General features: G+C 55.3%; 42 protein-coding genes (1 of these 42 running past the window's edge). 22 read left to right on the top strand and 20 right to left on the bottom strand.

Features of this window, described 5'->3' with window-relative positions:
• Both DMG62_17695 and DMG62_17700 read left to right on the top strand, forming a co-directional pair.
• Positions 1–4,068 (top strand): hypothetical protein (locus tag DMG62_17695; protein PYY21555.1); only part of this gene is annotated, 4,068 nt, incomplete at its 5' end.
• A 215-nt stretch (positions 4,069–4,283) separates the two neighbouring features.
• Positions 4,284–4,859, top strand: a complete 576-nt coding sequence (locus tag DMG62_17700) for a hypothetical protein (protein ID PYY21556.1) — start codon at positions 4,284–4,286, stop codon at positions 4,857–4,859.
• 325 nt (positions 4,860–5,184) lie between these two features.
• Here DMG62_17700 and DMG62_17705 read toward each other — a convergent pair whose 3' ends face one another.
• Positions 5,185–6,666 carry a hypothetical protein gene (locus DMG62_17705; protein ID PYY21557.1) on the bottom strand — a complete coding sequence of 494 codons (1,482 nt, stop codon included), beginning with the start codon at positions 6,664–6,666 and terminating at the stop codon, positions 5,185–5,187.
• Positions 6,667–7,204: 538 nt separating this feature from the next.
• Here DMG62_17705 and DMG62_17710 point away from each other — a divergent pair.
• A complete protein-coding gene (locus DMG62_17710; GenBank protein PYY21558.1) occupies positions 7,205–8,470 on the top strand; it encodes a hypothetical protein in 1,266 nt (421 codons plus the stop codon).
• 137 nt (positions 8,471–8,607) lie between these two features.
• Here the strand turns inward: DMG62_17710 and DMG62_17715 are convergent, their stop codons facing one another.
• The 4 genes from DMG62_17715 to DMG62_17730 form a co-directional block, all read right to left on the bottom strand.
• Positions 8,608–9,123: an N-acetyltransferase gene (locus DMG62_17715; GenBank protein PYY21559.1), complete on the bottom strand. Its 516-nt coding sequence runs from the start codon at positions 9,121–9,123 to the stop codon at positions 8,608–8,610.
• A gap of 171 nt (positions 9,124–9,294) precedes the next feature.
• Positions 9,295–11,469 (bottom strand): hypothetical protein, encoded by a 2,175-nt coding sequence (locus tag DMG62_17720; GenBank protein PYY21560.1) that lies wholly within the window; start codon positions 11,467–11,469, stop codon positions 9,295–9,297.
• A 214-nt stretch (positions 11,470–11,683) separates the two neighbouring features.
• Complete coding sequence (locus tag DMG62_17725) at positions 11,684–12,646, bottom strand: hypothetical protein (GenBank protein PYY21561.1); 963 nt, start codon at positions 12,644–12,646, stop codon at positions 11,684–11,686.
• A gap of 138 nt (positions 12,647–12,784) precedes the next feature.
• The gene (locus tag DMG62_17730; protein PYY21562.1) at positions 12,785–14,644 is read right to left on the bottom strand and encodes a hypothetical protein; all 1,860 of its coding nucleotides are present in this window, start codon (positions 14,642–14,644) and stop codon (positions 12,785–12,787) included.
• Between the two features lie 487 nt (positions 14,645–15,131).
• Here DMG62_17730 and DMG62_17735 point away from each other — a divergent pair, with 487 nt between their 5' ends.
• The 3 genes from DMG62_17735 (at position 15,132) to DMG62_17745 (ending at position 18,055) form a co-directional block, all read left to right on the top strand.
• Positions 15,132–15,842, top strand: a complete 711-nt coding sequence (locus DMG62_17735) for a DUF72 domain-containing protein (protein ID PYY21563.1) — start codon at positions 15,132–15,134, stop codon at positions 15,840–15,842.
• 267 nt (positions 15,843–16,109) lie between these two features.
• Positions 16,110–17,030 (top strand): recombinase XerD, encoded by a 921-nt coding sequence (locus DMG62_17740; GenBank protein ID PYY21564.1) that lies wholly within the window; start codon positions 16,110–16,112, stop codon positions 17,028–17,030.
• A gap of 53 nt (positions 17,031–17,083) precedes the next feature.
• Complete coding sequence (locus tag DMG62_17745) at positions 17,084–18,055, top strand: recombinase XerC (protein ID PYY21602.1); 972 nt, start codon at positions 17,084–17,086, stop codon at positions 18,053–18,055.
• 30 nt (positions 18,056–18,085) lie between these two features.
• Here DMG62_17745 and DMG62_17750 read toward each other — a convergent pair whose 3' ends face one another.
• Positions 18,086–18,655, bottom strand: a complete 570-nt coding sequence (locus DMG62_17750; GenBank protein PYY21565.1) for a hypothetical protein — start codon at positions 18,653–18,655, stop codon at positions 18,086–18,088.
• 97 nt (positions 18,656–18,752) lie between these two features.
• On the opposite strand from DMG62_17750, the gene DMG62_17755 reads away from it, so the two are divergent.
• On the top strand, positions 18,753–21,542 hold the full coding sequence (locus tag DMG62_17755; GenBank protein PYY21566.1) for a hypothetical protein: 2,790 nt from the start codon (positions 18,753–18,755) through the stop codon (positions 21,540–21,542).
• Between the two features lie 246 nt (positions 21,543–21,788).
• Here the strand turns inward: DMG62_17755 and DMG62_17760 are convergent, their stop codons facing one another.
• The 3 genes from DMG62_17760 to DMG62_17770 are packed head-to-tail and all read right to left on the bottom strand — an operon-like array spanning position 21,789 to position 25,827.
• The gene (locus DMG62_17760; GenBank protein ID PYY21567.1) at positions 21,789–22,652 is read right to left on the bottom strand and encodes an NAD(P)-dependent oxidoreductase; all 864 of its coding nucleotides are present in this window, start codon (positions 22,650–22,652) and stop codon (positions 21,789–21,791) included.
• A gap of 15 nt (positions 22,653–22,667) precedes the next feature.
• On the bottom strand, positions 22,668–24,815 hold the full coding sequence (locus DMG62_17765) for a thioredoxin domain-containing protein (protein ID PYY21568.1): 2,148 nt from the start codon (positions 24,813–24,815) through the stop codon (positions 22,668–22,670).
• Positions 24,816–24,834: 19 nt separating this feature from the next.
• Complete coding sequence (locus tag DMG62_17770; GenBank protein ID PYY21569.1) at positions 24,835–25,827, bottom strand: peptidase dimerization protein; 993 nt, start codon at positions 25,825–25,827, stop codon at positions 24,835–24,837.
• Positions 25,828–25,915: 88 nt separating this feature from the next.
• Here DMG62_17770 and DMG62_17775 point away from each other — a divergent pair, with 88 nt between their 5' ends.
• Entirely contained in the window at positions 25,916–26,584 is a 669-nt protein-coding gene (locus tag DMG62_17775) for an alpha/beta hydrolase (GenBank protein ID PYY21570.1), read from the top strand.
• A 6-nt stretch (positions 26,585–26,590) separates the two neighbouring features.
• Positions 26,591–27,913 carry a hydroxypyruvate reductase gene (locus DMG62_17780; GenBank protein PYY21571.1) on the top strand — a complete coding sequence of 441 codons (1,323 nt, stop codon included), beginning with the start codon at positions 26,591–26,593 and terminating at the stop codon, positions 27,911–27,913.
• A 44-nt stretch (positions 27,914–27,957) separates the two neighbouring features.
• Here DMG62_17780 and DMG62_17785 read toward each other — a convergent pair whose 3' ends face one another.
• From DMG62_17785 to ggt, 9 genes are all read right to left on the bottom strand, one after another.
• Positions 27,958–28,842 carry an MBL fold metallo-hydrolase gene (locus tag DMG62_17785; GenBank protein PYY21572.1) on the bottom strand — a complete coding sequence of 295 codons (885 nt, stop codon included), beginning with the start codon at positions 28,840–28,842 and terminating at the stop codon, positions 27,958–27,960.
• Positions 28,843–28,947: 105 nt separating this feature from the next.
• Positions 28,948–30,231: a hypothetical protein gene (locus tag DMG62_17790; GenBank protein PYY21603.1), complete on the bottom strand. Its 1,284-nt coding sequence runs from the start codon at positions 30,229–30,231 to the stop codon at positions 28,948–28,950.
• A 50-nt stretch (positions 30,232–30,281) separates the two neighbouring features.
• Entirely contained in the window at positions 30,282–31,661 is a 1,380-nt protein-coding gene (locus DMG62_17795) for a hypothetical protein (protein ID PYY21573.1), read from the bottom strand.
• Positions 31,658–33,115 (bottom strand): FAD-binding oxidoreductase, encoded by a 1,458-nt coding sequence (locus DMG62_17800; GenBank protein PYY21574.1) that lies wholly within the window; start codon positions 33,113–33,115, stop codon positions 31,658–31,660. Before DMG62_17800 ends, DMG62_17795 begins: the two co-directional genes overlap by 4 nt.
• Positions 33,116–33,219: 104 nt before the next feature.
• The gene (locus tag DMG62_17805) at positions 33,220–33,435 is read right to left on the bottom strand and encodes a hypothetical protein (GenBank protein PYY21575.1); all 216 of its coding nucleotides are present in this window, start codon (positions 33,433–33,435) and stop codon (positions 33,220–33,222) included.
• A gap of 90 nt (positions 33,436–33,525) precedes the next feature.
• Positions 33,526–34,932 carry a hypothetical protein gene (locus tag DMG62_17810; GenBank protein ID PYY21576.1) on the bottom strand — a complete coding sequence of 469 codons (1,407 nt, stop codon included), beginning with the start codon at positions 34,930–34,932 and terminating at the stop codon, positions 33,526–33,528.
• Positions 34,922–35,530: a DedA family protein gene (locus DMG62_17815; protein PYY21577.1), complete on the bottom strand. Its 609-nt coding sequence runs from the start codon at positions 35,528–35,530 to the stop codon at positions 34,922–34,924. The genes DMG62_17810 and DMG62_17815 overlap by 11 nt, the downstream gene beginning before the upstream one ends.
• Before the next feature lie 39 nt (positions 35,531–35,569).
• The gene (locus DMG62_17820; protein ID PYY21578.1) at positions 35,570–36,511 is read right to left on the bottom strand and encodes a hypothetical protein; all 942 of its coding nucleotides are present in this window, start codon (positions 36,509–36,511) and stop codon (positions 35,570–35,572) included.
• 98 nt (positions 36,512–36,609) lie between these two features.
• Positions 36,610–38,268 carry a gamma-glutamyltransferase gene (gene ggt / locus DMG62_17825; GenBank protein ID PYY21579.1) on the bottom strand — a complete coding sequence of 553 codons (1,659 nt, stop codon included), beginning with the start codon at positions 38,266–38,268 and terminating at the stop codon, positions 36,610–36,612.
• 380 nt (positions 38,269–38,648) lie between these two features.
• On the opposite strand from ggt, the gene DMG62_17830 reads away from it, so the two are divergent.
• From DMG62_17830 to DMG62_17845, 4 genes are all read left to right on the top strand, one after another.
• Complete coding sequence (locus DMG62_17830; protein PYY21580.1) at positions 38,649–41,480, top strand: histidine kinase; 2,832 nt, start codon at positions 38,649–38,651, stop codon at positions 41,478–41,480.
• Entirely contained in the window at positions 41,473–42,918 is a 1,446-nt protein-coding gene (locus DMG62_17835; GenBank protein PYY21581.1) for a DNA-binding response regulator, read from the top strand. Before DMG62_17830 ends, DMG62_17835 begins: the two co-directional genes overlap by 8 nt.
• A 214-nt stretch (positions 42,919–43,132) precedes the next feature.
• The gene (locus tag DMG62_17840) at positions 43,133–43,927 is read left to right on the top strand and encodes a transporter (GenBank protein ID PYY21582.1); all 795 of its coding nucleotides are present in this window, start codon (positions 43,133–43,135) and stop codon (positions 43,925–43,927) included.
• A 36-nt stretch (positions 43,928–43,963) separates the two neighbouring features.
• A complete protein-coding gene (locus tag DMG62_17845) occupies positions 43,964–44,791 on the top strand; it encodes an organic solvent resistance ABC transporter ATP-binding protein (protein ID PYY21583.1) in 828 nt (275 codons plus the stop codon).
• 25 nt (positions 44,792–44,816) lie between these two features.
• Here DMG62_17845 and DMG62_17850 read toward each other — a convergent pair whose 3' ends face one another.
• On the bottom strand, positions 44,817–45,806 hold the full coding sequence (locus tag DMG62_17850) for a phosphoesterase (GenBank protein PYY21584.1): 990 nt from the start codon (positions 45,804–45,806) through the stop codon (positions 44,817–44,819).
• A 131-nt stretch (positions 45,807–45,937) separates the two neighbouring features.
• Positions 45,938–46,408: a transcriptional repressor gene (locus tag DMG62_17855; protein ID PYY21604.1), complete on the bottom strand. Its 471-nt coding sequence runs from the start codon at positions 46,406–46,408 to the stop codon at positions 45,938–45,940.
• 175 nt (positions 46,409–46,583) lie between these two features.
• Between DMG62_17855 and DMG62_17860 the strand changes: the two genes are divergently transcribed.
• The 9 genes from DMG62_17860 to DMG62_17900 all read left to right on the top strand — a co-directional run.
• On the top strand, positions 46,584–47,657 hold the full coding sequence (locus tag DMG62_17860; GenBank protein PYY21605.1) for a hypothetical protein: 1,074 nt from the start codon (positions 46,584–46,586) through the stop codon (positions 47,655–47,657).
• A complete protein-coding gene (locus DMG62_17865; GenBank protein ID PYY21585.1) occupies positions 47,531–48,928 on the top strand; it encodes a hypothetical protein in 1,398 nt (465 codons plus the stop codon). The genes DMG62_17860 and DMG62_17865 overlap by 127 nt, the downstream gene beginning before the upstream one ends.
• A gap of 271 nt (positions 48,929–49,199) precedes the next feature.
• Entirely contained in the window at positions 49,200–50,702 is a 1,503-nt protein-coding gene (locus tag DMG62_17870; protein ID PYY21586.1) for a TolC family protein, read from the top strand.
• Positions 50,702–52,045, top strand: a complete 1,344-nt coding sequence (locus tag DMG62_17875) for an HlyD family secretion protein (protein ID PYY21587.1) — start codon at positions 50,702–50,704, stop codon at positions 52,043–52,045. Before DMG62_17870 ends, DMG62_17875 begins: the two co-directional genes overlap by 1 nt.
• Before the next feature lie 186 nt (positions 52,046–52,231).
• Positions 52,232–53,845: an EmrB/QacA family drug resistance transporter gene (locus tag DMG62_17880; GenBank protein ID PYY21606.1), complete on the top strand. Its 1,614-nt coding sequence runs from the start codon at positions 52,232–52,234 to the stop codon at positions 53,843–53,845.
• Positions 53,846–53,873: 28 nt separating this feature from the next.
• Positions 53,874–54,506, top strand: a complete 633-nt coding sequence (locus tag DMG62_17885; GenBank protein PYY21588.1) for a cytidylate kinase-like family protein — start codon at positions 53,874–53,876, stop codon at positions 54,504–54,506.
• A 42-nt stretch (positions 54,507–54,548) separates the two neighbouring features.
• Positions 54,549–55,265, top strand: coding sequence for a hypothetical protein (locus DMG62_17890; GenBank protein PYY21589.1), 717 nt, complete (start codon positions 54,549–54,551; stop codon positions 55,263–55,265).
• A 114-nt stretch (positions 55,266–55,379) separates the two neighbouring features.
• Positions 55,380–55,802 (top strand): methylmalonyl-CoA mutase, encoded by a 423-nt coding sequence (locus DMG62_17895; protein PYY21607.1) that lies wholly within the window; start codon positions 55,380–55,382, stop codon positions 55,800–55,802.
• 204 nt (positions 55,803–56,006) lie between these two features.
• A protein-coding gene (locus DMG62_17900) for a methylcrotonoyl-CoA carboxylase (GenBank protein PYY21590.1) crosses the window boundary here: on the top strand, positions 56,007–57,671 show its 5' portion. The gene runs 36 nt beyond the window's last position; the window shows 1,665 of its 1,701 coding nt (coding positions 1–1,665); the start codon lies at positions 56,007–56,009; its stop codon lies beyond the right edge, outside the window.

Consider the following 57,671-nt stretch of genomic DNA (forward strand, 5'->3'; position numbering starts at 1 on the left):
CTGGGCAACTACAACATCACCTCGAACACGGCTCTGTTCACCATCGGCAAGGCGACTCCGATGATCACGTGGACGACTCCGGCGGCGATCACCTATGGCATAGCACTCAGTGAGACGCAGTTGAACGCCAACTCCGACGTTCCCGGTACCTTCACCTTCATGCCAGCAGCGGGCACGGCGCTGAATGCGGGAGCGAACCAGACGCTCTCGACGACATTTACTCCGACTGACACGACCGATTACACCACGCAAACTGCGAGTGTGACCATCACGGTGAATCAGGCTTCTTCATCGATCGCGTTCACCAGCTCGCAGAATCCGTCGATGGTCGGCATCTCCGTCACGTTCACGGCGACCGTTTCCAGTCCTCGTGGCACGCCCACAGGGACAGTGACCTTCAACAATGGCAACTCCAGCCTGGGCACGGCGCCGCTGGCTTCCGGCCAAACTGCTTTCAGCGCTTCCATGCTTGCCTTGGGAACGCATTCGATCACGGCTGTCTATAGCGGAGATACGAACTTCCTGTCGAGCACATCTTCCGCGCTGAGCCAGATGGTAACGCCGCTAACCGGCGCGACTGGGCCGCTGCGGGCTCTCGCCAGCAACCCGCGCTATTTCACAGATGGTAGCGGGAAGGCGATTCTCCTCTCTGGTTCCCATACTTGGAATGATTTCCAGGATATGGATCAGAGTTCTTCGCCGGCGGCCTTCGATTTCAATGGTTACGTAAACTTCCTGAAGGTACACGGTAACAACGTGACCATCCTTTGGAAGAAGGACTTGCCCACGTTCTGTAACTGGGGCGCAGGAGGAACTTGGCATGTTGTGCAATTCCCGTGGCAGCGCACGGGAAGTACGAACGCGTCTGACGGCCTTCCTGCTTTCGATCTCGCGAATTTTGATCAGTCCTACTTCGATCGCCTCCGTGCTCGAGTGCTGCAACTGCAGCAGAACGGTATCTATGCGATTGTTCAGCTGTTTGACGGCCTACAGCTGACCGATAACCGTTGCGCTGGTGATGGGTATCCGTTCAGCGCAGGCAATAACGTCAACAACGTAGACGATGGCGGCGGCACCGGCTCGATGACGATGACCGCGCCGAATGCGATCACCGACTTCCAGGATACATATGTAAAGAGGGTTATCGACACACTGAACGACTTACCGAACGTGCTCTGGGAGGTTTCGGAAGAAGCACCGATCAATTCTGGAAGCTGGTGGCAAGGACACATGATCGACTTGATCCATAGCTATGAGTCGACCCAGTCTATGCAGCATCCAGTCGGGTTCCCCACCCTCGACATCAACAATGGATCGCAGGATTCCACGCTCTACAACAGTAAGGCTGACTGGGTGGCACCGAAAGCCAGGATTTCTCCCACGAGCAGTTGCGGCACTTTAGGCACGCCGCTATGTAAGGTGGACATCAACGACAGTGATCATTCCTATTTCGGGATGTGGAAAGACAACGTTCAAGCCAACCGCAACTACCTTTGGGAGAATTTTGTTAATGGAAATGGTGTGATTTTCATGGATCCCTACTCCGTCTTTTGGAGTACCGATAACCGGAATCTATGCCGTAACCCTGTGAACGGAGTGTGCGATGCCCCGGATACGCGCTGGGATAATCTCCGCGACAACATGGGGAAGGGTATCGTGAGCTATGCGAACCGGATGAATCTGGCGGCGATGAGCCCGCACCCCGAGCTGTCATCAACCGGCTTCGCGTTGGCGAATCCTGGAGTGGAATACCTCGTCTACGAGCCCGGTTCTCCGAGCACGTTTACGGTAAGTCTCGTGCCTGCGACTTACATCTATGAATGGTTCAATCCAAGTTCGTTAACAGTAGCTTCGACAGGAACCATCACGGTCAGCGCGCCCGGCAACCAACCATTTACGCAGCCCTTCAGCGGAGATGCAGTCCTTTATCTGGTTGCTATCGCCGCTGCCGATACTCAACCTCCTTCCGCGCCTGGCAGTTTGACGCTCAACGCGGTGAGCGCAACCCAACTCAATTTGAGCTGGACAGCGTCTACCGATAATGTGGGGGTTACGGGCTATTTGGTTGAGCGTTGTCAAGACGCGGGTTGCACGAACTTCGCGCAGGTCGCTACACCCTCGGCTTCAGTGACTGCCTACAGCGACACGGGAATTCTTTCGAACACCACCTATGCCTATCGAATTCGCGCAACCGACGCTGCGGCGAACTTCAGCGCATATTCGAATGTGGCTAGCGCAAGCACGCTGGCGGTTGTAGCAATTGCTCCGGGCACGGCTACTTTGACACTTATTCTCACTCAACAATTTTCCGTGAGTGGCAGCGGCCTCACTTGGTCAGTGGATGGCGTGGCTGGTGGTTCGGCTGCGACTGGGACGATTACTACCACTGGTCTGTACACTCCAACGCTAGGGTCCGTAGGCGCTCATACCGTAACTGCGAGCTCCGCCACGCCGCCGCAAATTGGAAATGCGACTGTGTACGTGACGAATTATCCGGGAACCTACACCAGAGACATTGACAAACTCAGGACGGGTCTCAATCCAAGCGAGACTGTACTTACTCCGAACAACGTGAGAGTGGCGCAGTTCGGAAAACTGTTCAGCTATGCGATCGACGGAACCGCCGACGCTTCGTCTCTATATGTCCCGAATGTGAACATTCCCGGAAAGGGTCCGCACAATGTGGTCTATGTCGCGACAGAGCACGACAGCGTGTATGCATTCGATGCCGACGGACGTCAACCTGATCCGCTGTGGCATGTCACCTTCATAAATGGGACGACCGTTACCACTGTGCCCCCGAACGACACAAACGAATGCTGCGATATTTCTCCCGAAATCGGAATTACTGGCAGTCCCGTAATCGATCCCACGACTAACACGCTGTATGTCGTGTCCAAGAGAAAGGAGTTCCAGGATACCGGCATTTACTGGTTCCATCACCTCCACGCCCTCGATCTCGCGACGGGAACGGAAAAGTTCGGCGGTCCCAAAGAGATTGAGGCTAGCGTGCCAGGAGACGGGGATGGAGCGTTCAATGGTGTAATTAGATTCCAGCCCTTGCATCAGAATCAGCGCGCGGCGCTGCTGCTGGACAACGGTATCGTGTACATAGCTTTCGGCGCTCACGGAGACAATAGACCGTATCATGGCTGGATTCTGGGGTACGACGCTTCCACCCTGGAACAGGTCATGGTCTTTAATACGAGTCCCAATGACCCGGGGAACCGAGGCAGTACAGGCGGCGGTGAAGGTTCAGGCGTGTGGCAAAGCGGAGACGGTCTGGCAACCGATTCAACTCACGACATCTATTTCGTTACCGGAAACGGCCTCTTCGACGCAGACCAGGGAGGGTGGGACTTCGGCGACAGCTTTCTGAAGATCAGCCCCAGCGGCTTGCTTCTTGATTACTTCACGCCGCACGATCAGCAATTAATGAATGATGACGATATTGATCTTGGTTCAGGAGGAGTTCTGCTGCTGCCAGATCAGCCCGGCCCGCATCCGCACCTGGCCATCACAGCCGGCAAGAACGGAACGATTTATCTGGTAGACAGGGACAATTTGGGTCACTACAACCCGCTCAACGACAATCAGATTGTGCAGAGCATTGTTAACATCTTTCCTCATCACAACCTCTCGACCGGAAATTTCAAGGCTCCGGTTTATTGGAATGGGCGTCTCTTCTTCAGCGCTGACGCAGATAATTTGAAGAGTTTCACCTTAAACAATGGACTGATGTCAATCTCGCCTACTTCCGTGTCGTCGCTCTTCCTCAACTATCCGGGCGCCACTTTGGGAGTCTCTTCCAACGGAAACGCTAATGCGATCCTGTGGGCTGTCCAACGGGTTGACTACGATCCAGAAGGAGGCGGAGTCCAAGGTCCCGGATCGTTGCATGCATTCGATGCGACTGATCTCACAAAAGAGCTTTACAACAGCAATCAGGCCAGCGGCGCACGCGACGCGCTGGATTTCACAGCCAAGTGGTCAGCTCCCCTCGTAGCCAATGGTAAGGTCTTTGTTGCGACTAACGGACAGCTCGCCGCGTTTGGATTGCTGCCCTGACGCCGACGGCGGCTGCATCTTGCAGCAAGTCCTTCGACGTTCCAAATCAGGATTCACGGGCTGTTAGTGACACTTGTAGCCGTACCGCCTTCATTACTTCATTCCATTATGGGAATGGCCATTGAACTGCCCGCCATCCTCAGCCCAACACACGGGCTCAGGATGTCAGAATTTCTGCAGACTACGATCAGCCATCTAGACTGCACTGCCACGCCTTGGACTACAATTTCCCTATGCAGTTCCGTACGAATGTCTTACTACTCGGTGTCCTATCCACAGCATTGTGCTGCAGTGGCATAGCCCAGAACTCGGCCGAACACAAGAAACCAGCCCCCCAAGCCTCCGACCCGCTTCCGCATTCCGACGATCAGCAACCCGCTCCGCCGCTCGGCGACCACGAAAGCTCGAGCAAGCAAACCCAGATCGATATCTCGCCGCCGGGAGACGACGCCGCCAAGCATCCTGATAGCGAGGTGAACGAAGTCAGCGAGATGCACCAATGGAATCCGCACAAGGCGCAAAAGGACATCGAAGTAGGCGAGTTCTATCTAAAACGCAAGAACTATCGTGCCGCCGAAGACCGCTTCCGGGAAGCACTCCTCTACAAACCCGGCGACGCCATCGCCACCTATCGCCTGGCTGAAGTGCTCGATCTGCAGGGCCAGTCTGGAGAAGCGATAAAGAACTACGAGACCTATCTGAAGATTCCCTCCAACGACAAGTTCGCCCCGGACGCGAAGAAAGCGCTAACCCGGCTGGAGACAAAGACAAATCCGGCCGCTTCCCAATAAGGGATTAACATCCTTCGAAAACGCTTACGGGCTTGGTTTGTTTCAGGGGATCGATTCATAGAGTTTGTGAGAATCGAAAGCCTGTAGTGCTGGGCCCTCTTTTGAGCGAAGGATTTCCCGCGATGTGCCGGAATTAAATGCGGCGTCATGGCTCTTTGGCAGGATCTCTTGCCGAAAAGCCGCGACACCGCATTTATCTCCCAATCATCTCGGGAGGTCCTTCGCCCAAAAGAGGGGCTCAGGATGAAAACCGTTGGGAATTCAGCGCACTTCGCTATCCCTCATGATGAACCCTCCGAGGGAGTACCGATTCACGACCAAAGCGTCACATCTTCTTCGCCGCCAGCTCTTTCTGCACCTTGCCCCGAACAAAGGCATAGTTCAGTGCGGGAAGCGAATTGAAATCCGCCACTTTCTTCGCGTACTCCTGCGCCTTGGCTGAGTCGCCCTTCACCTGATAGGCCTGACTCAAGCGGTACAGATTCCGAGGATCCTGCAGGTTCGCCTGTTCGAGCTCTGCAATTGCTTTGTCGTAGTCTTTTTCCGCGAATGCGATTCTTCCCGCCAGCTCGTGGGCCTGCCTCAGCTGCCCCGGATTCTGCTGCGCCTCACCACCCTGGCGAAATTCCTCTGCATTCTTTTTTGCCGCCGCGATGTCTTTTCGGGCAAGCGCGAGCGTGGTCGCACTGAATTGACGCTGGAGCTTCGCATTCTCCTTGATCTGCTGCGAGAGTCCGGATGCCTGGACGACCTGCAGAGAGCGGTCGTACTGCTGAGCGGCCGCGTCGTAACGCTGCATCTCCGAGAGGATGTTTCCCTTGGCCTGCAGATCTCCCGCCATCGCTGCAGCATCGTTCTTTTTCTCGGCGATTACGTACTGTTTTTCGATGGCTTGCAGGGCTTTCTCCGGATTGCCGCTGTCGGCCGCCAGCACCGCCATCCCGAAATACGCCGTGCGGCGTTCGCCGTCATTGCGCGCCTGTTCGGCCATCTTCTGCAGCTCGCTGGATGCGGCGTCAGCTTTGCCCTGGTACATCAAGTCTGCGCTGATCCCAAAATGGGAAGCATTGAAGTGAGGATCGATCGACAGAGCCTTGCGATATTGCGCAATCGACTCCTCGAACTTGCCCATCTTTAACAGAAGTTCAGCATAAGAGTCATAGGGATTCGGATCGTCGGGAATCAGCTCAACGTATTTCTTGAAGGCATCTTCAGCCTTCGCATAATCTCCCTGCTGACGGTAGGCATAGCCAAGCAAGTTGTAAGCCGGCGAGTAATTCGGAGCTATCTCGGTTGCCTTCTTGTAATGCGCGAGCGCATTTTCGTAATCCTGAAGCCCAAAATAGTATCCGCCAAGGTTGAACTGCGCGCGCTCATCTTCCGGGTATGCCGCCGCCAGCTTGTCGAGCAATTGCTTCTGCTCCGCCGGCCGGCCATTCGCTCCCGCCTGATTCGCGAGAATCAGCAGTTTCTCGCCTTCCGACACCTTGTCGGCCAGGCTCACCGCCTTATTCAAATGCGCGAAGAAGTCTTTCGCTGTGGGAGCGCTGTTCGCCCGCGCTAGCTCCGCCGAGGCAAAGTTTGGATCCAGCGCGATGGCTTTATCGAAGTGCTTGAGAGATTCCTGAGCCAGCAGCTTCTCGAAAACATCGCGCCCCGCCAGGAACTCCTTCCTGGCCTCTTCGGAGCTGGTCGTAATCGGAATCTTTCCATTCTGGGAATCAGGAGAGGCAGCGCAGAAACCAGTAACCGCGCTGAACAGTAGAATCGCACCCATGACCGGGGACGAGAATCGCTTCGAACGCATAGAGACACACCTCCATCAATTAAGTTTTCGAGCAGTAGTTCGCTTTCAGGTCAACCAGACGTGCTCAGGCGCTAGTTTGTTACCCGATTTCGGACGTCAACACCAGCATGTAGGGATAACCACATCAATGGAAGGGACGGCCAACGGTTTGGCCGATTAACGAGGGTGTGCGGAAGAGCGCCGATAGTCATCCGGAAAATGCGCAGTCTCGAAGGCAATTGAACACGGAGGAAACTGAGGAAACTGAGGAAGGTCGAAAGGCAAAAATATTAGTTGCTAAGTCTTCGCTTTTGACTTTTCCTCAGTGCCCTCCGTGTCCTCCGTGTTCAATGCCTTTGACTTTTCTTCAGCGTCCTCCGTGTTCAATGCTTTTGACTTCGTCTACTTGCAATTCGCTAGGCAATCCCTTACTCGCTGACTGCAATAGTTTGCACATATTGACCAATCACCTGTGAACCAGCCATCTGAGAGGTTTGCCTGGCAGGGCGCCCGCACCTCCGGGGATTTGTTGAAATCAAAGACTTTAATACTCCCTAACGTGCTCTCACGTGCCGCCTTCGATGGCAGGCCGATTGCACCAAAGTGGGAGAAGATCTCGGAAGCAAATCAACAGTGGGAGCGGTTGGGCTCAGGTATGCGTAGTGGAAGTACCGTACGCGCACTAGGAGTACCGCGCGATTACCGCGTGGACGCAATTCGGGGTCTCGTCCTCGTTGTCATGACATGGAGCCACTTGCCGCCAACGGTATTGTGGCGCTTTGTCGTCCAGCCCTTCGGAATCGTCAATGCGGCAGAGGTATTCGTCTTTGCCTCGGGACTGGTAACCGCATGGCTGCTTGGTAAGCTGCTTTGGACTAGCGGAGTTCGGGCAGTCATCCGCAGGGCGTTCAGGCGTGCCGGCCAGTTGTATCTTACTCACTTGTTGATGGTGCTTCTGCTGTTTTGGGCCGCGCGCGAAGGCGTTGTTCCGGCATATCTACCGATCCACTCGAATCCGGTCGTTCTTCTGTTCAACGCGGCGATATTCAAGCTGCAGCCGACGTTCCTCGATATCCTGCCGATGTATGTGTTGTTCCTGCTGGGCGCTCCCATTGTGCTGGCTTTGCTGGCGCGACGAAGAGCGGTCCTGGTGGGCTCGCTCAGCGTTGCGTTGTGGGCGGTCTCGTGGTACGTACCTCAGTTAGCTCATTACACCTTCAATATCCTTGCCTGGCAACTGATGTTCGTTTCGGGAATGATTGTGGGGTATTGGCGGCTGCAACACGGACGCTCGGTTTCCCTTCCCCGGGCTGTGGTAGCAGCTTCGTGGGCCCTGGTAGCCGTCTTCTTTGTCCTGCGGCACTGGTCTTTCTTCCACCTTCACTTCCCCGGCGCTATCGGCCAGGTGATCGTGTATCACATTGACCAGCGCCATTTGCTGCTGCCGCTTCGCTTGCTGGACTTCGCTGCAACAGTCGCAGTCATTGCCTCCATTCCACGTACCGTCGACCGGCTGATTCCCCGGCTGCTTTACCGTGGCTTGGCGCTGCTGGGGCAGTCCTCGCTGCAGGTGTACGCATGGACGGTGTTGATCGGCTATTTCGCGCGAACCAGGCTGATCGGCTGGGCAGCACTGACCAACGCCGAACAACTCATGTTGGCCGCTGTGTTCGCGTTAAGCCTCTTTGTGCCGGCCCTGCTGCATCGCCAGTGGAGAAAAGCTCTGAAAGCATCGGAGGCGAAGCCTCCGTCGATCGTACCCAAAGTGCTGCCTTCCCCTGTAGAAGTCGCGGAGAAGAGCGCTATTGCCGGAGCGCGGGCCTAGAGGAATTCACGCAGCCGCGGATCACGCGAAGACTTCACCGACCAACACGGATTCCAGGATTGCATTGCCACCAGCGCTAAACAATTCGGGAATCTCTAAGTGGCTCTCGCGCAATGCTCGAGTTCGCCGCTCGATTCTTATCGCGTGATGGCAAACACAACGTTGCGCCGCATGTTGCCATCCGGCCCCGGACGATCCATCTCCCTCAGAAATTTCGCCCCAATCTTTTCCAATGCTCTTTGCGAGCGCAGGTTCTTCTCTCCCACAATGAACACCACGCGATGCACAAATCGCAGCGCGTGCTGGATCATCAGCGATTTCAGTTCACGGTTGTACGCTCCACCCCAGAACGCCCTTTCCAGGAAAGTCCAGCCAATCTCTACTTCACCCTCGTCGCGATTCAGGTTCCAATAGCGAGAACTTCCAATGATTCGACCCGATCGGCGATCAATTACCGCAAAGGCGCCCTTGGACTCAATCGCTCCAGTGAAGAACCGTTGAAAGACTTCGGGTTTGTAGCGATCATTTTCTGGATGCTGTTCCCAGATGAGCGGATCACTGGCTGCGGCAAAAAGAGCGTCAAAGTCGCCAAGGGCGAGCGGGCGTACCTCAACCAGGTGGCCGATTAAAGTTGGTTGAAGATCAAATTCCATTGTGTCAGTTGAGCACTCCAGAGCATCGGTTTGAACCCATGCATTTTCCGCGAAGATCCATGTTGGATTCTGGTGTTGCTGTTGTCTTGGTAAGTTTAGCGAATTGCCGCCGGCCGCCGTATCGATCGCAGCTCTGCGGGAAGTGACTTCGCTGATGCCGGGAGCTCCGGTTTATGCAGCTCGCGCCTGATCGACTTTTTCCATGCGGCGCCCACTGCTTGCCAGCCAGGGAAACGTGAACAGGGCGGCGGCCGCCGCGGTCGCGGAGCCGAAGATCACAAATATTCCGAAGCGCTGCGTAGGCGGAAAATTCGATAGAAGAAAGATGCCGAAGCCGCAACAAATCACCAGCAATGAAGTTCCAATCGGCTGCCAGAGGTGGGAGCACGCCTTCGACCATGCGCTCCAGTCGAGGGTACGGTTTTCGCGTCGGGCAAACATGGTGAGATAGATCATCGCGTCCACACCCATGCCCAGGTCGAGATTGGCGGCGGAAGCAGTGATGAAGTCCAGCGGCATGCCCATGTAAGCGATGTATCCTCGGACCACTACGGGAATGATGAATAGGCTCACCAGCATCGCTCCTGCCACTCGCAACGATCGCGAAAAGGCAAATCCCATCACGACGAAGATGCCGATCAGAATCAGCACCCCGGAGATGATGCTGGAGGTCACCAGCCGTGCCATTTGATCGAGCAGACTGTAGGTGCCTCCGACCAGCACCACGCGGAACCCGTTGCGCTGCACGATTCCCTTCAGCCGCTCGATGACCTCGCCCCGCGTACCCCTTCGCTGCGTCTCGTGCATGCGCAGCAGGTATAGAGTTCTCTCCCGATCGGCGGTGACCAGCTGGCTGGAGATTTCGCCGTACTTCGGCTGGTCGAGGATCTTGATCTCCTTCTCGGTCGAAAGAAAGATCGAGAACCAGGGACGCTTGGCCTCGCTCAGCACAACAGGAAGCGACGACACCTGCCCGACGGCTGGGTCCTTCTCGAGCGCTTCCTGCAGACCCCAGAGGCGCTTGTAAGCCTCCTTGGTGTTCAGAGGCACGCGCTGACGGTCTTCAATCATGATTTTCAGTGGACTGCTGCCGCCGGTCCGGTCGACGAAATCGAGTCCAGTTCGAATATCGCTTCCTTTTTTGAAATACGAAGGCAGGTCCGGATCGGTATTCAGTCGCATCAGACCCAATGCCCCGATCACAGTGAACACAGCCATGGCCGCAACGATCAGCCCGTGCCGCTCGGAAAAGAAAGATCGCATGCGCGATTCGAATGCCTTGGTCCACCGCAGTTCGCTCGGCGGCGTGGCTAGCTGCAGGAACCACGGATAGATGGCGTACGCTGCGAGGAATGCCATCGTGGCTCCAATCGCGCCTGCAATTCCCAGATGGCGCATCGGAGTTGACGGAACCAGCAGCAGGCTGATGAATCCGAGAAACATGCAGGTGCTGCTCCAGAACGAGGGTGTGACTGTCTGCTTCACCGCTTCCCATACTGGTCCTCTTCCTTCAGCCTGCCGCTCGCCGCGAATCCGCTTCCAGTTGAAGGTAAGGAAAACCATTGGGGAGAGCGTCATCACGAACACCATGGTCGAGAGATTGGCGGTAAGCGGTCCAATGGGAATATGCAGCATCTGGTTCGCAAGCAATGTGCAGGCACTCGAATCGGCACAGGCGATGAAGGTCCCAAGCAGAATCCAAAGCGAGCGGAAGATCAGGAGCAGCACCACGCCGAAGATACACACCGCCGCCAGACTGAAGACGCGCAGGTCGCGAGCCAGGTTTCGTGCAATCAATTCGCTTACATATGGCACGCCCGAGATCACGACCTTGAATCCCGGCCGCTCGAACCGTTGCTGCACAGCCTCAATTCTGTGAACAGTCGCCTCACTCACATTCCTCTTCAGGATCACGAAGATGTAACTCGCCTTCTGGTTCTCGGCGATCAGGAGCCGTCTCCACAAACGACTCTTCAGCGCATCGTCAATATCCTTCGGCCCGCGACTGAGCGACTCAATGCTGCTGACCCCGGCCACATTCGCCAACTCGTCTGAAAGCGCTGTCACACGCTGTAAGTAAGGCAGAGACCGGATGTCCCCAGCCACGGCAACGATGAGCTGCGGCGGTTCGGGAAACAACTTGAGGATCTGATTGTCCGCCCGCAGTTGCGGATCCTGTTCTGAAAAGAAAAAGTTTTCGCTAACCTTGGGTTTCAAATCGACGACACGGAAAAATATCCAGAGGAGCAAGCTGGTTACAGCCAGGCAGATAATGATCGGAACCGTCGCCCAGCGAAAGCCGGTACCTTTAACCAGGAATAAATGCGAATTCTTAGGCGCTGTCAAAACGGCTCTCTCTCCCTACCAGCATTCCATGAAGCCAAAGCCTTTCAATCGCGATGATGACGATTGCTGTAGGAAAAGAGGGTTAGTCGAAGCGTAAGGATGTCTTGGATCTGCTGGAGACGGGTACTGGACGGCAAAAATCGGCGTTATCTTAGTTTCCCAGTGCCTGCGCAAGCGGTGAGCAACGATTCCAATTCAGGCGGTAGCGTATTGCCTATCGCTTGCTTGCTGCTGTTGTTTCCTTGACAGGGGCACCGAAGAAGTTTGGGTCAAAGGTTACGGTCGCTTTCCTGCGCAAGTCCTCGACTATCTGCTGGGCGACTTCTGGACGGAGTCGACGCTCCAGCTCCGGGCGCAGCTCTTCCAATGGCCGTGCCTCCTTGGTGTCCACTCTGATCAGGTGATAGCCAAACGGGGTCCTCACCGGCTCGCTGATCTCGCCTACCTTGAGTGCGAAGACAGCTCTATCAAACTCCGGCACCATTTGTCCGTGGCCGAAGACATCCAACTCTCCTCCTCGTGCTGCCGAGGCCGCATCATCGGATTCTTTGGCTGCTAATGCGGCGAAATCAGCGCCGCTGAGGAGCTGTTTCCGCAATTGCTCAACCCTGGCTAGCGCCTCATCTTCAGTAAGGTCTTTTTCGCCTGCTTTGACGGGCGCTACTGAACCCTTCACCCGCACAAGGATATGACGCGCGTGAATTTGTTCGAACTGCGCCTTGTGCTGTTCGTAATAGGCCCGCAAGGGAGCTTCGTCCACGCTCGCGTGATTGGTAATTTCAGTGACCGCGGCGGCAGCCAGGTGACCCATCGTTTGAAACTCTTCCTGCGATTTGAAAACGCTGGATTCATCTACCTTGAGGTGTTTACCCTCCTGCGCGAGTACGAGCACCTTAGCCACGTTCTCGGCAAACGCCTTGCGTCCCGTACTTCGCGCGCCGGCGCGATACTGCTCAGGAATGCCTTCGACAATGGCATCGAATTGCGCGGCTGTCAGTTTGATGCTTCCCACCGTGAGCACCACCTCATCCGCCGGAACTGATGGCAGAGCCACGGTCGAAGTTCTTGGGTTCGGTTCTGGTAGCAGTGCAGGGTTAGTAATTGGGACCTGCGCCAACAAAGGAAGTTGGAACCAGATAAGAAAGTTGGCGAAAAGCAGTGTTCTCTTGTTGAACATACTGGTTTACCGTCACCGGTCTCCAGGCATTGTCATCCCGCTTCACAAGCAGATGGGAAAACCTGTGGAGCGTCGAAGTTAAAGGCGTGGCGCTGGCGAGCGCGCGCCACGCGTTTGCAGTTATCTCCAGCCCGCGAACTAGTCGCCGTAAGACAGGCAAAGACCGAAGAAGTTGAAAGTGCACATTTTGGGGACACCGACAGCGTCCCACGCATCGCGAACCTGCGCCCAAACCAGGCTGCCACGTCCGTAGTTGTCACCAGCAGCCCAAATGGTTTTTTGCCGCAGTTCCGCAAAACCATCAAATGGACCCATATATACGCGCTCCGCCCGCCAGAAGATGTTGGTCGCTGCAGAGGCGCCGATTCCACTGGGATATGCAGTCATGCAGAAGTAACCACATCCTCCTTTGGAGATGATGTAGAACGCGTAATTGGAAATCCCCGAATTGGTGTGAACCCCACCGTTGTCGAGGCCTCCGATCTGACGGTTCTGATAGAAGCGTGGCTGGTTGCCCGATTCGGGACTGTAGAAGTAACGCAGCGCGTCACAATTACCATTGCCCGGCGTCCACGCCAGTTCCCCCATCTTCCACGTGTTCAGGCCGCAAACATAGTAAGGAGTTTCCCCGTACCAATACCTTTCCGTCATGGCACCCATGATGTCTGAAAACGACTCGTTTACCGCGCCGGATTCATCTGCATACACCAGGTTGGCGGTGTACTGCGTAACCGCATGCTGCCACTCGTGCGCGACGATGTCGAGGCTTGTGAGGGGACCTGAAGTCACGTTGTCGCCATCGCCAAAGTTCGTCGCACTACCATCCCACCGCGCATTTACCCAATTCGTCATTACGTGGTTCCGAGCGCTCACCAGTGGTCCCAAGCCATCAACGGAACCGTAGTAGCCCGGTCCGCCAAAACTATCGGGACCATTCCTGCCCAGCACATAAAACTCAAACGTGTAAGTCTGGCGACTCGCGAGTGCAACATCGGCGTTGGTAGACTCGCGATCGGAGGTGGCGAGGTTCCCAAAGATCACACTCGGGCTGAAGGCCTGGTAGGTGCTTGATACAGTGTTGTAGTTGTCAAACGTCCCCCACCGGGTGCAGGTGTCGTTTAATACATATCCGCCGAAGGCCGGAAACATCTTGAAGTACGAGCCAAAGCCATAGAAGAAGCCAGAGAACAGCCCCTGATAACCCTGGTAAAGGGTGGCGCCCAAGCCGTCGACACAAACAGCCTGATCGTTGTCGTAAGCCTCGACAATGTTCCCATTTTGGTCCACCCAGGCATGCAGCTGAACCTCGCCTTGCGCAGAGTGTCCTCTTACTACTACGTGATACGTCAATTTGCGTTTTCCCGGACCATCACCAGGATGGATCTCCAGGGCTGCAGTCGCAACCGGTAACTTGCCGCTGTCGACGAGCAACGAGCTGTCGGGACGATTCGAATTCCCGGCAGTTGCTGCGCCATTGTCGACGTCGGCGCTGTCTTCGATCTCGCCGCCTTTTTGCTTCAGCATCTGCTTGAGCTTTTTCTTGGCGATCTCGATTGCCTTCTGTTGACTTAGAGCCGGAGTTGTATCCACCTCTGGATCGTTCAGATACTGTCCGGACCAATGCGAGGCGTCCGCAGCGCCTTCCACAACGTTAATTTGCAGATGGCCGCGCCGAACTGGAATGCCATTGAACATCTGCGTCAACTGGCTGTTCCACTGATTTGTGTTGTCTTTGAACAAGCTGGTCATGGCGAATTCTTGCATAGGATCCTTCATCGCCATCTTGCTGCCGAGATTCTTAACCATCCATCCCATGATCACGTTCTTAGCCGCCGCATTTTCCTGGGCTGTGGTTGCCACTTCGGTCGGTGGATTATGGGTTGAATCAATGGGAGAGGGCAGTAGATCCTGGCCATAGGAAAGCATTCCAAACGCCATTATGAATGTCGCGAGCGTCCCCATGGTTTGAGTTCGAATTCCAAGCCGGGCCAGTAACATATGTGTCTCCTTTTTCAGGGCACAGATAAGTGGCGTTGAGGTCGCGCACCAAAGTGCCGATTTGGGCCAACAGTCTCTTAGCCGAATGAAGTTCCGTGAGAACTCGATCTCTAGCCGAAGAGCGAGATTTTCACTCGATCTCTTATGTAAATTCCGTGGGTTCGAAACCAGGGCCGCTAGTTGGGGACTTGCTCTGCTTGTGGGGGTAGAAGCGGGGAAAGTAAGCTGACGATACTACCTGCCGGAGCATTGTCAAGGCAAAATTCGCGGTGTGAGCTGTGCAAATCTTCTTGTTGTCGTTGCAGGCGCGGAATTGATTGACCCACTCTCTGAGTAACAACTGCTGAGTACTGGGTGCGGATTAGTCTTTTGATCGCCCGGGAAATGTTTCCTGAAAACGTTCTTACACACTATCCTTGACGGGAAGGATCCTGCATTTGCCTTTGCTGTAGCTTATTGCCTATCGCTTATTGCTTATCGCTGCTTTATGAAAGTCCATATTGGAACTTCAGGATGGGCATATCCTACGTGGAAGCCCGACTTCTATCCGGCAAAAACCCCTTCGAGCAAACTGCTCGACTATTACTCAACTCAGCTCAACTGCGTAGAAGTTAACTACACTTTCCGTGCCCGGCCGGCGGTGACGACACTGCAGAATTGGGCGACGGTTACGCCCGCGGATTTTACGTTTGTTGCCAAGGCGCACCAGAGGATCACGCACATCAAGAGATTGACTGACGTTGATCAGGATGTCGATTCCTTTTTTGCCGCGCTGCAGCCGCTGTTGCACGCACGTAAGTTAGGCCCAGTGCTTTTCCAGTTGCCTCCGAACCTCAAGGCCGACACGGATCGCCTCGCGAAGTTCCTGAAGATCATTCCCAAAGATGCGCCCGCGGCAATCGAGTACCGCAACATAAGCTGGTTTAACGATTCGATCTATTCCTTAATGCGCGAGCACAACGTCGCGCTGTGCATAGCCGAGAGCGATGAACTAGCCGTGCCGGAGGTCTTCACCGCAAACTTCACGTACTATCGCCTGCGCAAGTCCGACTACAGCGATGCAGAGATCGACGAAGTAGAAAAGCGCCTGCGCGCAGCAGCCCAGGAACGCGAAGTCTATGCTTTCCTGAAGCACGAAGACACCCCGGAAGGCGCAATCAACGCCAGGAAGCTGTTACAGCGACTGCGAAAAGATTGAACACGGAGGACACGGAGAGCACTGAGGGATTGATTCTTGCGTTCATAAGGTTTACGCGTTTTAATCGCGAGTATTTGCTGTGCCGTGCCACGGGTTCCGAATCCCTCCGTGTACTTCGTGTCCTCCGTGTTCAAAGATTTTTGGGCATTGCCTTGTACCGGCCGAGGGCCGCCGGAACCACGTAGTCGAGAGCGTGTTCAAAGCTTTTTGGTTACTCTCCCGGCACCCCTAAGCCGGAACATTGATCTGCGAACGACAATATTCCTGATGTCCACTCCCGATATCCTTTTCGCGTTTCTCGCGTATTTGAAAGTTGAGAAAGGGCTCTCTCCGCTCACCGTCGATGCCTATCGCGGCGATCTGAGGCAGCTCGCCGAGTTCCTGGAAAAACGAAAGCGTACGCTGCTGAATGCCGCGCGTCCCAATCTGCTTGCGTTTCTTGAACAGCTCACCGCGAACATGGTCGATGGTCGCAGTCGCGCGCGCAAGCTGTCTGCGCTGCGGCATTTTTATAGATTTCTTTTGCTCGATAAGAAGATCAAACACGATCCCACTTTGAACATCGAGAGTCCGCGGCAGTGGAAGATTCTGCCGAAGTCGCTGACCCTCGAGGAGATCGATGCCATGCTGGCGCAGGAAAAATCGAAGCCACAGGATCCCGCCCTCGCAATCCGCAACGCTGCGCTGCTCGAATTGCTCTATGCCACGGGAATGCGTGTCTCGGAGATCGTGAATCTCCGGCTGGAGGATCTGAACCTGCAGGCTTCCTCGGCGATCGTACACGGCAAGGGAGACAAAGAACGCATCGTTCCCTTCGGAGTTGCGGCGCGCGATGCGCTCCTTGCATATTTGCGGGATTCGCGTCCGCAACTTTGCCGGGTGCGTCGCTCGCCGCTTGTGTTTGTAGACCGAAGTGGAACGGGCCTAACCCGTGAACGTGTCTGGCGCATCGTCCGTGAGGCAAAGATCGAAGGCAAGGCGAGTCCGCATATGCTCCGCCATAGCTGCGCCACCCACATGGTGGGCAATGGAGCCGACCTGCGGACCGTCCAGACCATTTTGGGACATGCCGATATCGCGACTACCCACGTATACACACACGTCGCAATGGACCATCTTAAGAGCGTTTATCGTGCCCACCATCCGCGCGCAAAGCGTCGAATCTCGACGCAAAAGGAGCCCGCTTGAAGTCCTCAAGGTCACAAAAGGCGGCGCTCTCAGCTGCAAAAACGCGCTCCGGAATGTCACAATTGCGGTCGCGAAAGGAGCAAAGTAGCTCCGATAAGGGCGCAAACGTGCCGCACGATAGCGCGAAAAGTGCCGCAGAAAGGCGGGTTGACGAGTTCTTAGCGGCCTTAAAGACGCAGCGAAATGCCTCAGAACATACGGTTCATGCCTACCAAAAGGACCTCGCGAAGTTCATAAACTACGCTGGTAAAGGCCTTGATTGGCGCCGCGTAGAGCATTTAACCATCCGCGGATACCTCTCCGAGCTGCTCGGAAACGGCCTTAGCAAGCCCTCTACAGCGCGCGCATTGGCGTCATTGCGCTCTTTTTATAAGTGGATGGGGCGCGAAGGGCACGTTAAAACGAATCCAGCGGCGCTGGTTTCGACGCCCAAGCTGCCTAAAAAGCTGCCGCGAGTGCCCACAATGGAGGAAGTAAACGGCTTACTGGATGCAAATCTGCCGGAAAATGCCGCGTTTCCAGCGCGTGATCGCGTCATTTTCGAGCTCCTGTACGGCTGTGGATTGCGCAATTCCGAGCTGGTAGGGATCCAGTTGGACGATATTGCGTGGTCCAACGAAGTGATTCGCGTCCGCGGAAAGGGGAAAAAGGAGCGCTTGGTGCCTTTGGGAGACGCCGCAGCGGCGGCAATCCGCGAATATCTGCGGGAAAGACAGCGCCTGATTGATGTAAAACGGCGCTCCTGCGCGGCGCTTCTGGTCAATTTGCGCGCGGGACCGCTCACTACGCGCAGCGTAGGACGCATCGTAAAGGCGATTGCGGTGGCGCGAGGATTGTCGTCAGACGTGCATCCGCACACTTTACGGCACGCTTTTGGCACCCATATGCTGGAAGAAGGCGCCGATTTGCGCGCTATTCAGGAGCTCTTAGGCCACGAAAGACTATCCACAACGCAGCGCTATACGCAATTAACGTCCAATCACATCACGCGGGTATACGATGCGACGCATCCGCGAGCGAAGTGATTGGACGTTGTCCTGAGTTTGAGCGGGTTCCTAAGCGGCTCTGCGTGAGCGGCCTTTCTTAACCGATGCCGGACTACGGCGCGCCGGACGTTTTTCCTGCTCCTCCTCTTCCTCGATGCCCAGATTGTCCGGTTTCAATTTGCGCGACATCGCTTCGAGCTTGGTGCGGGTCTGCTCTTCTTCTTTCAAATTTTGGTTGAGCAGCTTCACCGCTTTGTTCACGTTGAGCTGGTCTGCGAGCTTTATCAATGAGTTATAAGCGTTGATCTCATAACTTTCGACTTTGATCGCCGCGCCAACGTCGAAGATGGAAAGGATGTCCTCTGCCGGATCTTCTTCCTTGAAGGCATCGCGTTCTTCGATCAGTCCTTTAATTCCTTTGCATTCGCTAGGTTCCGGCTGCTCTCCAAGCTGCTCGAAAATCTGCTGGAGCCGCTCAACCTGCTTCTCAGTTTGCGCCTGGTGCTGCTGAAATCCCTTTTGTAATTGTGGTTCTTCAGAGTGATCCTCTGCCATTTGTCCCAATGCTTCGACGAGCTTCTGCTCAGCATCGAGCATGTCGGTGAGTTCGTGGACGAAGAGTTCTTTGGCGGTTTGCACAGTTGTCCTCCTATGGCCGAGCTAATAAGATTGCCGCACCGAAATTCTGGCTGCCTTGCGTCTCGTGATTGCCGCAAATTTCCGTTTCTAAGACTCCATGCAGAGCTTTTATCAACGATTCGTAGACACGGCGACTCGATATCCAAATAACGTCGCGGTGGAACTGCAGCGCGCAGCGCCCGCCTCCGACAGCTCTGCAGCAGATACATCATCTGCCCAGAATGTGAGCTTTACGTATGCCGAACTGCGCCGCATCGCAGAACATCTTGGCGCCTGGCTACAGAAGGAGGGAGTTTCCGCAGGCGCGCGATGCGCAATCCTGGCAGCCAACAGCCCGCGCTGGGTGGCAGCGTATCTCGCAACCATGGCGGCCGGGTGTGTCGCAGTACCGCTCGATACAGCCTTCAAATCAGAGCAGGTAGCAAAGCTGCTGAAGGACTGCGGCGCGTCTATGCTGTTCGTCGACGGTGCGCACGTCGAAATCGCCCAAGATGCCTGGAATTCAATCAGCGTGGATCCGGCTACCAAGGGCCGGGTGTTTGTCATCGACTCCCACGTTAATTCACCGCTCCCAGACCTCGATCAGGTCCTCTCCCAAAATGTTCTCGCACTCACTGCCTTGCAGGTGACGGCCAACGAAGTTGCCGTTCTCCTCTACACCTCGGGTACTACCAGCGATCCCAAAGGCGTGATGCTCACGCATGCAAACCTCAGCGCAGAAGCGGACGCCGTGTTCAAGACAATCCGAGTCACGCCAGATGATGCGCTGCTAGGCGTTCTGCCGCTGTTTCATGCGCTCGCTCAAATGGCAAATCTTCTACTGCCACTCTCGATTGGCGCACGAGTGGTGTACCTGGAGAGCCTGAACACGACAGAACTGCTCCGCGCGTTGCAGGAGCGCGGGATTACTCTGTTCGCCTGCGTTCCACAGTTCTTCTACCTGATCCACGAAAGAGTGACGAAGGAAGTTGAAAGTCGCGGTGGAATGGCACGCATCGGATTCCGCAGCTTACTGGCGACAGCGCGTGTGGGGAATGTGCTCCGCCTCAATTTGGGAAAGATATTCTTTGCCAAAGTCCATCGGCAGCTTGGAATCAAGATGCGTCACTTCATTACCGGTGGTTCCCGTTTTGATCCCAAGATCGGCCGTGATCTCGAAGAGATGGGCTTCAGCGTCTTGCAAGCTTACGGGCTTACGGAGACAACCGGCGGCGCGTTTGTGACTCCGCCGGGTGACAACGTCCTTGGCTCCGTTGGTAAGCCGCTTCCGGGGAATGAAGTCCGCATTGAGCGCAGCGAGCAGCATGCAGAAGGCTCCGCCGGCGAAATCCTGATTCGCGGACCGATTGTCATGAAGGGCTACTACAACCGTCCCGAAGCAACAGCCGAAATTCTGAAAGAAGGATGGCTACACACTGGCGATCTCGGGTATCTGGATCCTCACGGCAATCTGTTCGTGACCGGACGCAGCAAGGACGTCATTGTTCTGAGCAATGGCAAGAACATTTATCCCGAAGAGATCGAAGCGCATTATCTGCAATCGCCCTTGATCAAGGACATCTGCGTCATAGGCCTCGAGAGCCGTCCGGGTGAGCCCCTGGCGGAGCGCTTGCACGCGGTGATCGTCCCTAATTTCGACGTGCTGCGCGAGCGCAGAGTCGTGAATGCGCGCGAAGTGATTCGCTTCGATGTCGAAGGGCTTTCAGCGCAACTCCCCAGCACCAAACGCATTCTTAGCTATGACATCTGGCAGGAAGATCTGCCGCGCACCACCACCCGGAAACTGAAACGCTTTCAGATTCGACAGCGTGTGACAAAGAATGAGAAGGGGACAGCGGAACAGCCGCTCTCTGCCGAACGCAAATTCAGCGATGAAGATCGCTTGTGGCTCTCCGCTCAGGATGTGCAGCAGGCAATGACTGTGATTCGCTCTACGAGTAAGAAGGAAGGCGAGATTCATCCCGAAGATAATCTTGAACTCGATCTCGGCCTCGACTCGATGGAACGCGTCGAACTGCTAGTCGCGCTGGAAGGCGCCCTGAACTCGCATCCTGAAGACTCGGAGCTAGCGAATGTTTATTCCGTTCGCGAACTTATTACTACGCTGCTCAAATATCGTGATGCGTCAGCGACTGGAACGAAGGGCACTGGCTGGGAATTTGTCTTCGCCTCAGAAACAACCGATCAGGAAGTAATCGAGACACTTGCTCCCTCACGATCCTTCACTATGTTCTGGTTTGTTGCTGCGCGACTGGCCCGCTACTTATGCCAGGTGCTGTACAGGATTCAGCTCAGCGGCCTGGAAAACATACCGCAGGACCGGCCTTTCATCCTCTCGCCTAATCATCAAAGCTTCATGGATGCTCCCCTGATCATGAGCTATCTCCCATTTCGGATTTTCCGGAAGATGTTCTATGTGGGCACGAGCGAGATCTTTGGAACGGGAATCCTCCGCCGCATCGCGCGTTCGATGAAGCTGGTGCCTATCGATCCCGATGCAAACCTGGTCCCGGCTATGCGCGCAGGCGCTTACGGACTTCGACACGGCGAGGCCCTCGTGCTGTATCCGGAAGGCGAGCGCAGCATAAGCGGCGAGCCCAGAATGTTCAAAAAAGGCGCAGCCATTCTTGCCACGCACCTGCAGGTTCCGATCGTACCCGTAGCAGTTGACGGCTTCGAAAAAGCGTGGGGACGCGGCAAGGGAATCAGGCTTTTTCAGGCGCTGCAAATTCGCATCGGCTCTCCCATCGAGCCAGAGGCCACTGCCGGCGCTTCGGAGAAGAGCTACGACAGACTGACCACTGAGCTGAAACAGCGCGTTATGGATATGTGGATGGTTCTTCACATGCGTTTGGGTTCACAACACGAGGTTGCAGCTGCCCGCTGAGCTCGATCTTGATTACGTGGTTCCGGCCGGCCGCCGTGCCGGTACAAGGCGTCAGATTTCCTTGCTCTGAGTATTTTGCATTATCAATGGTTGAGAGAACCGAGAACGACACATTTCCAAGCAACCGCAACACTGTACCGGCCGAGGGCGGCCGGAACCGTAATTAACATCGGAGCCTGAGGATAAGACGCTCTGAGCGCCACCTGGTCTGGAAGACTTCAACTCACACCAGCTGCTTTTTCTACTTCAACTCACACCAGCTGCTTTTTCTAAAGTGATCAGAGTGGCCGCGTAGTCCAGGTTGGCGTTGCCCTCGCGTGTCGAAGACTCATAGACCTTGTCGACAGTTTCAAGCCCCGGGAGCTTCACTCCATTTAGGCGGGCAGCTTCGAGCATCAGATGTATGTCTTTGTGCATGAGTCGCATGGGGAAATTGGCGGAAAAATCTCGCGCCATTACAAATGGAGCTTTGTAGTCCACAACTCCGGATCGGACCATCGACTGATTGATCAGGTTTATCAGAGGCTTCAGATCCACGCCTTGCTTCTTCGCAAGGACAAGCGCTTCGGCAAATCCCTCGTAGGTAAGAGCGATCATCAGGTTCATCGATAATTTTGCGGCGAGGCCTTTGCCATTCGCGCCCACACGCACTGCGCTCTTGCCCATCACTGCGAACAGCGGCTGCAGTTTTTCGAACGTCTCTTCGCGCGCCCCGACGATGAAGATAAGCTGGCCGCTCTCAGCTCCCACTTTGGAGCCAGTGACCGGCGCATCGACGAAGTCGCCACCCTTCGCTCTTACTTTCTCGGCAAATTTAAGGCTCGCATCGGGCAAGATGGTGCTGGAGTCGACGACGACTGTGTTCGGTTTCAGTGATTCGATCACTCCGTTTTCGCCTAATAGCACTTCTTCCACGGCTTTCGTATCGGAGACACATAGCCAGACAATCTCAGCATCTTTGGCAGCTTCTCTCGGCGTGGAAGCCGAATGCGCTCCATCAACAGTTTTACCGGGACTGCGATTCCAAACCTTCAATTCATGACCGGCCTTGACGAGGTTTTGAGCCATGGGTTTGCCCATGATTCCCAATCCGAGAAATGCAATTCGCATGCTTACTCCTGAAAGCTAAGAAATCTTTCTAGCCGAAGACACCGGCTCCTGCTGGCGCAAATGTTCCTTGAGCGCACTCGTCGACTCAATCGGCGGCTGACAGCTGAATCCAGAGCACAACAGCGCGAAACTCTTGTTCTGTTTTAGCGCAGGAAGGTTCGGGATGGTCTGAGCCAGCGTCGGAGGAAGATTCTTTTCGACGACGTGATCGCGATTGAACTGCAACACTGAGTTCGAGATGCTGAACGGCGACAACGCGGCGCGATAGAGTTCATGCGCCTTTTCGTCTTTGCCTATGATGACCGCTTGGATATGAGGACGCGAGCACACCGCAACGGCGATCCCGTAGGTCGCGCCGAAAATTCCAAAATGACCGGCGATACCGGCGAATGCGCCTAACGTGGACTCCGCGATCTCGCGGTGCTTGTTGTCTCCGGAGTATGCATGAAGCCGCAACAGAGTGATAGCAGCCGCCGGATTGCCCGCCGGAGTCGGCGAATCCTGCAACGGCTTGCGCCTGGCGGCGAGCGCGCCGAGGCTACCCTGCAATGCACGCCTTGAAGTATCGAAGAACCCGCCGCCCGTTTCGTCGTGAAAGTTCTCGATCATCTTTGCGGCGATCTTCTCTGCGAAGCGGTAATAACTGAGGTCAGTCGTGATTTCGTACGCGTCAAGGCAGGCGATTACTGAGAACGCATAGTCGTCCAGCAGTCCATTGACGTCGCGATGCTGCGCGGCAGAATCGGAGTAGGCGATTACGTGCCTGAGTCCGTTCTCCGTGGACCACCCTTCAGAAAGCAGCCGATCGAGCGATCGCAAAGCAAAGTGCTCTGCGTCTGACAACTCAAGAACCTTTGCTGCCTCAAGATATGCGGAGATGCAAAGGGCGTTCCAGCTCACGTAGATCGTCTTATCGATGTATGGGGTCGATCGAGCAAGTCGCGCGTTCAGCATTTTTTCTTGCGCCGAGCGAATAAGCTCTCGGATTTCCTCGACGCTACGCTTCAGCCGCGTCGCAAGCTGCTCCGGAGTGGCACGAACGTGCAAGACATTTTTCTCAGGTCGATGATGCATCTCGCCGACTTCCCCGATGTCGTAAAGCGGCGCAACCGCCTCGAGTTCCTGCGGAGTCAGGACCTCGCGCGCCTCGGCAAGCGACCAGGTGAAGTAATCGCCGTCGTCATGCAAATCGATATCAGCATCCTGCGAGGCATAGAAGCCGCCGCTCTCGCGATCGCTTAGCCAATCATCCATCCAGCGAATGATGTCGCGGGCAATGTGTGCGTAGAAGTCATTCCCGGTGAGCTGGTAGGCATGTACGTAGTTCTTGAGGAGCCCCGAGTTGTCGTACGACATCTTTTCGAAATGTGGCACGACCCAGCGTTCATCCACCGAGTAACGATGAAATCCTCCGGCGAGCTGATCGTAAACGCCGCCTTGGGCCATCCTATCCAGCGTCGTGGTCACCACCTTCAAAGCCTCTTCCTCGCCACTTCGGCCGCAGTAATCGATAAGCAGATCGAGGATTGAAGGATGTGGAAACTTCGGAGCAGATCCAAATCCGCCATGATGCGGATCGAAGCTCTGGATCGCGGACTTCACTATGCCATCGACCAATCCGGGAGAAATCTCTCCCGAACGGCCCGCGAATGATTCGGCATGATCGATCGCGCTCATGACATGCTCGGCGGATTCCATCACATCGCTGTGCTTTTCGCGATACGCCGATGCAAGAGTCTGAAGAATGCGCTTGAATCCGGGACGTCCGTAGTGATCCTCGGGCGGAAAATAGGTCCCGCCGAAAAATGGCCGGCCATCGGGAGTCAGAAAAGCCGTGAGAGGCCAGCCGCCTTGTCCGCTCATTGCCTGAACCGCCGCTTGATATCGGCTATCAACGTCGGGCCGCTCGTCGCGGTCAACCTTCATTGCGATGTAATTGTCGTTAATGAGCTTCGCGATCTCGGCATTTTCGTACGACTCACGATCCATCACGTGGCACCAGTGGCACCAAACGGCGCCAATGTCAAGCAACACCGGCTTGTTCTCACGCTGAGCCTTGTCGAAGGCGTCCGCGCTCCACTCGTGCCACTCGACCGGCTGATGCATCGCGGACCGCAGATATGAAGAACAGGCCTGCGCTAGTGCGTTTTTGGACTCCGACATAAGGTTTCAGTCTAGCGCATTAGGACGCGAGCAGTTTTTCCGCGACTGAAACGTACAGTTCAACAGCGTCGGTCAGATCGCGCTTCGATATGAACTCACCATCTGTGTGCGCGACATGAATCGATCCTGGTCCCAGCAGCACAGGCTGACCCCAGTTCGTGAGTGCTGGAATATCAGTCGTGAACGCCGCAATCATTTCGGGAATTCCATCGACCGTACGAAGTTTGACGTATGGAATTTCCAGCGCGAATTCGGCGATCGCTAGACTTTTGACAGCTGTCTGAATGTCTTTGCGTAGCTTCTCAGTAGATCCGACGAGACGATACAGCAATTGCGCCTGTGCAAAATCGGGAATTACGTTCGGAGCACGACCACCTTCGATCAACCCGATGTTAACGGTAGTCGGGCCGATCTCAGGATTCTCTGGCAGTGACATCTCTAGCAGCCGATATAGCGCCTTCACCAGCTTCTCGATCGCTGAGTCTCCGAGGTGCGGATATGCCGAATGCGCCATGCGTCCCTTCGCAGTGAGTTGCACGCGAAGCGTTCCTTTGGAAGCGCGTCCGATCTTGTTCTCGGTTGGTTCGCCGTTGATCAGGAATCGTGATCCAGGAGCGTGAAGGTTAGCCTCCTTTGCTCCCTGACTGTCGCGCTCTTCGCCAACAAGAAAAAGCAGTCCAATATTTGAATTGTTCTTGCGGAGTGTTTCGGCGGCTGCGATCTGCGCGGCTATGATTCCTTTGGCATCGCATGAACCGCGTCCGTAGATCTTCTCGCCATCTTCGGATGATGGAATGAACGGCGGCACTGTGTCCATGTGAGTCGAGAAAATGAGATCAGGCTTCGCGTCAAGAGTCGCGTAGATGTTGTTGCGAGCACCGTCAACCTGCATCTTCTCAGTGCGGTATCCGAGCTCTGAAAGAAAGCCGTGAAGATAATCACCTACTTCGGCTTCGTTGCCGCTGATCGATTCGATGTCAATAAGCTCGCGTGTGAGCCGCGCTGGGTCCATATTGAAAGCATATCGGAAGCACTCGCGTAGAATCGAACTCAGCGCAATAGTCTTGCGTATTGCTTTAAGACTGAGGTAGTCCGAGAAAGTGGCGAATGCGATTCAGTCCATCTTTCTGTCCGGTCCTGCTGGCCGGCTGGAAGCGCTGCTGAACGTTGGAGCGCCCGGCGCACCCTATGCTGCGCTGGTTTGCCATCCTCACCCGGTACATGGCGGAACGATGCACAGCAGAGTCGTCTATCACGCAGCGAAGGCTGTGCACGGCTTTGGTTTGCCGGTGCTGCGTTTCAATTTCCGCGGCACTGGATTGAGCGAAGGCACACACGACCACGGACGAGGCGAGCGCGATGATATTCGCGCAGCACTTAACTGGCTGGAGCAGGAGTATAACCTGCCAATCATTTTTGCTGGATTTTCGTTTGGCGCCGCGACGGGACTAAAGGCCTGCTGTCCCGATCCACGCGTTGTAGGACTGATTGCGCTTGGAACGCCGCTTAGCGTCCAGGAGCGCCTCTATACATATTCGTACCTCTCGAGCTGCACGAAGCCAAAGCTGATGGTCAGCGGCGACCACGATCAGTTCGCTCCCACGGCAAATCTGCGTGAGATTTTCAACCTTGCTGCTGAGCCGAAGGAATTCCTGTTAGTGGAAGGCGCCGATCACTTCTTCGAAGGCAAGCTGCCAATTATGCGAGAAGCCATCGCGGAATGGCTGCCCCGTCACTTCCCTGCTCTCAATCTGCAACAACGCGCCTGATCCAAAATGCAATTGGGCTCGGACACCAAACCAAAAAGAATGCATGAGTTGGCGCGGCAGATCTTTAACGAGACGCTCGCCGAAATTAGCATTCCTCGTGTGTTCAATCGCAAAGTTGAGTATTCACGCGGGATTCTGCGGGTTGAACAGGACCTCTATGATCTGAACTCATTTGAACGCGTGCTGGTGATTGCGATAGGCAAGGCGGCGCACACGATGCTGGAATCGCTGCTGGCACAAACTGGACCGACTTTGCAGGGAATCGTCTGCTCGGTTCCAAGTTCATCGCAACAGCCCGGGTTTCGCTATTTTGCAGGTGGGCATCCCCTGCCCACGGAAGAATCCGTGCGAGGTGCAAGGGCCATTCTGAAGGCGCTTTCTGGTCTGAATGAGCACACGCTGGTGGCCTATCTCATCAGCGGCGGGGCATCCGCCATGGTTGAGGTGCCAATTGAGGAAGATATCTCGCTCGACGATCTCGTTGAAACCTATAGAGTGCTGGTCCACTCCGGTGCCACGATTAGCGAGATCAATGCGATCCGCAAGCATCTGTCTGCAGTAAAGGGAGGCAGGCTGGCTCAGGCCGCATTTCCTGCCCGGCAGCTCAGCATCATGGTAAGCGACGTTCCTGAACATTCGCTGGATACACTAGCCTCCGGGCCAACCATGCCGGACTCAAGTACGGACACCGATTGCTATCTGATTGCGGAGACGCACGGTCTCTCCGGAACGTTTCCCGAAAGCGTACGAAGAATTTTTGCGGAGCGAGCTTTGAAAGAGACTCCGAAGGCGGATGATTCTGCATTCGCGAACTCACGCTGGTGGCCGATCCTATCGAGCACGTCGGCAGCGCAAGCCGCAGCGGACTCGCTGTCGAAGCATGGCTTTGCTGTCGAAATCGACAACACACCCGACGATTGGCCTTTCGAGCGAGCAGCCGGGTATCTGCTAAACCATCTTCACGAACTGCGCAAGAGCAAGTCGCGAGTGGCTGTGATCTCGGCAGGAGAGATCACAGTGAGTGTTCCTGATATGGGCGGCACCGGAGGTCGGAACCAGCATTTTGCTTTGTACTGTGCTCAGCAGATTGCGGGAGAAGACATTGTGGTTGTCAGTGCAGGAACTGATGGAATCGACGGGAACAGCCCTGCCGCAGGTGCCCTAGCGGATGGGACGACAATTGCTCGGGCGCGTGAGGCAGGGTTCGACGTGAAGCGAACCCTTGAGAGTTTTGATTCATATTCATTGTTCGGGCGGTTAGGTGATGCAATTGTCACCGGACCAACAGGTAACAATGTGCGGGATGTGCGCATTCTAGTTGCGTACTAGCCGCTCTTCAGCATCACACCCGACTCAGAGCGGCCGAAACCACATTACTTGAAAATTCGCGTCTTGCCCTCATCGAGCACTAAGACGCGCTCGCTGACTCCAGCGGCAGCAGCTGCGGCTCGCAACCGTTGCACAGGCTCATCCATGGGCTCGTACGAGAGGCGGAATGTTCCGTAGTGCATTGGAATCATCAGTCGCGAACCGAGATCGAGGAAGCCCTGCAGCGCGTCCTCAGGACTGGTGTGCACATTGCGAAAGTGTTCCGGATAATACGCGCCGATCGGCAAGAGCGCCAATTCGGGATTCAGCCGGCGCCCAATCTCGCGAAAACCCTCGAAATAAGCGGTGTCGCCGGCGTGATAGACCGAATGCCGCTGCGAGCGAATCACGTAACCGCCAAAACCGCGATGGAAATCGCGGAGCATGCGGGCTCCCCAATGCTGCGCAGGAGTATGTGTGATGCTTAGGCCTGCATCGCGACACTCCTCCCACCACTCCAGTTCATGAAGGCGGTTAAAACCTAAGCGCGCGACGATATCGCCAACATTTCTCGGAACAATGATCTGCGGAGCGCGTCCGCAGCGCCAGCGTGTAAGCCGCGCGATCGCGCGCAGCGATGGTCGATGCAAGTGATCAAAGTGCGCATGACTAACCAGTACATAATCGATCGGCGGCAGATCCCGGAGTCGAACTCCCGGCCGTCGCTGCCGCTTGAGGACGAACAGCCAGCGCGCAAAGTTGGGATCGATCGCAATATTGCGTCCAGCAATCTGGATAAGGAAGCTGCTGTGGCCAATGAACGTAATTCCCAATTCGCGCTCGCTGACGAGATGCGGTTTATGCGAGCGTCCGGTTCTTGGAGTGACGGCGGACGTTCTTACGAGCTGACCGAATTGCTTTGCTTTACGCCGGATGGTGATATTCAGCATTTAGGCCCTGTTTCTTAGACGATCTGCGACTGCCGAAAGATGCGTTCCAGAGTGGCTGCACGGCGAAAGCGTTTTTTACCGTAGCGACCGAATCCCGACCAATGCTTAAGAAGATTGATAACACGAATCCAGCACCTCAACTACATGTTTCACCGGCACCTTGCGTCCCGCTCTTTCCATCCCGGCTCGCAGCTGCAGCATACAGCCAACATTGGCAGTCACCACCATCTCCGCGGAGGTGCAAGCGATGTCCTTCATTTTTTCGTCGAGAATTTTCATCGATAGATCGTTTTGTGTGACGTTGTAGCTGCCGGCACTGCCGCAGCACTGATCGGGATGTGCCATCTCTTCGAGTTCCAGGCCTACGACGCGCAACAATTCTCGCGGAGCATTGCGAACCTTCTGTCCATGAGCGAGGTGACAGGGGTCTTGATATGTGGCCCTCGAGTTGAGCTGCCTGGCAGGTTTCCGCAAGCCCAACTGCTGCAGGAACTCGGTAATATCTTTCACCTTCGCAGCGAACTTCTGTGCATTAGCGTTGTCGCCGTTCTCGCGCAGAAGGTCACCGTATTCTTTAAGCGTAGAGCCGCAACCCGCGGCATTTGTGACGATCGCATCAAAGCGGTCATGGAGCATGGCGGCGATGTTCTGACGGGCAAGCGTTCGCGCTTCGTTCCGGTATCCGGCATGAGCCTGAAGCGCGCCGCAACAATTCTGGCCTTGCGGAACCCAGACCTCGACACCATTCCGGGTAAGGACACGGATGGTCGCATGATTCAGGGCTGAGAAGGCGACGCTGGCGATGCATCCCGCATGAAGTGCAACTCGCGCCCGGCGTTCTCCGTCGGCGGGAAACACTTTCCCAATCTGGTCAAAGAAGAAATCGTCATCGATCCGAGGTTGAAGCTGCTCCAGCTGCGCCAACCTCATGAGCTTTAGCAGCCCTGAAGAATGCGCAATCCTTTGCAGTCCTGAGCGCTGATAAAAACGCAGCAAACGCGCGAGAGCAGCTAGCTTCCGAGCATCGCCGAGCACCGAGCCGTAAAAGAAGTCTCGCAGACGGCGTGCCGGCCACGGACGCCGATAATGCTGCTCGATCTGAGCGCGAGCTCGTTCAACGATATGCCCATACTGCACGCCGGATGGGCACGCCGTTTCGCAGGCGCGACAATCAAGGCAACGATCGATGTGCGTAACGAAAGAATCGCCGATCGCCAGTCGCCCCGAGTCAACCTGCAAGACCTGATAAATGCGTCCACGGGGTGAATCCATCTCCATGCCAAGCACTCGGTAGGTGGGGCAGTGATTCAGACAGAGTCCGCAGTGAACACAGGTGGCGTAAAGGTCCCATGTCGGACGATCCGGGCCAACGAAATTCGATTCGCCCATCTGCAGGGTGTGCTCGTGGAGCTGATCGGAGGAAGTGATTTTGGGTGAACTCATCCGACGAGGAATCTACCTCGATTCAGTATGCCTCCGGGATCGAGAGCGAGCTTCACTTTTCGCATGAGATCGACATCGGTGGGAGTAGATCCCCAGACATCAAAATGTTGCTTTGCCTCGCGGGGACAGCGCACTACAACAGCCGATGCGGCTTTGGACAATCGTGAACGAAAGGCTGACGCAGCGCCGGCATATTGCGTAACCGCGGGCGGATCGATTGCTAATGGAACAAACACCATAATGAATGATCCGACGCTCGCGCGCCCGAGGATAACGGCGAGGAAGTTGTAATCGTTCGCGGAGGAGTGGGCTGTCTCGAGAGCGCCTTGGGTTTGCAAAATCGGAACTTCCAGGTGAAAAATCATGGCGTTACGGTGTCGCCTGGCTACTTGCTGCTCAAGAGAGCCTATTCGTTTCCAGAGCTCTGCCTCCTTAGCTCCGTCCATTTCCGAAGAAGTTGAAGAGCTCAACTCTTTGCGAATGCGCTCAAGAACGCGGTCGCTTCCTGCAAAGCGGAGCAGGAGCTTCCAGTTCGATCCACTGGAAGCATTCGAAGTCTCTGGCGCCCAATGATCTGGGTCGCGCGGCTCAGCGTCATGCAGGTACTCCTCTGCTGGGGAATTAATGATTTCGCAAGCAATGGGGGAAAGCTGAGATTTGAGCAGTTCGTCGCGTAGAACCAAGGCTTGCGACAGCAACGCGAACTCGCATATCAGAGTAATGGCTGGTTGAGACGCAGGAAACAATTTAAAGTTGGCGGACGTGATAACGGCGAGGCTGCCGTAGCTGCCAATCAGCAGCTTCATCAGGTCATAGCCAGCAACATTCTTCACCACACGTCCCCCGCCGCGGCCGACCACTCCGTCTCCGGTGACGAAATTGATGCCAATGCAGAAATCGCGCGGGCTCCCGAAAGCTGCGCGCAATGGCCCATTCGCAGCAGTCGCCATTGCGCCACCCACTGTCGCGTGCTCTGGAGCCTCAATCGGCAGCAATTGACGATGCTCTGCGCAGGCTGAGACCGCGTTCGCGACCGGCACTCCTGCTTCGAGCGAAATAGTCAGATCACCGGGATCGTAACCTTGAATGCGGTTCAACTTTTCAGTGGAGAGAACGAGATCCACTCGCTCCAGTAGTCTGCCTACGTGCTGGTGAGTCCCAGATCCGAACGGGACAACCATCCATTGCTCTTCATTACAGACGCGCAGAACAGCGCAAACTTGTTCAGCATCCTCGGGCAGCACGATTAAAGGCGGAGTGATGCCGTCTATCGCGTATCGTTGCAAAGAGCCTGGTTCTGTGAGAACAGAGCGCGTTCCCAGAAGGCTCTCGAATCGGGAATCCATGCCAACTTGCGTGGTTACGGCCTGATTCACCGCAACTCCACCCCAGCAGAAGTCAGCGGAGTTTCGAGACTGGGATCACCAGGAGTCACGGCTTCGCGACAAGTGCGGGCCGAGGGAAGCATCTTCTGCGGATTAAGCAATGAATCAGGATTGAAACAGTTCCGCAGACGCCTCATGACTTCGAGCTCCGAATCGGTAAAGAGCGTGCACATGAGGTCCTGCTTTTCCATACCGACGCCGTGCTCACCGGTAATCGATCCGCCAATGCCGATGCAGAATTCGAGGATTTCCCGACCTGCGTCGAGTGTCCGCTGCGTCTGCTGAGCGTCGCGGGCGTCGAAGAGAATCAATGGGTGCAGGTTTCCATCGCCTGCGTGAAAAATGTTTCCAATCGTGAGCGAATATTTCTTGCTGATCTCGTCGATCTTTCGCAGAGTTTCAGGAACACGCGTGCGTGGGATAACACCGTCCTGCACGTAGTAAGAGGGAGAAATACGTCCAATCGCTCCGAATGCGGTCTTGCGACCTTTCCACAGCAAGTGACGCTCATTCTCGTCCTTCGCCCGCCGAACTTCACGTGCGCCGCATCGGCGGCATAACTCGGATACGAGTTCGGCATGCTCATCGACAGCTTCACGCAGTCCTTCCAGTTCGATGAGGAGAACCGCAGCGGAGTCGAGCGGATATCCCGCATGGACCGATGCCTCCACTGCACGCAACGTCCATCCATCGAGCATCTCGAGAGCCGCAGGCGTGATACCCGCAGAAGTGAGGGCGACGACTGTATTGCCGGCAGACTCAACGTCGTCGTAGATCGCAAGCAGTGTCGCGACAGATTCAGGCAAGCGAGTGAGCTTTACCGTGATCGCCGTGGCGATGCCGAGTGTGCCCTCAGATCCTACGAAGAATCCGGTGAGATCGTATCCGGCGGAGCTTGCTGCCGAACTACCGAGCTGAACGATCCGCCCATCGGGAAGGACTATCTCCAAGCCAGTCACATGATTCACTGTCACGCCGTAAGCGAGAGTATGCGGACCGCCGGAGTTCTCGGCGACATTTCCGCCAATCGTGCATGCTTTTTGACTGGAAGGATCGGGAGCAAAGTAGAAACCGCGTGGAGCGAGCGCATTGCTGAGCTCGAGATTCACGACTCCCGGCTGCACCGTCGCGCGGAGATTCGCGATGTCGATCTCGAGTATGCGATTCATCCTCGCGAAAGCAAGCACGATGCCACCCTGTCTGGCTATCGAGCCACCGCTCAGACCAGTTCCTGCTCCACGAGGAACGATGGGCAATCTCTCGCGCCGCGCGAGCTTTACGATTTCGGAAACCTGCTGCGCGGTCTGCGGAAAGACAACGTACTTCGGTTCTCCACGCGCGAGAGAGCCGTCATACTCATAGAGCATGAGGTCTTCGCGCCGATCAAGCACAGCATCGCGACCCGCGATCCGCTTTAGCTTGCCGACTACTCGGGAGGAGAACATGCTGGAATCGAATCGGATTCTAACACTGGTTCCGAAGCGTCCTTCTCCAGCGTATTAGCGTTTGCCGAAGGGCAGCTTACGAACCCACGGATCACGAAGGCGTTTCAGACAGCTAGCGGAAGATGATGAATACGATCCGTCGTATTCCGGATCCAGCTCGCCACTGGTGTTCTCAAAGAGAAGTGCATCTGGATGTCGTCCATATCCAGCGTTCGCCAGTCACCTTCTTGTGGTCTGAATTGCACACGTCCATCGAGGATGCGGTATTCGTTATACGTATCGCGAAATTCGAGGCGAAATGAAGGCAGATATTCTTCCATGGCAACTTCGTTCGGTTGCGGTTTTCAGGCTTGGATGTCAACTTGCGCCAAAGGGAGGCATTGTCGTCCGCTTTTTGCAGACGGTCTGGTTCAGGAACTCTCGCTCGTGTTCCCGATAAAGATAAAATACGCGCTCGTCCAGAGCTGCGTCGGAATTGAACCTCTCTTCCTGGCGGTAATTACCAGGTTGTAAGCATCTCTGGATGCCAGAGATTCTAAGGGAAGTTTCTGAGCTGCGGGTTGAGCAACTGCCAGGTAACGCAAAAAGCTGAGCGCCTCGTGTGCGCCCATACCCAAATAACCAGGAGCGGCGAAGCTAATGTCGGTCGCACCGTCGGCAAAATGCCAGGCTAGAGAAGCAGCAAGTTTGATCGCGGACTCGTAGTTCTCCGAGCTCGTTTCGCCGAGCGCGGGATTGTCGAAGATAAGTTTCAGCTTACGCTCATCCTCGCGCGTGAACTCGCGAACCATTACGGTCTGAGCCCGTGCTGTAGCCTTCCAATCGATGTGTCTCGCCGCATCCCCGGCTGCAAACTCACGCAACCGGTACAAGTCGTATCCGCGACCGGCGATGAACATCTCGAATTCACCGCGAAGGGTAGGCAGGATCGTGAGGAACTCTTGTGTCTCCTCTACCGATGGCAACACGATCAGCTCGCGCACAAACGGAATGATGCGGGTCTTCGTCAGAAAGGAGAATGGGAAGCGCGTCGCCAGGCCTAATCCACTCTGCGCGTATCGGCCTCGGCGTGGAAATTTCAATTCCACTGGCGCTGATTCGGAGCGGCGTGGTCGTAAATGCGGGAAGTAAACTGGTGCGCTAAGAATAGGCTCTGCTGGTTTCTTGGGCGGAACGGGTCTGAGCTGGAGATCGGGCAGTCGAAACCATTGCCGGGCCGCCGGACGGAATGGGGGAATTCCCAATTCGGTCTTCTGCCATCTCCACTTTCGCCGCCGGCTCGGCTTTTCCGGAACCACGCTGACAGAGAATGATGGCAGCCGGCCATCATTGCGGATCGTTATCGTCCCAATACAAGGTTTGCCGGCGAAGACGTTCTCCGGCAAAGTGACCTTGAGATTCAGTCCAAAGAGAACAAGTGTTGACGATATGCCAGAGACAAGGAGGGCTGCCAGCATCGCTGCTACCACGATAAACAGCACGTTGTTCCCGGTGTTGAGTGCGGCGATGCCGATTACAACCACAGCGAGGATGTAAGCCACTCCTTCGCGCGTCAGCTCGTAACGAACGTTGAAGCGTAAACGTTCGAGAGCCACACGTCGTGCCAGAAAGGGAATCGTGGCAATTCCCACCATTGCGGCAGTAAGCAGCGACAACGACGCTGTGATTGCAGTCGCAACAACGTTGCCTTCATCCCGAAAGCTGGTGGACAGGAGGGCGAAGGCAAACGAGAAGATCAGGCCGGCTAGCGCGACGAAAAAGCGCACCCAGGCTTCGCGATCGATCTCCTCGAAAAACCTCGCCAGCCTACCTGGCATGCACAGACCTCCGGCGTTGCTTGCGCCATAGGATTAGCAGGACCAGCACGGCAATGGCTGCAACTACTAACTGGAAATCCTCGAGCTCAGTCATCAACCAATCCCATCTGCTCCCGAAGAAGAAGCCGAGGGAAGCAACAACCGACACCCAGAGCACAGCACCCAGGAAATTAAACAACACGAATTTCTTCCATGGCATCTTGAGCACACCTGCCAGAGGTCCTGCGATGATGCGCATCCCAAAAACAAATCGGGAGAAGAACACGGTGATGCTGCCGTATTGCGCGAAAAATTTTTCACCACGCCGAAGATGCAATTCCGAAATGCGGAATATCTTGCGTTGACGATCAAGCAGCGGACGTCCGCCACGGTAGCCAATCCAATAGCCAATGTTATCGCCGATCGTACACGCGATTACACCAACCACGATGATTCCCCAGAGCGTGAGACGGTGCTCCGAGAATGCGAGAAAAGCAGCGAACAGAAGTGTGGTCTCGCCGGGAAGAGGAATACCTGCATTCTCTAACAGCAATATGATGGCAACAGTCCAGTAGCCATGTTCGGCAAAGAATCTGCGCAGCAGATCGGGCACGTGCATTTGGTTGACTTGAAGTGAGAATAGCAGGACAGATTTTTATCAGGAGTTACTTGAGTAATTCGTGAGCTGCGGTTCGCCGACCCCCATTAAGTATTCGCGAACGATGCGATTGAATTCCTGCGGAGCCTCTTCGTATGGCAAATGACCAACACCTCGCATTGCGACCATCTTGGCGGCTAGCGCTCTTTGAAGCTCGTATCCGGACTGAATCTCCACAACTGGATCGCGGTCGCCCCAGATCAGCAAAGTCGGAATTCGGGATATCGTCGCAAGGTGCTCCCTTAAATTTTCGAGATCGTCATTGAACGTTTCAAGGCAGGACAGAAGATACGGGATTGTCCCTCTCAACCTGAGTGGACGAGCATAGCCAGCGCCAGTGCCCGCAGCCATACCGTACGGATCCGCGTACATGCGTCCGATTCCGTAGTCCCAGATGCGAGCGGGCGCAAAGGGTGCCAAACGAGCAAAAATTCGGCCTGGCGCGCTCAAATAGAACCCGACCGTGGCCTTGTAATGCCCCGCGAACGGATTCGCCGGCGACACGAGCACTAACTTCTCAAAACGCTCCCGCGCCAGTGCAGCCAGGTTCAGTAAAACCGCTCCTCCGTGGGAGCTCCCGAGAAAGTTGGCATGTTTAAGGCCAGCATGGTCGAGGAGTTCGGCAAGGCGCTTTGCAATTCCTTGCAAAGAACCGTTCATATCCATTTTTCGCTGCGCAGAGACGATGCTCATCAAGTCCGGGACAAAGAGCCGGAAATTACGCATCAAGTCGGCACAATTCAACCGAAAGGAGAAGGATGAGGCGGCAATTCCATGAACCAGAATCAGCGGAGGGCCGGAACCGCCCACAAGGTATCGGAGCCGCACGCCAGAAAGCGTCGCCCAGCGCTCTTCCATCTCATCGAAGACTGGTTGTTTGTGGCTGAAAGACATAGTGATGTGCTGCTGCCAAAAAAATTCAGAATTGCAGCCAACAGGCAACTCAGAAGCAGCAGCTTACCTCCAACTTCTCACGTATCGCCTCTGTCGCTTCTGTTTAGGGGAGCTGAATAAGCTCCCCTCTTTTTTGCTAGACACAGCTACTGCGGCAGTTCAGGCGGCTCGGGTTCAGCGGAGCCATCGGCGCGCGGATCTGAAGCGCCGAAGTTCATCTTACGGCTCGAGTCATGGAGAACCGCCTGTCCACGGCCCATCAACGATGTGTATTCCTTACGCACTTCCAGGTTGTGCCCCCTTGCGCGCAGTGCGTCGATGACTTCCGGTTTCACACGACTCTCGATCGGTATATGACAGAGGTCGCCGCGACCCACCGTAAAGCGCGGAGCTGACAGGGCGGCCTGCACGTTCATACCGTAGTCCACCAGGTTAGAAACAAATTGAGCGTGCGCCAAAGGCTGATTCGCGCCGCCCATGATGCCAAATCCAATGTGCTGATCGCCCTTCTCCATGAATGCAGGAATGATCGTGTGATAAGGGCGCTTGTGCCCGGCAAGGACGTTGGGGTGCTTGGGATCTAGGACAAATAGAGCACCACGATTTTGCAGCGGGAATCCCATTCCCTTTACTACTACGCCGGACCCGAACTCTGAATAATTGCTGTTGATCCAGGAAACGATGTTTCCTTCACGATCCACGGTAGTCAAGTATGTAGTGTCGCTTCCAACTGGCGCTCCGGGACCATAATCACAACGCGCTTTGTTTGGATCGATCAACTTTGCCCTCTTCGCTGCATATTCTTTGGACAGCAACCCGGCCACCGGCACCGGCGATACGCGAGGATCCGCGAGATAGCGTTGTAGGTCGGCATATGCCAACTGCATGGCCTCGATCTTCTTGTGTAGCTCTGCCGTTCCCTGCGGGCCATCGGGAGCGGGAGGCGTTTGCTCCATGATATTGAGCATGGAGAGCGCGGCCATTCCCTGTCCATTCGGAGGAAGCTCGTAGACTCGCCAGCCACGATATTCCGTCGAGATCGGTTCCACCCACTCGGGTGTGAACTGCGCAAGGTCCTCCGCCGTCACAGTGCCGCCGAGTTCCTTTGAGGTTGCGATGAGCGCCTGCCCGATCTCCCCACGATAGAAAACGTCAGGACCGCCTTCCGCGAGCAGGCGTAAAGTTCGAGCGTAATCAGGATTCCGAAAGAGAGCACCTAGTGCAGGGGCGCGACCGTTGGGAAGAAATAGGCGTTTACCTTCGTCCGTAAAATAAGAGTTTGCCCAAGCATCATGGATGATTTCTGGAACGGCATAGCCGTTCTCGGCGTAATACATGGCTGGCTGAAACAGGTCCCGCCAAGGAAGCTTGCCAAAACGATTATGCATCGCCGCCCATCCCGCGACGGCTCCGGGAACGGTGACGCTGTCGATGCCGTGGCTCGGCATCTTCGTGATGTCTTTCACCCGCAGGTACTCCGGCGTAAGAGCCTGGGGCGCCCATCCAGAGGCGTTGATGCCTGAAAGCTGGCCCGTCTTTGCGTCCCAGTAGATCGCAAACATGTCTCCCCCGATGCCGTTCATCATCGGCTCAGTAACGGAGAGCACCGCGTTTGCGGCAATGGCGGCATCAACTGCGGTCCCGCCTTTGGCCAGAATCCTTGCTCCCGCCTGAGATGCCAAGTAGTGGCTGGTGGCGACGATGCCTTTCGGGCTAACCACGATAGATCGCCCATAAGCACGGTCCTGAGATGCGGCGGTAGTTGCAACAAAGAGGGTCATCGCGAAGAGCGTAAATGGTCGCATATGTTGTGCGAGGAGAAGCTAAATGGAAGTCCAGGGAGGATACAAGTGCGCGGTTCACCTCCCGGACAATATAGAAGGGCGCAGACAGGGTTGCGGCAGTCTTCCATGGCCGATACAAATTGCCTGATCAGTACGGACGGAAGGATGGTGTAGGCGTGGAGGGTACCTAGTGACAGGTTACGGCACACTATGTTTTTTCATAGAGCCGTCCCAATATGCGTACCGCAGCTATCATTCCAAGAATATAATGGGCGCAAGTCCCTAGTTTCCCAAGATTTAGACAATCGTTGAAGGTAGACCCGTTGGCACCTGAGTTGCTTATTGCCGAGAGAGAAGCAAGCGAACCCTCCACGGGCTACCAGGGCCTAAGAGACGAGCGCATGACCAGGGAATCCCAACTGCGAGCAGCAGCCGTTGTGTTGGCACTGTGCACCGTCGCAGTGATCGTCTTTGGCATCATCAATTTCCAAAAAGAGAGAGAGTACGTTGTCCCTGATGATGGCATCTGGTGGCTGGAGAGCGAAGGTCAACTTTATGCCGAACGAGTTACGCCTCTTGGTCCAGGAGAGCGTGCCGGGCTTAAAGCCGGCGATCAGCTAGCGGACATAAATGGAAGGGCGATCCACTCCGGGGCTGACCGAGTCCGCAGCCTTTTCCGAACCGGCACCTACTCGAAAGCGACCTATGGCGTAACTCGCAGCGGCGTGAGAGTCGAAGCTCCCGTGATCCTCGTTCCGGCAGACAAGTCGCTGAACGTTGGTCTGCGACTAATCGCGTTAATCTATCTCGGGATCGGCTTATATGTTCTGCTGCGACGCTGGTCCGCTCCGAAATCGTCGCATTTCTTTGTTTTCTGCCTGACCTCCTCGGTTCTATACGCCTTCCACTACACAACAAAGCTGAACACCTTCGACTGGATCATTCTCTGGTCGAGCGTTGTTGCTGGCGTTTTGCAGGGTGCGCTCTTCCTGCATTTTGCGCTCACCTTCCCTGAGCCAAAGAAATGGTTGCGACATCGGGGATGGCTCATTCCTCTGCTCTATGTTCCCGGGGCCATCGCAGTTCTGGCTCGGGTTGTGGCGGTGAGAGAGTTCCTGCCGAGTGAGCGTCTGCTTTGGAATCTGAATCGGCTGGACATTGTTTGCTCAACTGTATGCTTCATTTTCGCGGCCATCGTGCTGCTCGGCACTTATCGAGAAAACAAAACGCCTCTCCTAAGGCAGCAGATGAAATGGGTGACGCGCGGAACGATCCTCGCCATCGCGCCCTACACGATTTTCTACGTGATTCCGTACCTGCGTGGCGTGGATCCGACCGCGACGATGAAGGTCTCAGTCCTCTCGCTGGTCTTCCTGCCGCTCACCTTCGGGTACGCGATCATTCGTTATCGCTTGATGGACGTCGACCTGATCTTTAAGCGAGGCATGACATACACGCTTGCCACCGCGATCGTGACGCTACTGAACCTGTTGGTGATCGGAGTCGTTGCCGAGAAGGTGCACTCGAATCTGCCAAACGCGGGCGAGTGGGGATTGATCGTAGCTGTCGTGATCACAGCGCTCCTGTTCGACCCGATCAAACGCGTAATTCAACAGCGGCTGGATCGAGTTTTCTATCGCAAGCGGTATGACTACAGACGCACTCTGGTTGAGTTCGCGCGCGATCTCAATTCTGAGACTGATCTCCGCGCAATGCTTTCAGCAGTAGTTAACCGTCTTTCACACACGTTGCTTGTCGATCGTGTAGCGGTCTTCCTCGCCAGCGAAAAACCGGAGGATATGGAGAAGTTCTTCCTGGCAAAGTCGTTTGGTATCTCGTCAGCGCAGAACCTGGAGCTCGATTTCCTCGGCAGGCTTTCGAACCAGCGCGAGCCCGGACACCTTTTCTTCGAGAACACTCATCAGGTGCTGAACGCGAGTCCGGCGGCTCAAGCGACCATTGCCAAGCTCGAGCTGAACTATTACATCCCGTGCCGAGTGCAGAACCGTACCATTGCCGTTTTGGGAATGGGTAAGACCGTCGAGAGCGACTATCTCTCCAGCGAAGATGTTGAGCTGCTTGAGACTCTCTCCGGATACATCGGTATTGCGATCCAGAACGCGCGACTCTATGCCTCGCTGCAGCAGCGCATCGCCGCGTACGAGCGGCTGAAGGAATTCAACGAGAATATCGTTGAGTCCATCAGTGTCGGCGTCCTTGCCGTGGATCTGGCCGATCGGGTGGAGTCGTGGAACTCGCAGATGGAAGTGATGTACGCGAAGCCGCGAGCACAAGCGCTTGGAAGGCCTCTGAGCGAGATCTTCCCTGCAGCCTTCGTAGAAGAGTATTACCGCGTTCGCCAATCGCCTGGCATCCACAACTTTTATAAGTTCAGACTCAACACGCCGACGGGCGAGAGCCGCGTCGCGAACATCGCCATTGCGCCGCTAGTTACGCGGCAGTTCGAAGTGGTGGGACGCATCATCATTGTCGATGACATCACCGACCGTCTTGAGCTGGAATCGCAGCTCAGCCAGGCGGAGAAGATGTCGTCGATTGGTCTGCTGGCCGCAGGCGTAGCCCACGAAGTGAACACGCCCCTTGCCGTTATTTCGTCTTACTCGCAGTTACTCGCCAAACAGCTTCAAGGTGACGAGAAGCGCTCAGCGATTTTGGAGAAGATCGCTCAGCAAACTTTCCGCGCCTCCGAAATCGTCAACAGCCTCCTGAATTTCTCGCGCACCAGCGGCAGTGAGTTCCAGCTTATCGACTTGAACCGAGTGATCCAGGATACGCTGACGCTGCTCGAACACCAGTTCAAAACGGGAAGAGTTCATATCGAGAGCGAGCTCTACGTCGAGTTGCCCGGCATTATGGGCAACAGCGGCAAGCTGCAGCAGGTCTTCCTTAATCTCTTCCTGAATGCTAAGGACGCGATGCCGAACGGGGGCACGCTTAAGGTCAGCACTGAGAACGGTGACGGAGTGCGGGTCATGATCTCCGACACCGGCTCGGGGATCGCTCCAGAACATTTAAATCGCATTTACGATCCATTCTTCACCACAAAGGCGAAACCTGGAGAAGGACAGCGTCGTGGCACCGGACTCGGGCTCTCCGTGAGCTACGGAATTATCCAAGAGCACGCCGGCAAGATCCAGGTAAGCAGCCGTCCCGGCCAGGGCACGACATTTGCGCTCGAATTTCCCATGTTGAGAAAGGCAGTCAATGTCTGAAGCAGCAGTATCCGCAGTATTAGCGCGACGACATATGCATCAAGTTGAACCCGCGACCGGCTCGATTCTGATCATCGATGATGAAGCCGCGATCCGCGAGTCGCTCGAAACACTGCTCGCGATCGAAGGCTACAACGTAGAGGCAGCCAGAAGCGCGGAAGAAGGGCTGGCCATGTTGGCGGCTTTCCCGCGCGATCTCGTGCTTCTCGACTTCGCCCTACCCGATCGCAATGGTCTCGAAGTGCTGGACGAGATTCGCCAGCGCAATCCCGGGCTGCCCGTAATCATGATCACGGCCTACGGCACTGTGGAGAACGCTGTGAAAGCGATTCAGGCGGGCGCCACGAATTTCATTCAGAAGCCGTGGGACAACGAGAAGCTGCTCGCCGACGTCCGCGCTTCCATTTCCCGCCTCCGCGTAGAAGAAGAGAACCGCCAACTGAAGCGCGCTCTAAAACAGCGCTACAGCTTTGAAAACATAGTGGGCAAGAGCGAGGCGATGCTCAAGATTTTCGATCTGGTGGCTCAAGTTGCTCCCAGCAGGTCAACCGTTCTCATTCAGGGCGACAGCGGCACAGGCAAAGAGCTGATTGCAAAAGCCATTCATGCGAGTTCGCCGCGAAAGGACGGCCCCTTCGTTCCGGTGAATACGGGCTCGATGCCGACCGAACTGCTTGAATCCACTCTGTTCGGCCATGTGAAAGGCGCGTTTACCAGCGCGATTGCATCGAAAAAAGGCCTCTTCGAGATCGCAAACAAGGGGACTCTTTTTCTGGACGAAATCGGTACCATGGGCCTCGATACTCAGGCCAAGATTCTGCGCGTCCTCCAGGATCGCAAATTCATGCATTTGGGCGGAGTGCAGGAAGTTCAAGTGGATGTCCGTATCATCGCCGCAACCAACGTCGATTTAAAGCACCTGGTGAAAGAAAGTAAGTTCCGCGAAGACCTCTACTACCGTCTAAATGTAATCAGCGTTAATCTTCCGCCACTGCGCACTCGCATGGAAGATGTGCCGCTGCTGGTGAATCACTTTCTGGCTCGCTTTTCCGACGAAAACGGGCTCCCAACTCGGCACTTCACAGCAGACGCTATGCGCCCTCTCCTGAGTTACGCGTGGCCTGGCAATGTCCGCGAACTTGAGAACGTGATTGAACGTGCAGTCGTACTCTCTTCCGGCGTGAACATCGGCGTTGACCTCTTGCCGGAGTCCGTTCTCGGCGAGAGTTCCATTCCGGTACTGGCCGAAGAATCGTCCAATGCCTCGTTGTTCGACATCATGGAAGAATGCGAACGCCGAGTGATCGTAGGAATGCTCGAGAAATGCTCCTGGAATCAAACCGAAGCCGCGGAACGATTCCGCATTCCACTTTCAACCTTGAATCAGAAGATCAAGCGCCTGACTATCGAAGTCCGTAAGCGCGGGCGGGAGAACTAGGAATAGCGGACAGGTTTACAGGGGACGGGGAAGACAAGCCGATTTCTGGATTCGCATACGCTGCTCCTTTACTCCGAGATGGTGTTCCTGGCGAATGTCGCACTCTTTGAGTCATGCTGTATTCCGCTGTTCCTGTAACATGTCACCTGTAACCTGTTCCCTGTTCCCTATTCCCTATTTTCCTTGTAACCTGTCGCTGTAACCTGCCCAACACATGCCATTTCTGCAGACGTTGCTCACTTCACCTGACGAAATCGTTAAAGAGAAAGTTCTTGCCGTTCAGGAATACTCACTGCTGGCTGGCGAAGCTGTCTCGAATCTTTTTCGTCGCCCACGATATCTCGCCGACATGCTGATGCAAATGGATTTCATTGGTGTCGGCTCACTTCCAATCGTCGTGCTCACCGGCCTCTCCATCGGCGCGGTGCTCGCGCTGCAAACTTCCACAACGCTGCAGCAGTTCGGCTCGGTTTCGCTTACCGGCCAACTCGTGTCGTTCTCGATGATCAAAGAAATCGGCCCAGTGCTTACGAGTCTGATGCTTGCTGGTCGTGCTGCCACCGGAATGGCCAGCGAATTGGGATCGATGAAGGTGACCGAGCAAATCGAAGCCATGCGTGCTCTGGGCACTGATCCTGTGAAGAAGCTCGTAACGCCACGAGTAATTTCCACCGTGGTCATGCTGTTCTTCCTGGCTATTCTGTCCGACCTGATGGGTCTGGTCGGTGGATACATCGTCGGCGTCGGTCGGCTAGGGCTCAGCACTCGGCAATATTGGACAAGTACATATCAGGCGCTGCAATTTCCGGACGTCTTTCAGGGCCTCGTCAAACCGTTCTTTTTCGGTTTCATTATTGCAACAGTCGGCTGCTATTTCGGATTTTCCACCAAAGGCGGAACACAAGGAGTGGGTCGCTCCACCACGCAGGCGATGGTGGCCGCGTCGGTGCTGATCCTGATCGTCGATTTTTTCCTGACGCAGTTGCTGATTGGGATATTCGGACGGTGACACGCGCTCTATATGGAAAAACCTGATAGCTGAGTCATGACAATTGCTGCAATCACAAATGGCTTTCACCCTTCCGGCGAGGTTGTGCTCGAGTTCAAAGATGTGGAATTGGGTTTCGACCAGCACCTCGTACTGCGTGGAATTTCGTTTCGCTTGCATCGCGGAGAAACGAAAGTTCTGTTTGGTGTCGCCGGATCAGGAAAGAGCGTCATTCTAAAGCTCGCGATGGGTCTTTTGAAGCCCGACGCCGGCACGATTACTGTTTTGGGAAATGAAGTGAGTTCCATGCCCGAGCACGAACTGTTCGACCTCCGCCGCCAGATCGGAATGGTCTTCCAGGAAAGCGCATTGTTCGATTCTCTTAAGGTAGAGGAGAATGTCGCATTCCGCCTGATGGAGGAGCACATTCCTGCGGATGAAATTCGCAAGCGCGTGACCGAGGCGCTGCGCTTCGTGGAACTGGAACAGACGCTCCAGAAATTTCCTTCCGAGTTGTCAGGAGGCATGCGCCGTCGTGTCGCCATCGCACGCGCCATCGTTACACAACCTGAGATCATCCTCTACGATTCGCCCACCGGCGGCCTCGATCCCATTACCTCAACAACAATTGTCGAGCTTCTCATCAAGCAACGCGACGTATATCAAACGTCTGCTCTCATGGTCACTCACCGCCTCCAGGATGGATTTGCGATGGCCACTCATTACTACGATCAGCAAAGAGGCCAAATGGTTCCCGTACGCGATAGCGGCATCGACACTAAGACATCTTTTCTTATTCTGAGAGACGGCAAAGCGATCTTTGATGGTGGTGGACACGAGCTCGCCAGCAGCGATGACGAGTACATCAAGGAATACGTCTCGTAGTCTGCTTGAGAAGAGCTGGGAAGCTCTAGCGGCTTAGTTGTTCGACTTTGGCGACGCTGGCGCGTAACTCTTCGACGATCTCCCGCGCGGCTTGTCGGGCTCGATCTTCCTGATTCGGTTCGAAAGAAATCGCCCCAACGCGTGCGTGACCGCCGCCGCCATAACGTTCGCAGATTACCGCGAGGTTCAACATGTCTTGCGGACGCATCATCGTCCAAGGATTGGAACCAACCGACACCTTTGTACGGAAAGAACTCTTGCTAAGTCCGACACTGTAGGTCGAATCTGGATGCAGATAATAAGGCACGAACTTGTTATAACCCTCGAGGTCGCAATCCATTACATCGAAAAAAATCGTTCCGTGTCTACATTCGGAGCGCTGCTTCATGATCTCGATCGAGCGCTTATGCCGCTCGAGCAGCGGAGGAACGAGAGGTGCTACCAGGGGATCTTCAATAATGTCAGCTAACGACTTGTAGGCCAAAAGAGGGATCAATCCCGGCGTGAAGTTTTTGTCCTGAGTGGATTCGATGACCATCGTCAGCTTCATGGCCGGATGCTTCATCTCTACTGCCGTCTTCGCGTCTTTGTATTGCGCGCCATCGACGATGTCGGCCCACTCGATTAACTCCGCCACCGGAGCAGGATTGAAGCCAAAACGATTCTCGGCAATCGTGGCTAGAAATTTCGTGCAGGACTTGAAGTCCGGATCATAGAACTTCTTGTTGCTCTGATTGTGCAGAAAGTGCTCGTGGTCCTCCGGCGTGAGAAATGCGCTCTGGTGATGGTCGAACCACCATGTGATCTTCGGAGAGGCGGAGTACTTAAAGTCGACAATCGCATTTTCATCGCCGGTAAACGCTGCCTCATCGAATAGCGATCCGGCACGATGCAGAAGACCTACGTATTCAAAGGTCGCGTTATCGCGAATCCGCTCCGAATAAAAACGGGAAAACAATGCGGCAGACGCGGTACCGTCGAAACACTTGTCGTGAAAGAAAACCCGGACCTTCAAAATGGCTCCCGTAGTTAGTTGCCGGCCTTCGGCTCATGCTTTCCACCGTGAACCGCAGAGTCCGGGCTCGAGAGGAGAAAGCTAATCATCTTGCCATGCAATCAGCAGGGATTCAAGCAGAGTTCGTTTGGTTATACGATGCGGCGACCGATCTTCTTGCGGCAGTCCTCGCAGACGCCATAAATCTGGAAGGTATGGCGCGTGGTCTCATAATGATGCTTGCGGCCGATCTCTTGTTCTAAGCGATCCACTTCGGGAGAGAAGAACTCGACGGAGCCTCCGCAATCCGTACAGACCATGTGATGATGGCTGCGTCGATTGTGCTGGTGCTCGTAACGAGCAATGCCGTCGTGAAAAGCCACTTCGCTCGCCAGACCACATTCAGCCAGGAGCTTTAACGTGCGATAAACCGTTGTAAATCCGATGCGAGAGTCACGTTTACGAACCAGTTGGTGAAGCTGCTCCGTAGAGAGATGCTCGTGAGTTTCGAGAAAGGTAAGCAGAATAGTATCGCGCTGCTCAGTCTGCTTCAGACCGACTCGTTTCAGATGCTGATGAAAGCGCTCTTGCGCTTCGCGGAGCGATTCCCGCGAGATCGACATGTGATCATCAATACGCTTCTGAAGCATTCGATTCAGCCAGGCCAGGGCTTATTTCAGCATAACATCAAGGGCTTATTTCACCGCCGAGAGACGGAGTACACGGAGTCATCATTGCCCTTGTCATTACCACTTCTGGGTCTGCCACCACGAAAAAGTTCATCTAGAATCGACGTACATGGCAACTACCATACTGGCGCCGCCGAAGAAGCAGACACGGAGAATGCTCCTGCGTTCACTTTCAACCTTTGGAATTCTTCTTGTGCTGGCCTGCCTCGGAGTAGCACTTTGGATTTATTCGCTTGGACATAGCGAGCTTCCGCAAGTAGACGGAAGCATCAGGATGGATGAACTCTCTGGTCAGGTTTCCGTATTGAGAGATAAATTAGGCGTCCCGCACATCCGCGCCAGCTCGTATGAGGATCTCTTTTTTGCCCAAGGCTTCGTTACTGCTCAGGATCGTCTGTGGCAGATGGATATTTCTCGCCGCTATGCAGCGGGAACCCTGGCAGAGATTCTTGGTCCCAATTTGGTAAAGCACGATCGGCTTCAGCGATATTTACAAATCCGCGCTGCCTGTGAAGAAGCGGTCGACAAGCTCGATCCGCGACAGCGTCACCTGCTCGAAATGTACTCGCGCGGCGTGAACGCATTCATCCAGCAGAGTCGCAAACACTTGCCTTTGGAGTTCAAAATTTTAGGGTACTCGCCCTCCCTATGGCGCATCGAGGATTCGCTCCTGATTGGCGCCAACATGGATCAGATGCTGAACACACAGTACGATCTGGAGCTCAAGCGCGAAAGAGTTGCGCGTCATCTTAATGCGCAGGAGATCGCCGATTTATATCCAACTACTTCCTGGCGCGATCTGCCTCCTGCACAGCAAGCGAACCCTTCGATCGAAGATGAGCGGCCGCCTGGCGAAAACAATCCCGATTCGGAACAGGATGAAAAAGACGAGCAGCCCAGTCCGGCGAAGACCTCCTCATTTACTTCTGCCTTTGATCGCACCTGCGAAATGTGCGTACCGGGTTCGAACAACTGGGTCGTGTCGGGGGTGCACACCGCAAGCGGCAAACCGCTGCTCTCCAATGACATGCACATCGAGCACTCCATTCCTGACATTTGGTCGCCTGGGGATTCACAAACCTTGGACCCGATGTGCAGGATCTGTTCGTGGAGCAATTCAATTCTGCGGGAGAGGTTGCAACGCCGAAAGGCTGGCAAGCACCAGAGAAGACCCATGAGGTAATCCACGTCAAAGGCAAACGGGATGAGGCTTTCGACGTCAGGGTCACCCGCCACGGCCCAATCATCACGCCGATTCTCGAAGGTGAAACCCGGCAACTCGCGCTGCAGTGGACGATTTACGACACGGAGACCTTGGGAATCCCCTTCCTAGAAATCAACTCTGCGCGCAATTGGCATGAATTCCGCACTGCCTTCTCCAGGTTCGGAGGACCGTCTCAAAATGTCGTTTATGCCGACGTAGATGGTCATATTGGATATCAGGCGACCGGCAAGATTCCGGTGCGAGCCTCGGGCGATGGTCTATCGCCACAGTCGGGGGCCGATGGCGCTCACGACTGGACCGGCTATGTTCCATTCGATCAGCTTCCAAGCATTTACGATCCGCCGTCTGGGCTTTTGGCGACGGCCAATGGACGCATCACTCCTCACGGATATCCTCATTTGCTGGCCAACGTCTGGTGGGCGCCTTATCGCACCTCTCGAATCTTTCATCTTCTCGAGCAAGGACATAAGTTTCAGCCGGCGGACATGCTTGCCATTCAGACGGACATAACGTCAGAGCTCGAGCGCTTCTTCTCAGACCGCTTCGTCTATGCGGTGGATCATTCCAAGAGTCCGTCGCTCCGGTTGCGGCAAGCAGCAGAGATCATGCGTGGCTGGGACGGACGCATGGAGAAGAACAGCTCAGCTGCGACTCTCGCGTATTGGAGCCGCCGGAATTTGATGAAGCTGATCCTCAGTCCCAAAATGGGAGACGACTTCGTCAACTACGACTGGGGACTCTCTGGTCCAGCGCTCGAGGGCATCATTACTCACAAATCTCCACGTTGGCTGCCTCAGGCCTACGGCTCATATGATGACGTGTTAATAGCGGCGGTGCAGAAAACCGTCGACTCAGACCGTGCCCCAAGAGACCTGAAGAAATGGATTTGGGGAAGCCAGTTTCCAATCGAAGTGCAACATCCTCTGTTCGGATCGATTCCCCTCCTGAGCCATTTCACCGGAACCGGATTGCACCTCCAATCCGGTAGCGGAAGCACTGTGAAACAGGTCGGGACCACTTTCGGCCCATCCGAGCGGCTGACAGTCGATTTTTCAAATCTGGATCGATCAACCCTGAACATCGTCATCGGTCAGTCAGGCCATCTTTTCAGCATTCACTACAAAGACCAATTCCCAGCATGGTACGAGGGTTCCACATTCCCAGTACCATTCAGCGAAGCCGCAGTAAACGCCCAGGTGGAGCACTGGCTCACGTTGCAGCCTCAATAACTTACGAATGAATAACATGGGTGAGCTTTTGCTGAGCTCAGAGGTGTTGCCGAGTAATTCAAAGTAAGTTTTTACTTACTTTCATGAATCCTTGGGGAATTCAAGTGAATCCAAGCTTTCGACTTGGTGGATCTGAGTCCCCACATTCGAATGGCGCTGCTTGGCTTCAAGAATCATCTGCGCTTTACGCATCTATGTGAGTTTGCGCCGACATAGCCGAGCTTCAAACCTTTTTTCAGCGGCAAAGTACGAGGTTCGTCTTGGAGGAAGAATGAAAGGGTCGGGTTCTATTCGGCAAGTTGTTAGAGCCGCCCGTCACATCGCATTGTTCTTCGTTATCATTGGCAGCGCTGCAGCCGCTGGCGCGCAGCTTGGTCAACAGCCTCCAGCACCGGTTACACAGGCCGGCACTGTGCAGAGCACTCTTTCGTCCACTCCTATCTCGTCGCCAGCGACCCCTTCTGGCACATCATCGGATCCGTTCGGCGGCAGCGTAATTACCGAAAAGGCGACTGACGAGATCATTTCGATATCTCTCAAGGACGCCATCAATCGCGGTCTCAAAGCGAACCTCGGGGCGTTGCTCAGCGAGCAAGGAATCACTTCAGCGCGTGGTCAGCGTTGGCGTTCCCTGCAAAGCATGCTGCCGGATGTCACGGCAAAGTTTGGCGAAAGCGTTCAACAGGTAAACCTTGCTGCATCTGGAATCCGATTTCCAGGCGTTCCGGCGGTGATTGGCCCCTTTTCAAATTTCGAAGTACGTGGATACCTGAATGCGAATGCCGGTCTTACGCAATATGAAAGTATCCGATCATCAGTCGAGAATCTGAAGGCAGCTCAGTTCTCATATCGCAACGCTTTGGAACTGGTCGTCTATTCGGTAAGTAACGCATACCTTCAGGTGCTTACATCCGGCGCCAATGTGCTGAATGCTCAGGCACAGGTAAAAACCGCGCAGGCCACGTTGGATCAGGCCAGGCAAATGCATCAGGCAGGGGTTTCCGCCAAAATCGATGAGCTCCGGGCCTCGGTAGAACTGCAGGCGCGACAGCAAGATCTAATCGTCGCTACGAACAATTTCGACAAATCCAGAATCGCCTTTGCCCGAACCATCGGACTGCCTCTCGAACAGAATTACGAACTCTCAGACACATTGCAATTCATTCAGGCCCCGCCGGTAACTCAAGAAGAAGCTCTCCATCGTGCACTGCAAGGTCGCTTTGATTACCGCCAGGCACAGGCTCAGGTACGCGCCGCGGAATTGTCAGAGAAGGCAGCGCGCTACGAGCGCCTGCCGAGTCTCTCGTTCAATGGGAATTACGGTGACATAGGGATTAGTCCCGGAACATCTCACGGAACATTTGTTGCTGCCGGAGCTATTCAAGTTCCGGTCTTCGAAGAAGGCCGCATTCGCGGGGACATTTATCAGGCGCAAGCCAATCTGAAACAGAGCAAAGACCAGCTCGCTGATCTCGAAGGCCGTATCAACGCAGAAATCCGAACCGCATTTCTGGACATCAACGCCGCGTCCCAGCAGGTGCAGCTTGCAGACTCTACAGTGAAGCTGGCCGAGGAAGAGCTTTCAGAAGCACGCGAAAGGTTCGCCGCCGGGGTGACTGACAACCTCGAAGTTGTGCAGGCGCAAGGCTCACTGGTGAATGCCCAAAATCAGTATGTTTCCAGCCTCTACGTTCATAATCTGGCAAAGCTTACATTGGCTAGGGTAGTCGGCGAAGCCCGTCAGAACGCCGCGACCTATCTCGGAGGAAAGTAATGGCTGCAACTCAAGACAAATCGCTGGAGACGATTGAGGAACAGAATCGCTCAACAGATAGTGGCGCACGCCGGTTGCAACCCGTCGAAGCTCCGGCGCGCACAAGTTCCCCCCAGGCTCCTCCTCCTGAGGATTTGGAGAAGTCCCGCGAAGAGGAAGAGGCTGCGGCGAGAACTGCGCAACGCAAGAACCGCCTGAAGAGGATCGCTCCTCTTGTTGTCGTGATAGCCGCACTTGGCGCTCTTCTGTGGTGGCTGCACTCGCGCCAGTACGAAGACACTGATGACGCACAGATCGACGGCCACATCAGCCAGATTGGATCTCGAGTGGCTGGCTACATCACGGCAGTAAATGTTGAGGACAACCAGGAAGTCCAAGCCGGACAGGTTTTGGTTGAAATCGATCCCCGCGACTATCAGGTCGCGCTCGATCGCGCAAACGCTGAGCTTGCCGACTCGCAAGCGCAGGCTGCAGCAGCAAACTACAACGTTCCGATAACTTCCGTCGCGACCAAGAGCCAAATCGAGTCGGCAGAGGCAGATGTTAAGAACACCCAATCTGCTGTTGCCGCCGCTCACAAGAACCTCGATGCTGCGCGGGCCAAGGTGCAGGCCGCTATTGGCAATAACGTGAAAGCGCAGAATGACGTGCAGCGATATAAAGGACTGGTCGAACGCGACGTAATTTCCAAACAACAGTACGATGCCGCTGTGGCCACAGCGCAAAGCACAGCCGCCGATGTACAGGGCTCGCAAGATGCCGTCATCGCGGCGCAAGAGGGGGTCACGCAAGCTGAAGCTCGAGTCGTACAGGCGCAAGCCAACTTGCGCAATGCTGGTACTGGTCCGAGACAGGTGAGCGTTACCCAGGCTCGCGCCACTTCTGCTCAATCGACCGCAGCGAAAAATCGGGCGGAGCTCGAGCAGGCCCAATTGAATCTCCAGTACACGAAGATCACTGCGCCAAGTCATGGAGTGGTCGGTCATCGCACCGCAGAGGTCGGACAGTACGTTCAGCCCGGACAGGCACTGATGTCACTCGTCGATATCGACAACGTCTGGGTGACAGCGAATTTCAAAGAAACGCAACTTCACCACATGCAACCGGGACAGCCAGTTAAGATTAAGGTCGATGCGAGCGGTCGCGAGTACAAAGGCAAAGTCCTGGCTATTGGGGGCGCGAGTGGCTCACGTTTCAGCTTGTTTCCTCCGGAGAACGCCACCGGGAACTACGTGAAGGTGGTACAGCGAATACCGGTGCGCATCGTGCTAGATGCCGATCAGAACAAAGATCACTCGCTGCGGCCCGGAATGTCCGTTGAACCTAGTGTGAAGGTGCGCTAAGGACGACTTTGGCGGGCACGGCTTCCAGCCAAGCCGTTGAGAAGAACACTTCTTTCTTCCTTGAACTCGCCGGCTTCAGCCGCTGCGGAAGCCGCAAAAAAAGAAGATGTGGCTCTCGCTTTGGCACGGATGGTTCGTGTCCCTCGTGAAGCGGTCTATGCCAATTGCGGAATCATAGAGACCAAAATGGGAACGACTACAGAAGACATCGAGGTTCGGCAATTCGCTGCACCGCCGCACGCCGAGTGGCGACCCAGACACAATCCTTGGGCGATCGCTCTCACCGTCACGATGGCGACATTCATGGAGGTGCTCGACACGAGCATCGCCAACGTAGCGCTGCCGCATATCGCGGGCAGTCTATCCGCCAGCACCGATGAGAGCACTTGGGTACTCACTTCTTACCTCGTTTCCAATGCAGTGGTGCTGCCGATCAGCGGATGGGCGTCCGACATCATGGGGCGCAAGCGCTTCTACATGACATGCGTCGCCTTGTTCGGTCTCAGTTCCCTGCTCTGCGGCCTCGCCCCGAGCCTTTCGTTGCTCATTTTCTTTCGCGTACTACAGGGTGTCGGCGGTGGCGGACTTGCGCCAAGCGAGCAAGCGATCCTGGCGGACACCTTTGAGCCGAAGAAGCGGGGCGTAGCTTTTGCCGTCTACGGCATGGCAGTCGTTCTCGCTCCGGCTATCGGCCCCACTCTGGGCGGCTGGATCACGGACAACTATGACTGGCGGTGGATTTTCTTCATCAACGTGCCCGTGGCCGTCTTGTCACTATTTCTGACAAATCGCCTCGTCGAAGATCCGCCCGAGCTTGCCCACAAGCGCAATGCGGGGATCAAGATCGATTACATCGGTCTCGCGCTGGTAGGTGTCGGCCTCGGGTGCCTGCAAGTGGTACTTGATAAAGGGCAGCGTGACGATTGGCTGCAGTCAGACTTCATCCTGTCTTTCTCGATCATCGCTGTCGTCAGCATTGTCGCTGCCGTCATTTGGGAGTACTTCCAGAAAGATCCCGTCGTCGACGTACGCATGTTCAAGAACCGCAATTTCGCGCTCGCCTTTGTCATGATGACCATGCTCGGCTTTGCGCTGTTCGGTACCACCGTGCTCATCCCACAGTATCTGCAAACCCTGCTGGGGTACACCGCCCAGCGCGCCGGAATGGCGCTCTCTCCCGGCGGTCTTACAGTGATGGCCCTGATGCCACTAGTCGGATTCCTAGTCTCCCACTACGATGCGCGCTGGCTGATCGCCATCGGGTTTCTTGCCTGCTCTGCCGCCCTGTTCCACATGATGGAGCTGAACCTTGGTTTGAGCTTCGGAGAGGCAGTGAAGCTTCGCATCTTTCAGGCGGCCGGCATTGCCTTCCTATTCGTACCCATCAATACCATGTCGTACGTAGGTGTGCCTCGGGGTAAGAATAATCAGGTTTCGGGCATGGTGAATCTGGCCCGAAACGTAGGCGGAAGTATCGGTATCTCGATCATCGAGACCATGCTGGACAGGCGCTCCCAGAAGCACCAGAGCGACCTCGCCTCGCATCTCACTAGTAGTAGTCCGGCGTTTCAGAGCCAGCTTTCGGCGATGACAAACACTCTGCTAAACGCGGGCTACAGCGTGGCCGACGCATCACAGCGCGCGTACAGCATGGTGTATCGACAGGTGCAGCGGCAAGCCGCTGCTCTGGCCTACAACGATGTGATCTTTGCGTTTGCGCTGGCTTGTGCCATGATGGTGCCGCTTGCCTTCTTCATGCAGAAGAACAAGCCCGGCGCCGGTCCTGGCGGAATGCACTAGGAGAGCCGGACTGCACGCGAGGTGCAGGATGAACATCCGCAATATCACCATCGACCGAGAAGTCGGGTGTGGCGGCGTAGAGATCGCCGCTCGTCTCGCCCGGGAACTTAATTGGAAACTCATCGACAAGTGCCTGATCTTCGATATTGCCAAGATGGCCAATGTGGACGTCGACGCAGTCAAAAAGCTCGACGAACATCCTGATCCCCTCCTCACGCGTATCAGCCGACTCTTCTGGGGAGGCGGCGCCGAACGCGGCATGGTGAACCCCGATCATTTCGACTGTAAAAAGATGACCGAGCTCACGCGCTCTGTCTTTCTGAAGGCCGCAGACGAAGGATATCGTGTGATCGTCGGCCGTGGCGCGCCGTATATCCTTGCCGGCCGTGAGGATACCTTCCACGTATTTCTCTATGCGCCGCGCCAATACAAGATCGAGCGAGTACGCAAATACTGTACCTGCGACGAACATGCCCAACAGGTAATCGACACCGCAGACCGTGAACGCGCGGCCTTCATTCGCCAGCACTTCCACATTGAATGGCCGGAGCGGCACATGTACAACCTAATGGTGAATACGGCGGTGGGCGAAGATGCTGTGGCCGAGACGATCCTTCAGGCTGCAAAACTCTTGGAGCCTGACCCTGCTCTGGCGGGATAGTTTGCAGTTGCGCAGCCCAGGCTTTCCTCTTACACTCCCCGAATGCTCAACGCTCGGGTGCTTAACGCAATAGTTCTGTCTTTTTTCTGCGCGGCGTCGTTGACTGCGCAGGATTCGTCGAGTCAGACGCCGAGCACCAAACCTGCACAAAGTACTTCCTCAAAGCCTGGCCGCCACAGCGGCTTGAGTCTCGATCTTCCCAACTCGTTAATCGTCGAGGGACGCGACACTAAGACTCATCCCTTAACAACCGGAGAAAAGTTTGGGCAGGTTGCCAAGAACTTCTTCAATCCGTTCACTTTTGTCGCGACGGGAGTTCAAGCGGGAATCGATCAGGCCGCGGACATACACCACGGATATGGCCAGGGCGCCGAAGGATTTGGCAAGCGCTACGGAGCTGACATCGCGGATACGGCTACAGCGCAATTTTTTGGCGTAGGTGTTTATCCATCGCTATTCCACACCGACCCGCGCTATTACCGGATGGGAAGCGGGACCTTCTTTTCACGCATGGGATACGCGGTGACTCGCGTCCTGGTAACTCGAACCGATTCGGGACGCCGCATTTTCAATTCCCCTGAAATTCTCGCCTGCGCAAGCTCGAGCGCGATCAGCAGGTCTTATTACCCTGGTGACGAGCGCAATGCCGGAGATTTCGCTTATTCGATGGGATCCCGCATTGCCTTTGACGCGGTCTACAATCTGGCCAAGGAATTCTGGCCGGATGTTCGCAATCACCTCTTTGGTCGCCATCGCTAGATACGCCTTCCTCCAGTGGCCAGTAACGAAGACTTGACTGGTGATAAGGTCCGCATTGAAGACGGCCAGCCTCAAGCGAGTAGCGCGTGGGTTCGCTATAATCACACGTTCTCTATGCAAGCTCGAAACGAGAAGAAAATCCGTGTACTAGTGGCGAAACCTGGCCTGGACGGGCATGACCGAGGCGCAAAGGTAATTGCCCGTGCGCTGCGGGATGCCGGTATGGAGGTGATTTATACGGGACTACGGCAGACACCAGAGATGATTGTCACTGCGGCGTTGCAGGAGGACGTTGACGTAATCGGGCTCTCAATTCTTTCAGGCGCCCACAACGCCATTGTGCCCAGAGTTGTCTCTCTTATGAAAGAGAAGCAGATGGACGATGTGCTGATCGTTCTCGGCGGTACGATTCCGGAACAGGATGTCCCCTTTCTCAATCAGCAGGGCGTAACCGGCATCTTCGGACCTGGCACCTCGATGGACCACATTGTGACTTTCATTCGCGCCAACGTGAAGCCGCGCGGGATCCCAGCCTAAAGAATCGGGGCATTGGGTGAAGTAAGAACCCGAAAGCTGCTGGACTACTTAGGATTCTCTTAAGTTCTTTGACCTGCGATACGAACTCACAAAATCACCAAATCGCCCGATTCTTACTTCACCCGATGGCCCGATCCTTCGATGTCCCGATGGCCCGATCCTTCTCCGGTTTGTTACTCTAGAGAGTTTCTTCGCACAGCCCAAATGGCCCAAAGCCCGGTCACATCCACGCCGAACAGCGTAATCATTTCTGCTATTGATCCCAATTCACCGCGATTTCAGAAAAACGCACTGGCGATGGCTGATCTGATCACAACCATTGCGCGCGAACAGGAGAAGATTCGAGAGGGTGGGGGAGCCAAGACAATCGAATCCCAACACAGCAAGAGCCGCCTCACTGCTCGTGAACGCATTGCTCTGCTCATCGATCGCGGTACGGAGTTGCTTGAGTTGGCAATCTACGCTGCCTACGGAATGTATGAGGAGTGGGGTGGAGCACCGGCAGCTGGAGTGATCACGGGACTTGCACGAGTCCAAGGCCGGCTCTTCATGCTGATCGCGAATGACGCAACGGTGAAAGCGGGCGCGTTCTTTCCAATGACGGCGAAGAAAGTAATCCGTGCTCAGAACATCGCCATCGAGAATCGCATTCCGACCATTTATCTTGTGGACTCCGCCGGTGTATTTCTTCCATTGCAGGAAGACGTTTTCCCAGATACAGACGATTTTGGCCGCGTCTTCCGCAACAACGCTGTCATGTCCGCCATGGGAATTCCCCAGATCACTGCCATTATGGGAATGTGTGTAGCCGGTGGAGCCTACCTGCCTGTAATGTGTGATCACATCCTGATGACCGAAGGCAGTGGTCTTTTTCTTGCCGGCCCCGCTCTCGTTCAGGCAGCGATTGGAATGAAGTACACGCCCGAGGAGCTCGGAGGCGCAAAGATGCACGCCCAAATTTCCGGCACGGTGGATTATCGCGAACCGAACGACGAGAGTTGCATTTCCCGAATCAGAACTTTAGTCGGAAAAATGGGCCAACGTCCTGGAGCTCCCTTCAGCCGTGTCGAGCCTCAGGCTCCTCGAATTCCCAAAGAACAGCTTCTGGGCATAGTCGATGCCGATCCGGCTCGTCCGTACGACATGAAGGAGATCATCGGAAGAATCGTCGACGAGAGTCGTTTCGAAGAGTACAAGACCGAATATGGCAAGACGGTTCTCTGCGGATACGCGCGCATCGGCGGCTTTGCGGTGGGCGTCGTCGCCAACCAAAAAATGCATGTGCAGGACCTTGACAAGCATTCCGGCGAAAAACGCGTCGAGTTCGGCGGCGTGATTTACACCGAGTCCGCCGAGAAAGCCGCCCGCTTCATCATGGACTGCAATCAGAACCTCGTACCGCTGATCTTCCTCCATGACGTAAACGGCTTCATGGTGGGACGTGACGCCGAGTGGAGCGGCATCATCCGCGCAGGCGCGAAGATGGTCAGTGCTGTCTCGAACTCTGTGGTGCCGAAGATCACGCTGATCATCGGCGGATCGTTTGGAGCGGGTCACTATGCAATGTGTGGCAAAGCGTACGATCCACGTTTCGTCTTCGCCTGGCCAACTGCCCGTTACGCGGTCATGAGCGGCGCATCAGCAGCGGGCACTCTAGTAGAGATCAAGATCAAACAGTTAGAGCGCGGCGGCAAGAAGTTGAGCGAAGCTGAGAAGAAAGAGCTCTACGAATCAGTGAAGAAGACGTACGACGAGCAAATGGATCCGAGGTACGGAGCCGCCCGGTTATGGATCGACAAGATCATTGACCCACTAGAGACACGCGATGTCTTGATCGCTGCATTGGAAGCTGCATCACTGAATCCGGAG

The sequence above is a fragment of the Acidobacteriota bacterium genome (assembly GCA_003225175.1).
Lineage (GTDB): Bacteria > Acidobacteriota > Terriglobia > Terriglobales > Acidobacteriaceae > Gp1-AA112.

What these genes read in the sequence shown, in the direction of transcription:
- DMG62_17805 (PYY21575.1), bottom strand. Translation starts at nt 33,435, where the DNA reads ATGGAAGAATATCTGCCTTCATTTCGCCTCGAATTTCGCGATACGTAT.
- DMG62_17845 (PYY21583.1), top strand. Translation starts at nt 43,964, where the DNA reads ATGACAATTGCTGCAATCACAAATGGCTTTCACCCTTCCGGCGAGGTT.
- DMG62_17790 (PYY21603.1), bottom strand. Translation starts at nt 30,231, where the DNA reads ATGGGCGAATCGAATTTCGTTGGCCCGGATCGTCCGACATGGGACCTT.
- DMG62_17880 (PYY21606.1), top strand. Translation starts at nt 52,232, where the DNA reads ATGGGAACGACTACAGAAGACATCGAGGTTCGGCAATTCGCTGCACCG.
- DMG62_17800 (PYY21574.1), bottom strand. Translation starts at nt 33,115, where the DNA reads ATGTTCTCCTCCCGAGTAGTCGGCAAGCTAAAGCGGATCGCGGGTCGC.
- DMG62_17860 (PYY21605.1), top strand. Translation starts at nt 46,584, where the DNA reads ATGGCAACTACCATACTGGCGCCGCCGAAGAAGCAGACACGGAGAATG.
- DMG62_17895 (PYY21607.1), top strand. Translation starts at nt 55,380, where the DNA reads ATGCAAGCTCGAAACGAGAAGAAAATCCGTGTACTAGTGGCGAAACCT.
- DMG62_17770 (PYY21569.1), bottom strand. Translation starts at nt 25,827, where the DNA reads ATGGACCCAGCGCGGCTCACACGCGAGCTTATTGACATCGAATCGATC.
- DMG62_17870 (PYY21586.1), top strand. Translation starts at nt 49,200, where the DNA reads ATGAAAGGGTCGGGTTCTATTCGGCAAGTTGTTAGAGCCGCCCGTCAC.
- DMG62_17735 (PYY21563.1), top strand. Translation starts at nt 15,132, where the DNA reads ATGAAAGTCCATATTGGAACTTCAGGATGGGCATATCCTACGTGGAAG.
- DMG62_17830 (PYY21580.1), top strand. Translation starts at nt 38,649, where the DNA reads ATGACCAGGGAATCCCAACTGCGAGCAGCAGCCGTTGTGTTGGCACTG.
- DMG62_17745 (PYY21602.1), top strand. Translation starts at nt 17,084, where the DNA reads ATGTCACAATTGCGGTCGCGAAAGGAGCAAAGTAGCTCCGATAAGGGC.
- DMG62_17810 (PYY21576.1), bottom strand. Translation starts at nt 34,932, where the DNA reads ATGCCAGGTAGGCTGGCGAGGTTTTTCGAGGAGATCGATCGCGAAGCC.
- DMG62_17725 (PYY21561.1), bottom strand. Translation starts at nt 12,646, where the DNA reads ATGTTCAACAAGAGAACACTGCTTTTCGCCAACTTTCTTATCTGGTTC.
- DMG62_17815 (PYY21577.1), bottom strand. Translation starts at nt 35,530, where the DNA reads ATGCACGTGCCCGATCTGCTGCGCAGATTCTTTGCCGAACATGGCTAC.
- DMG62_17875 (PYY21587.1), top strand. Translation starts at nt 50,702, where the DNA reads ATGGCTGCAACTCAAGACAAATCGCTGGAGACGATTGAGGAACAGAAT.
- DMG62_17835 (PYY21581.1), top strand. Translation starts at nt 41,473, where the DNA reads ATGTCTGAAGCAGCAGTATCCGCAGTATTAGCGCGACGACATATGCAT.
- DMG62_17855 (PYY21604.1), bottom strand. Translation starts at nt 46,408, where the DNA reads ATGTCGATCTCGCGGGAATCGCTCCGCGAAGCGCAAGAGCGCTTTCAT.
- DMG62_17715 (PYY21559.1), bottom strand. Translation starts at nt 9,123, where the DNA reads ATGGAATTTGATCTTCAACCAACTTTAATCGGCCACCTGGTTGAGGTA.
- DMG62_17890 (PYY21589.1), top strand. Translation starts at nt 54,549, where the DNA reads ATGCTCAACGCTCGGGTGCTTAACGCAATAGTTCTGTCTTTTTTCTGC.
- DMG62_17780 (PYY21571.1), top strand. Translation starts at nt 26,591, where the DNA reads ATGCAATTGGGCTCGGACACCAAACCAAAAAGAATGCATGAGTTGGCG.
- DMG62_17785 (PYY21572.1), bottom strand. Translation starts at nt 28,842, where the DNA reads ATGCTGAATATCACCATCCGGCGTAAAGCAAAGCAATTCGGTCAGCTC.
- DMG62_17840 (PYY21582.1), top strand. Translation starts at nt 43,133, where the DNA reads ATGCCATTTCTGCAGACGTTGCTCACTTCACCTGACGAAATCGTTAAA.
- DMG62_17705 (PYY21557.1), bottom strand. Translation starts at nt 6,666, where the DNA reads ATGCGTTCGAAGCGATTCTCGTCCCCGGTCATGGGTGCGATTCTACTG.
- DMG62_17760 (PYY21567.1), bottom strand. Translation starts at nt 22,652, where the DNA reads ATGCGAATTGCATTTCTCGGATTGGGAATCATGGGCAAACCCATGGCT.
- ggt (PYY21579.1), bottom strand. Translation starts at nt 38,268, where the DNA reads ATGCGACCATTTACGCTCTTCGCGATGACCCTCTTTGTTGCAACTACC.
- DMG62_17885 (PYY21588.1), top strand. Translation starts at nt 53,874, where the DNA reads ATGAACATCCGCAATATCACCATCGACCGAGAAGTCGGGTGTGGCGGC.
- DMG62_17755 (PYY21566.1), top strand. Translation starts at nt 18,753, where the DNA reads ATGCAGAGCTTTTATCAACGATTCGTAGACACGGCGACTCGATATCCA.
- DMG62_17740 (PYY21564.1), top strand. Translation starts at nt 16,110, where the DNA reads ATGTCCACTCCCGATATCCTTTTCGCGTTTCTCGCGTATTTGAAAGTT.
- DMG62_17730 (PYY21562.1), bottom strand. Translation starts at nt 14,644, where the DNA reads ATGTTACTGGCCCGGCTTGGAATTCGAACTCAAACCATGGGGACGCTC.
- DMG62_17765 (PYY21568.1), bottom strand. Translation starts at nt 24,815, where the DNA reads ATGTCGGAGTCCAAAAACGCACTAGCGCAGGCCTGTTCTTCATATCTG.